Source organism: Paraburkholderia ginsengiterrae (assembly GCF_001645125.1).
Classification (GTDB): domain Bacteria; phylum Pseudomonadota; class Gammaproteobacteria; order Burkholderiales; family Burkholderiaceae; genus Paraburkholderia; species Paraburkholderia ginsengiterrae.
The window spans coordinates 227,146-279,938 of record NZ_LXKA01000338.1 but is presented as its reverse complement, the minus strand read 5'-3'; the positions used below and the strand labels follow the sequence as shown (position 1 = coordinate 279,938).

The window sequence follows — 52,793 nt, the reverse complement described above, 5'->3', positions numbered from 1 at the left end:
GGCCCGGGGGGCGGCCACGTGGGAGTGGCGGGGAACGTGATCGACGGTGCACCGAAGCAGTGCCGAGCGGGGGCGCGCAGGGGCGGACGAGCGCGGCGCGCCATGAGGGCGGTGCCGGTGCGGGGCAGCAGAATGGCGCGGATTTGGTCGTGGTGCGGGGGGCGCGCGGGCTTGGCGTTCAGCGGGACGGCAATTGGTTCGTGCGGGGCGTGGAATGCTGCGGGGGGGTCGAATGTGGGTGTCGCGATGGGCTCTTGGGCCGCGAGGGGGATCGATGCAGTCATGTCAGGTCGGTTTAACGGAGTACGAAAGATTCGACATGCAGCGCCTGATGCAAGGCACGCGCTGCGGTCGTGAGTACGTGGTCGGCGGCGTCGACTACACCGAGCAGGCTGGCGAAACCATGGATCTGGCCCGGCCAGCGCACATGGGTCGTCAGTACGCCGGCTTGCGAGAGCCGTGCGGCGTAGTGCTCGGCCTCGTCGCGCAGCGGGTCGTATTCGGCGCTGATGATGGTGGCGCTCGCCACGCCGCTCAGATCGCCGGCGGCGAGCGGGCTGGCCAGCGGATCGGCGCGATCGGCGGCTTTGGCAGCGGGGCCGAAGTACTGATCCTTGAACCAGCGCATCTGCTCAGCAGTCAGGAAATAGCCTTCGCCCAGCAATTCGTATGACGGATGCTCGGTTGCGCAGTCCAGCACCGGATAGAACAGCACCTGGTGCGCGATATTTACGCCGCTATCACGCAACTGTTGGGCGGCCACGGCCGCGAGATTGCCGCCCGCGCTGTCGCCGGCCACGGCGAGCGCGCCCGGCCGCACCCGCAGGTCGGCGGAATTGGCTGCGGCCCAGCGCACCGCGTCGAGCGCGTCGTTTGCGGCAGCCGGAAAGTGCGCCTCGGGCGCGAGCCGGTAATCCACCGAGAGCACCACGGTTTGCGCACGCTGCGCCAGCGAGCGGCACAGATTTGCGTGCGTATCGAGTCCGCAGGCCACGAACCCGCCGCCGTGAAAGAACACCGTGAGCGGCAGCAGCGTCTGGCTGTCGCCACCCTGGATCACAGGCCGATAGACACGCGCTCCAATCGAGCCGTTCGCGGTCGGAATCAGCAGATCATTTTCCGCGGCGATCGTGTCGCCGGGAGCGAAAGCACTTCCAGCGCCAATTGTCGCGCGGTAAGCGGGCACGGTGAGTTGCGTGAAGTCGAGGGCGGGCATGCCGGCGAACGAGGCGAGCATGGTTTGCACCTGGGGATCGAGCGCCATCGGGTCTCCTGAGAATTCTTTAATAAGAGCGCGGCTATACACGGAATAAGCACACGAAATAAGCACGCCTGTGCGCTATTTCGCGAGCAAATGGCTGTGCGTGCCAGCAGTCAGTGCATTGAAGCGCGGCACCTTGCCTGAAGCATCGTCCGATTGGACGAGAGTTCATTCGCACGCACAGCGAAACTTTTGCCAGCTAAGTACTTCCACTGATGCCAGCGGAAAGGCCACCCCTTAAGCTTGGCGTCGCGATGCCAAGTCGCATGGAGGACGGAGCGTGTTGATGGAGACAAAATGGGCCCCCGAAGAGGGCCAGGCCGCGAGCGATCTCGCGGACATGAGCGTTGCGCAGTTCAGCGAACTCGCGACGCGGATTTATCAGGGCCCGCTTGAAACCACGCCGTGGGCCAGTGCGCTCGAGCTGATCCGCACTTCGCTCGGCGCGAACTACGCTACGCTGATTCTGCGTTCACCGTCGAGCGACCGGCGCGGCTTGATGGTGCATGCGTCGGAAATGGGCTCAGGCTTGCCGCCGGGCGAAGCGTCGTACAACAACTACTACTATTCGCTCGATCCGTTCGTCGGCCTGCCAGCCGACCGGGTGGTGACGGTGGACGAAGTGTTCGGCGACACCGGCTGGCTGACCAGCGAGCTGTACAAGCAGTTCCTGAAGCCCGCGGATGTGCGCTACATCATGGGCGCGGATCTGCGCACGGAATCCGGCGTGGAATGCCGCTTTCGTGTGTGCCGCAGCCACAACGCGACGCATTTTTCGGCGCGCGACAAGGCGTTTTGCGCGGTGCTGCTGCCGCATTTGCGGCGCGCGGTCGAACTGCACTCGCGGCTCGATATCGTCGAATCGGAGCGCACGCTGTATGCGAGCGCGATCGACCGGATGCTGGTGGGCACGGTCACGCTCGACGAAAGCGGAGCGATCATGCGCACCAACAACGTGGCCGACGAAATCCTCGCTGAGGGCAACGGGCTGCGTATCGCGCACGGCCACGTCGAAGCCACCGACGCGCAGGAGAACCGCAATCTGCAACGCCTCGTGCGCCACGCGCTGATGGGGCACTTCGGCACCGCTGCGCCGATCGTCGAAGCCATGCCGATCACGCGCGGCGGCGACGAGCCGAAACTCGGCGTGCTGGTGCGCACCATTCCGCTCTCGGACTGGTCGGAGGACAACAAGCGCCGCCCGGCCACGGTGCTGTTCCTGCGCGATCCGGACCGCAAGTCGCAGGGCTCGCAGGAGATCGTGCGCAAGCTGTTCGATCTCACGCCGGCGGAGACCTCGCTCGCTTTGCTGCTGACCAATGGCTTGACGCTGGAGGAGGCGGCGGACGAACTGGGGATCAGCAAGAACACCGCGCGTGCCCATCTGCGGGCAATCTTCTCGAAGACCGGCGTGACGCGCCAGGCCACGCTCGTGCGGATTCTGCTGGGCAGCGTGGTGCCGCTCGGCTAGAACGGAAGCATCATGCCCACTGCGCTTTTCGAATGCACAGTGGGCACTTCAACACAACCTATCCGTAATAAACCCACATCAGGCCGCGCGCTTCTGCGACAGCACCAGCAGCGCGCCGTGCTTGTCCTCCAGCACCGCGCGCAGTTCGTGCGGACCTTGCTGAACCGGCACCCTCACTGACGCTCCAGCAGCTACCACGCGCGCCATCGCGGCATACAGGTCGTCGTTTTCGTCTACGCGAAACACCAGCGCCGCGCGCTCGACGATCCGCTCCTCACCCGCCACCAGCGCCACGGTCAATCCGCTGCCGTCGAGCGCGCAATAGCGCTCGCCGTCGCGGAATTTCACGGTCAGCCCCAACCCGTCGACAAAGAGCGGCAGTGCCGCGTCGATCGTGTCGACCGGGTAAAGCATCATCGAAGCCTTCATTGCATTGCACTCCCATCGGTTGAGCATCGTTGTGTCTTCTGACAACGGCTCGATCGTAGCGTCGCGTAATGGGGCGCACGAGGTCCGATCGGACTAGCCGCCACGGACTATCCGCCGCGCGAAAACATCGCAAAACGCCGCGCAACGCCCGTTGGATCAAAGCTTCCACTTCAAACCGCGCCCCGTTAATCCAAATAGACGATGCCGGCAAGTACGCGCGATCTGAAACTCCAATCCGTGGACCGTCACGATCTTCGCGAAGGTTCTCGCCGGGTCGCGGGCGGACCGCCCGTATCAGCACAGTCCAAAATTCATGGAGACGCACGCAATGAAGTTTTCTCTGATCTACGAAGCCCAGACCACGGACGCTTCGCGGGAAGGCGATCACCGGGTATTCAAGGAGACCGTCGAGCAAGCCCTGCTGGCCGAGCAGGTGGGTTTCGATACCGTATGGTGCGTCGAGCACACGTCCCTGACCAACTACGCGCACATGAGCGCGCCGGAAACCTTCCTCGCCTATCTGGCGGGGCGCACCACCCGTATCGGGCTTGGCCACGGCGTGATCTGCCTGCCGCCCGCGATGAACCATCCGATCAAGGTCGCGGAACGCGTCGCGATGCTCGACATTCTGTCGGGCGGCCGGGTGCACTTCGGCGTCGGCAAGGGCGGCAGCCAGCAGGAAGCCGGCGCGTTCGGCTACGAACTCGCCGAGCTGCAGCCGATGATCGACGAGTCCATGTACCTCGTGCCGAAAATGTTCGTGCAGGACGAGATCGAGCACGACGGCAAATACATCAAGATTCCTAAACGCCCGATTCACCCGAAGCCGTTCCAGGACCCGCATCCGCCGATGTACATGGCGTGCACCAACAACGATGGCCTGCTGCGCGCCGGTCAGCGTGGCTTGGGCGCGCTCGTGCTCGGCTTTGGCGGCCCTGACGAAGTGGCGAAGAAAAACGCCATCTATCGCGAAGCGTGGGCCACGCGCAAGCCGGAAGACCAGGTGGGCTTCCGTCCGACGCAGCACCTCGCGGCGCTGTGCCCGACGGTGGTGATGAGCGACGGCCAGCAGGCGCGCAAGATCGGCATTCGCGGCCAGCGCTATTTCATGGAGTCGCTCGCGTACTGGTACACGGGCGGCGAGCGGCCGAATCCGGATAGCTGGGGCGACGACCTCGTGAAGGGCAACACCGGCGAAATGGTGATCCGTTCGCGCTTTGCGTCGGAAGAAGTGGTGGTGGACTTCAGCGACCCGGCGCTTTCGATGATGAACCCGAACCACGCCTACGGCACGGTGGACGACTGCATCGGCTACGTGGGCCGCCTGATGGAAGCGGGCGTGGACGAAGTGCTGTTCCTCTGCCAGATGGGCACGGTGCCGCACGAAGCGCAGCTCGAAACGATCCGCAACATCGGCGAGCACGTGATTCCTTACTTCAATCGCCTCAAGGCCAGCCGCCCGAAGGCGCAGGCGGTCGCTTAAGGCCCATCCGGCGGGCCGATGATCCGGCGCGGCGCGCGTCGCTAGTCCCTTCAGACGATGCGACGCCGCGGCCGGGACTTGAAGATGAACCTAACAGAACAAGCGCGACACCCCTCGCGCGTCATGGAGACAGCCGTGCATCGCGATAACGATTCGAACGCCCTTGCAGCCGAACTGATCGCCCGCGCCGAGGCGCTCGCGCCGGCACTAGCCGGGCGCGCCGCGCAGGCCGAGGCAAACGGGCGCATTCCCGCCGAGACCGTCGCCGATTTTCAGGCAGCAGGCCTGTTCAGGGTGCTGCAGCCGAAACGCTACGGCGGCTACGAACTCGATCCACAAACCTTCTTCGACATCCAGATGGCGGTGGCGCGCGGCTGCATGTCGAGCGCATGGGTGTACGGCGTGGTCGGCGTGCACAACTGGCAGCTCGCGCTGTTCGACGAACGCGCGCAGCAGGAAGTGTGGGGCGAGGATTCCAGCACGCTGATCGCTTCGACGTATATGCCGGTGGGCAAGGTGACGCCGGTTGAAGGCGGCTTCCGCCTGTCGGGTCACTGGAAATTTTCGAGCGGCAGCGAGTTGTGCGACTGGGTATTGCTCGGCGCGCTGGTGCCGCCCGCCAAAGACGGCGAACCGCCGGAATACCGCACCTTCCTGCTGCCCAAAAGCGACTACACGATCCAGCAGGACTGGGACGTGCTGGGCCTGCGCGCGACCGGCAGCCACGACATCGTGGTGAGCGACGTGTTCGTGCCGGACTACCGCACGCACAAAGCCATCGACGGCATGATGGGCACGAGCCCCGGCCTCGCCGTCAACGACGCGCCGCTGTTCCGCCTGCCGTTCGCGCAGATTTTCGTGCGGGCGGTCTGCACGGCGTGCATTGGCGCGCTGCAAGGCGCGCTCGACGATTTCACCTCGTATGCCGCGACGCGCGTGAGCGCCAATAGCGGCGCGAAGACCACCGACGACACCGGCGCGCAAACCGCCTGTGCCAACGCGGCGGTCGCCATCGACGAAATGAAAGTGCTGCTCAAGCGCAACTTCGCCGAGCTGATGGCGGCGGCCAACGGGGCGCCGGAAGTTTCGATCGAACGGCGCGTGCTGTTCCGCTATCAATCCGCGCAGGTGGCCGAACGTTGCGCGCAGGCCGCCAACGCGCTGTTGCGCTATGCGGGCGGCAACGGCATCTACAACCGCAATCCGCTGGTGCGGCGCTTTCTCGATCTGCATGCGGCGCGCGCGCACTACGCGAACAACGTGGACCGCTTCGGCCAGAATCTCGGCGCCGTGATGATGGGCCGCCAGAACACCGACTTCTTCATCTGAAGGACGCGGCCATGAGCGCACAGCAAACCCAGACTCACGTATTCGACGTGGTGGTGGTCGGCTCCGGCGCGGGCGGCATGCTGGCCGCCTGCCGCGCGGCCGACCGCGGCCTCTCGGCGGTCGTGATCGAAAAGAGCGAAGTGTATGGCGGCACCTCGGCGGTGTCGGGCGGCGGCATCTGGATTCCGTGCAATCACCATATCGCCGAACTCGGCGTGACCGATACGCGTGAAGCGGCGCGCACCTATATCGACGCCTGCACGAAAGGCGTCACCGCCAGCGGGCGGATCGACGCCTACCTCGACGTGGCGCCCGAGATGCTGCGCTATGTCGAAGCGAATACGCCGGTGCGCTACGAAGCGTTGCCGAAGTATGCGGACTACTTCCAGCATCTGCCGGGATCGATGCCGGGCTACCGGGCACTCGATCCGTTGCCGGTTGACGGCGCGCTGCTCGGCGACGAACTCGCACGGCTGCGCCTGCCTTCGCCGGGCACGCTGGTCGGCGGGCGCGTGGCGGTGACGTCGAAGGAAGCGCACGTGATGCTTTCGAAGGCTCCCGGCTATATCGCGCTCGCGTTGAAGCAGTTCGGCCGCTACTGGTTCGACTGGCGTGGCCGCATGCAGTCGCGGCGCGACCGCCGGCTGACGCTCGGCAACGCGCTCGCCGGCGGCTTGCGGCGCGCCTTGCTCGATCGCGATGTGCCGCTGTGGCTCAATGCGCCGATGCGCGAGCTGCTCGAAGCCGATGGCCGCGTGACGGGCGTGGAGGTCGAACGCAATGGCCAGCGCGTGCGGGTGCTCGCCAAGCGCGGCGTGATTCTCGCTGCGGGCGGCTTCGAGCGGAATCAGGCGATGCGTGAACGCTATCTGCCCAGTCCCACGCAGGCGCAATGGAGCGCGACGCCTCTGAACAACACCGGCGATGCGATCGCCGCCGGCATGCGACTCGGCGCGCGTACCGCATTGATGGAACACGTGTGGGGCGCGCCGACCGTGCATGTCGATCGCGAGGAAAAGCAGCGCGCGCTGTTCGTGGAGCGCAATCTGCCTGGCTGCGTGATCGTCAATGGACTCGGCAAGCGCTTCGTCAACGAGGCGGCGCCGTATTCGGAGTTCGTCCCCGCGATGTACCGCGACCATGCGCAAACGGGCGCGTGCGTGCCGGCGTGGATGGTGTTCGACGCGCGCTTCCGCCACAGGTACCCGTGCGGTCCGATCATGCCTGCCGTGATGATGCCGGACTCGCGCATCCCCGTGCAGTTCCGGTCCTTGCTCTACAAAGCGGACACGCTCGACGCGCTCGCCGCGCAGATCGGCGTGGACGCGCAAGGGCTGCGCGACACGGTGGCGAAGATGAACCGCTACGCCGCGAGCGGCGTGGACGAGGAATTCGCCAAGGGCGGCAACGTGTTCGACACGTACTACGGCGACCCGAGCGTCAAGCCGAACCCGTGTCTCGCGCCGCTCGACACCGGCCCGTTCTACGCGGTGCGGATCGACGCGGGCGACATCGGCACGAAGGGCGGTCTCCTGACGGACGCCTTTGCCCGCGTGTTGCGTGCAGATGATTCGCCGATCGCCGGCCTCTACGCGATCGGCAACACCAGCGCCTCGATGATGGGCGACAGCTATCCCGGCGCGGGTTCGACGCTCGGCCCGGCGATGACCTTCGGCTACATCGCCGCCAATCACCTTGCCGACGAGGCGAGCGATGCCGCCGACACGGCCTCGGCCTCAACCAGCGAACTTCGCGGAGTCACATCATGACCGACCAAACTTCTCATCCGTTGCGCGCCGACATGTTGCTCGCGATGCGCCGGCTCGCGCGCTCGGTCGCCGTCATCAGCTGCAGCGACGGCGAACGGCGCTATTCGATGTCGGCCACCGCGGTCGATTCGCTCTCGACCGAGCCGCCGTCGCTGCTGATCTGCATTAACCGCAACTCGTCGATCTTTCCGCCGCTCGACCAGGGCGCGGCGTTTTGCGTGAACGTGCTGTCGGCGCAGCATCAGCACATCGCGATCGATTGCAGCGGCCGCCTGAAGGGCGAGGAACGCTTTACCACCGGCAACTGGCAGAGCTCGGCGCAGGGCGTGCCGTTCCTGCTCGATGCGCAGGCGAGTCTGATCTGCACGCAGGACGGCCGCTTCGACTACGGCACGCATGCGGTCATTATCGGCCGCGTCGATCAGGTGCTGATCAGCGGCGAGGTCGATCCGCTGGTGTATGTGGACGGCGCTTACACGACCGCCACGGCGCCCGTGCGCTGCGTGACGGCTTGAGCGAGGCAGGCCGCGCCATGCACGATTCTTCGTCCTCCGAACAAGGCTTCGCGACGCCGGTGGAAGCACCGCTCGTCGTCGATGACCCGGCGCGGATGCGCTGGGACGATGTGTGCGACGTGCTGGTCGCGGGCTTCGGCGCAGCCGGCGCATGCGCCGCGCTGGAAGCGGCGGCGGCAGGCGCGAAGGTGCGCATCGTCGAGCGCTTCGAGGGCGGCGGCGCGAGCGCGAAAAGCGGCGGCGTGGTGTACGCGGGCGGCGGCACGCAATATCAGAGCGAGGCGGGTTACGTCGACACGCCCCAGGCGATGTTCGCCTACTTGCAGCGGGAAGTGGGCGAAGCCGTCTCGGCCGCGACGCTAGAACGCTTCTGCGCGGGCAGCGTGGAGATGCTGCGCTGGCTCGAACGGCTCGGCGTGCGCTTTGCGGCGTCGATGCCGCCACGCAAGACATCCTATCCGCAGAACCGCTACTACCTGTACTACTCCGGCAACGAAGCCGTGGGGGATGTGCCGCATGGCCCGCTACCGGCGCCGCGCGGGCATCGGGTGGTCGGCGACGGCATGTCGGGGCGCGTGCTGTACGACACGCTGCGGCGCGCCGTCGAGGCGCAGCCTTCCATCGACGCGATGTGCCACGCGAGCGTGCGCCGGCTGGTCACCGATCGCAGCGGGCGTGTAATTGGCGCGCAACTCTGGCAAGTCACGCCGGGCCGCGCCCAGCGTGCGCACCGGCGGCTCGCGCGCCGCGCCGAGCGGCTGCACAACGCCATGCCGGCGTGGGCGGACCGCTTGCGCGCCGCGCTGCATCGCATCGAGATGCGCGAGAGCCGGCTCATCACGATCAAGGCCGATGCGGTGGTGCTGAGCACCGGCGGCTTCATCTTCAACCGGTCGATGGTGGCGCGCCATGCGCCGCGCTATCTCCCGAACTGGCGCCTTGGCACCACGGGTTGTGACGGTTCGGGCATCCGGCTCGGCTTGTCTGCCGGCGGTGTGGCGAGCCGGCTCGAACGCGTGTCCGCGTGGCGCTTCATCAACCCGCCGTACGCATGGGCTCAGGGCTGCGTGGTGGACCGGCACGGCGAGCGCTTCTGCAACGAAGAGGTGTATGGCGCCGCCCTCGGCCACGCGATGTGCGAGAAGCGCGAAGGCCGCGCGTGGCTGATTCTCGATGCGCGGCTCGTGAAGCTCGCGCTCAAGGAGTGCCTGCGCGGCAAGCTGTGGGCATTTCAAAGTGTGCCCGCGTTGCTGTTGATGCTGGCGGGCCGCAAGCGCGGCGCGTCACTGGCCGATCTGGCCGCGCGCATTGGCTGCGATCCGGCGGTGCTCGCGAAAACCGTCGTCAGATACAACACCGCGTCGCTGATCGGCGTCGACCGCGAGTTCGGCAAGTCGGCCGCGATGCTCCAGCCGCTCTCGCATGGCCCTTACTACGCAATCGACATCTCGGCGGACAGCCGCGTGTTCCCGTGTCCGTCGATCACGCTCGGCGGCCTGCGGGTCGACGAGACCAGCAACGCGGTGCTCTCCGCGCAAGGCGAGCCGGTCGAAGGACTGTTCGCCGCCGGACGCGCTGCCTGCGGGCTCGCCTCGAATCACTACGTGAGCGGCCTTTCGCTCGCGGACTGTATCTGGTCTGGCCGGCAAGCGGGCCGGGCCGCAGCGGGCGTGGTTCTCGTGAACCGCGCCCATTCCCTGACTGAAACTGATTGACACTGCAAAGAGAGAACGAAGATGGGAGACAGACTCAAGGGCAAGATCGCCATCGTGACGGGCGCTGCGAGCGGCGTGGGCAAGCAGGACGCGCTCCTGTTCGCACGTGAAGGCGCGCGTGTCGTGCTGACCGACGTCAACGAGGAAGCGGGCCGCGCGGTGGCCGCGGAGATCGGCGACGCGGCGCGCTTCGTGCGTCACGACATTACCTCTGAAGCGGGCTGGAACGACGTGTTCGGCGCCGCGCAGAACGCCTTCGGCACGCCGGACGTGCTGGTCAACAACGCGGCCGTGCTGCTGCTCGGCAACATCGAGGACACCACGCTCGAACAATGGCAGCGCGTGCTGCGCATCAACGCGGAAGGCTACTTTCTCGGCTGCCGCGCGGCCGTGAAGGCGATGAAGGAGAAGGGCGGCTCGATCGTGAACATGTCTTCGGTGGCCGCGCTGGGCGGTCTCGGCATGTTCTGCGCGTACTCTGCCAGCAAGGGGGCCGTGACGGCGATGACCCGCGCAATCGCGGGCTATTGCAAGCAGCAGGGCTACAAGATCCGCTGCAACACGATCCACCCGGACGGCATTCTCACGCCGATGACCGAGCCGTACTTCGGCGCCGCCGAGGGCACCCGCGCGGCGCTCACGCAGTCGGTCGATCCGCAGGCGCGCATGTGCTTGCCGGAAGACATCGCGAATCTGGTGCTGTTCCTCGCGTCGGACGAATCTCGCTTCATCAACGGCAGCGAGTACCGGATCGATAACGCGCAGCTCATCATGGGCGTGGCCTGAGTTCGCCCGCCATGGCCGATTCGCGTTTTCACCGGCTCAGAGTGGCGGACGTGATCGCGGAGAGCGCCGACGCGCGCTCTTTCGTGTTCGATCTGCCGCAGGCGCTGCGCGATGCCTTCAGCTATCGCCCGGGGCAGTTTCTCACGCTCAAGGTGCCGTGCGCCGAGGCAACCGTGCAGCGGTGTTATTCGCTCTCGAGCGCGCCGGGCATCGACCAGGCGCCGAAGATCACCATCAAGCGGGTGCGTGACGGGCGCGCGTCGAACTGGATGTGCGACAGCATCCGGCCCGGCGACGAGCTCGACGTGATGGCGCCGGCCGGCGTCTTCACCCCGCGCTCGCTCGACGGCGATCTGCTGCTGTTCGCCGGCGGCAGCGGCATCACGCCGGTGCTGTCGATTCTGAAGTCGGCGCTGGTGAACGGGCGCGGCATGCTGACGCTGATCTACGCCAATCGCGATGCCGAGTCGGTGATTTTTGCCGACGAATTGCGGCAACTCGGTCAGCGGCATGCGGGGCGCCTGCGCGTGATTCACTGGCTCGACAGCGTGCAGGGCATTCCGCAGCAGCGTCATCTGGAAGAGCTGGCGCGGCCGTGGAGCATGCAGGAGTGCTTCATCTGCGGACCGGCGCTGTTCATGGAGAACGCGCTGGCGGCGATGCTGGCGCTGGGGCTGCCGCGCGCGAAGGTGCATGTGGAGCGCTTCGTTTCGCTGCCGGATTTGCCGGCGACGGGGGCGAAGCCTTCGGCTGGCGAGCCTGCTGCGGCGGCGGCTGGGGAAGCTGCGGCTTCTGCTTCTGCTTCTGCTTCTGCTTCGGTCGAGTCCAACGCCAGCACCAACGCAGCCGCCGAAATCGAAACCATGCTCGACGGCACCAGTTTCCACTTCGTCAGCGAGCCAGGCGAGACCTTGCTCGACGCGATGCTGCGCGCCGACGTACCGGCGCCCAACTCGTGCCGCAGCGGCCTGTGCGGCGCCTGCATGTGCCGGGTCGTCGCGGGCGAGGTCAATCTGGCCGCTAACCACGTGCTCGACGATGCCGATCTCGCCGAGGGCTGGACGCTAGCCTGCAGTGCCACACCGGCCAGCGCGACGCTGCGCGTGGCTTTCCCCGACTAGGTTCACGGCGCGCACGCACAGCGTTCGCATGTGGCGCGCGCCGCGAACCCTCTCCATTGAATTCATCATGACGCTGAACCACATTCTGACGACGCCCGCGCTGATCGCACGGGGCGCCGAGCGCTACGGCACGCGCATCGCCATCGAAACGGCGCAGGGCAGTCTCAGCTATGCGCAGCTCGACGCCGCGCGCATCGAGGCCGCGCGCGCGCTGCTCAGTTGCGGCATCCGGCCGGGCGAGCGCGTCGCGATCTGGGCGCCGAACGTCGCGCACTGGATCGTCGCGGCGCTGGCGATTCATAGCGCGGGCGCGGCGCTGGTGCCGATCAACACCCGCATGAAGGGCCTCGAAGCCGGCGCGATTCTCGAGGACAGCGGCGCGCGGCTGCTGTTCTGCTGCGGCACCTTCCTCGGCGATTCGTATCCGGCGATGCTGGCCGCGCACCGCCCGGCGTCGCTGGAGCGGATCGTCGTGTTCGACGGCGAGCCGGAGCACACGGCAAGCGAACGCCCCGGCTGCGACGAAACGTGGGAGGCGTTTTTGCTGCGCGCGGCGGGCACGTCGATGGAAACGTTCCGCGGCCGTGAAGCGGCAGTGCGCCCCGATACGCTGATGGACATCATGTTCACGTCCGGCACGACGGGGCGTCCCAAGGGCGTGATGACCACGCACGGCCAGAATCTCCAGGCGATCCATGACTGGACGCAGATCGTGATGCTACGCGAGGGTGACCGCTACCTGATCGTCAATCCGTTTTTTCACGCGTTCGGTTACAAGGCCGGTTGGCTCGCGGCCCTCGCGAGCGGCGCGGCCGTGCTGCCGCATCTGGTGTTCAACCCGGCGCGGGTGCTGGAGCGGATCGTGCGCGATCGCGTTTCCGTGCTGCCGGGGCCGCCGACGCTCTATCACGCGTTGCTCGACATACCCGATCTGGCCGCGCGCGATCTGTCCTCGCTGCGCGTCGCGGTAACGGGGGCCGCGGCGATTGCGCCGAGCCTCGTCGAAAGAATGCGCACGCAACTGGGTTTCGAGACGGTGGTGACAGGCTATGGTCTGACGGAATCGTGCGGTTTTGCCACGCTGTGCCGCCAGGGCGACGATGCCGAAACCGTAGCGCACACCTCGGGCCGCGCCATGCCGGGCGTCGAGATCCGTATCGCGGACGGTGGCGGAGCCACGCTTCCAGCCGGCGCGACCGGCGAAGTGCAGATTCGCGGCTACAACGTGATGCAGGGGTATTTCGGCCAGCAGGGTACGACGCAGGAAGCGGCGCTGGACACCATCGACGCCGAAGGCTGGCTGCACACGGGCGATCTCGGCACGCTCGACGAGCGCGGCTATCTGCGCATAACGGACCGCATCAAGGACATGTTCATTGTCGGTGGGTTCAACTGCTATCCGGCGGAGATCGAGCGCCTCTTCAACGGACACCCGGCGGTCGCGCAGGTGGCGGTGGTCGGCGTGCCCGACGAGCGGCTCGGCGAAGTGGGGCACGCCTATGTCGTGCTGCGCTCGGGCGAGCATGCGAGCGAGACGGAGCTGATCGAGTGGGCCCGCAAGAACATGGCGAATTACAAGGTGCCGCGCTACCTCACGCTGGTCGATCAGCTGCCCGTCAGCGCGGCCGGCAAGGTGCTCAAGTATCGCCTGCGCGAAGGGTCGGAATCCCGCACGGAAACCCTTGGAAAAACCGCTGAAAACACCGCTGCTGGCTAGTCCCAACAGACGATGTTGCCCACGCCGCGCACCGCCAGAATAAGCCTGACAACAACAGCTTCTGGAGGAGTCGGAGATGATCGATGTGCGGGCTTTAGGCTACGTCGTCGTACAGTCGGCCAAGGTCGACAACTGGCGCGATTACGCTGAAAACGTGCTGGGCATGCAGGCGCAGGACGCCGCGGGCGGCGCGCTGTATCTGAAGATGGATGAGCGCGATTTCCGCTACCTGATCGTGCCCGGCGACACCGACCGCTATCTCGCGTCCGGCTGGGAATTGCCGGACGCCGCCGCGTTCGACGACGCCGTCCGCGCGCTGGAACTGAGCGGAGCAGAAGTGGTCCGCGCCGGCGCCGCGGAAACCGCGTTGCGCCGCGCGCAGGCGATGGCGTGGTGCGTCGATCCGTCCGGCAACCGGCACGAGTTTTTCTGGGGCGTGCGCGCCGATTTCCGCCGCTTCGTATCGCCGCTCGGCGTGCCGGGTTTCGTCACCGGTTCGATGGGCCTGGGTCACGCTGTGCTGCCCGCGCCGCACTTCGACGCCACCGATGCGTTCCTGCGCAACGTGATGGGGTTCGAACTCTCCGACATCTTCCGCGTGCGCTTTACCGACGATCCGGCCGAGCCCGAAAAGCGCATCCACTTCCTGCATTGCAAGAACGCGCGCCACCACAGCCTCGCGATCATGGACCTGGCGGTGCCATCCGGCTGCATTCACGTGATGGCCGAAGTCGATTCCATGGATGAAGTGGGCCGCGCGCTCGACCGCGTGGCGGCGCAAGACGTGAAGCTCTCCGCGACGCTCGGGCGCCATTGCAACGACCACATGATCTCGTTCTACATGAAGACGCCCGGCGGCTTCGATCTGGAATACGGCTACGGCGGCCTGACGGTCGACTGGGCGCAGCACAGCGTCTACGAGGCGACGCGCGTGAGCCTGTGGGGACATGACTTCAGCGTGGGATTCCGCTAGACCGATATGAACACACTCGACAAACAACTCAGTGCGCGCGACGTGGTCGCGCAACTCGCCGACGGCATGACCATCGGCATTGGCGGCTGGGGTCCGCGCCGCAAGCCGATGGCGCTGGTGCGCGAAATCGTCCGCTCGAATCTGAAGGACCTGACGGTGGTCGCGTATGGCGGCCCCGATGTCGGCCTGCTGTGCGCGGCGGGCAAGGTGCGCAAGGTCGTGTTCGGCTTTGTCTCGCTCGACGTGATTCCGCTGGAACCGCATTTCCGCCGGGCGCGTGAACAGGGCGCGGTCGACGTCTGGGAACTCGACGAAGGCATGCTGCAACTCGGCCTGAGGGCCGCTGCCGCGCGCTTGCCGTTCCTGCCCACGCGTGTTGGGCTCGGCACCGATCTGCTCAAGCACGCGCCGCATTTGCGCACCGTGACGTCGCCTTATGGCGGCGAGACGCTGCTCGCCATGCCCGCGCTCGAACTCGACGCCGCGCTGCTGCACGTGAATGCGGCGGACCAGCTGGGCAATACGCGTATCGACGGTCCGGATCCGTTCTTCGACGCCTGGTTCGCGCGCGCGGCGAAGAAGTGTTTCGTCAGCAGCGAGACGGTGGTGGAGTCGCTCGCCAGCAGTGAGCTCGATCTCGCGCGCCGCAACACCTTCGAACGCTCGCTCGTGAGCGGCGTGGTGCACGCGCCGTGCGGCGCGCATCCGACTTCGTGCGCGCCGGCCTATGGCTGGGATTTGCCGCAACTGAAGGCGTACTGCGCGAGCGCGGAGGGCGACGCACAAACCGCCGCTTATCTGAAGGACGTGGTAGGCACCGACGAAGCGGGCTATCTGCAACGCGCAGGCGGCCGGTCCCATGTGGCGGCGTTGCCGTTGCCGATTCTGTAATGGAGCGCAGATGAGCGACTCTCTCGATTATTCCCTGGCTGAACTCATGATCACCGCCGCGGCGCGCGTCTGGCGCGACGACGGCGAAGTGCTGGCAACCGGCATCGGCACGGGCCCGCGCCTCGCCGCGGGGCTCGCGTGTCTCGCGTACAACGCCGGGCTGATGCTCACCGACGGCGAGGCCTATCTGGTCGAAAACCCGGTCCCGCTCGGGCCGCGCGAAGCGGGCTATCGCGTCGAGGCCTCGGGCCTGATGACCTACGAGCGGGTGTTCGATTGCGTGTGGCACGGCAGGCGCCACGCGCTGGTGATGCCGACACAGATCGACCGCTTCGGGCAGGCCAACATCTCTTGGCTCGGCGATGACTATTCAAAGCCGAAAACGCAATTGCTTGGCGCACGCGGTTTTCCGGGCAACAGCATCAATCACGCGAATTCGTTCTTCGTGAGCGGGCATGGCAAGCGCACCTTCGTGGCCGGTGAAGTGGACATGGTGTGCAGCGTGGGCTACAACCCGGCCCGCGAGATTCCGGGCATGCGTGCCTTCACCGATCTGCGCAGCATCATCACCGATCTGTGCGTGATGGACTTCGGCGGGCCGGACCACGCGGTCCAGGTGCGTTCGCTGCATCCGGGCGTGAGCTTCGACGAAGTGCAGGACGTGACCGGTTTCCCGTTGCTCGCGCATCCCGAGATGCAGGTGACGCCGCCCCCGACAGCGGACGATCTGCGCATCGTGCGCTCGCTCGACCCCCACAACCTGCGTGCGACTGTTGTGCGCAACAACCCTGCGCCGCGCCGCGTGTGAGGGACGTCATGTCGAATCAACCATCCACGGCAGCAACGGAAGCGGGCGACAACGTGGTCGAGTACCGCGTGAGCGACGGCATCGCGACCATCACGATGAACCGCCCCGAGTATCACAACGCGCAGAACTCGAAAATGACGTATGCGCTCGATGCGGCCTTCAAGCGTGCCTCGAACGACGACGCGGTGAAAGTCATCGTGCTGGCGGGCGCGGGCAAGCACTTCTCGGCGGGCCACGATATTGGCACGCCGGGCCGCGACATCAACCAGTCGTTCGAGCGGACCTCGCTCTGGTACGACCATGTGGGCAAGGAAGGCGGCGAGTTTCTCTACGCCCGCGAGCAGGAGGTGTATCTCGGCATGTGCCGCCGCTGGCGCGATCTGCCCAAGCCGACCATTGCGATGGTGCAGGGCGCGTGCGTGGCAGGCGGTTTGATGCTGGCGTGGGTGTGCGATCTGATCGTTGCCTCGGACGACGCGTTCTTCTCCGACCCGGTCGTACGCATGGGGATTCCCGGTGTCGAATATTTCGCGCATGCGTATGAGTTGAATCCGCGCATCGCCAAGGAATTTCTGTTTCTCGGCGAACGCATGGACGCGGCGCGCGCGTATCAGATGGGCATGGTCAATCGCGTCGTGCCGCGCGAACGTTTGCAGGACACCGTCACGGAGGTCGCCGCAAAGATCGCGCGCATGCCGAGGCTCGGCCTCACGCTGACCAAGCAGGCCGTGAATCACGTCGAAGAATTGCAGGGCAAGCGCGCGGCGATGGACGCGGCCTTCGCATGGCATCACTTCGCGCATGCTCACAACGAACTGGTGAGCGGCGACAAGCTCGGCGGCTACGACGCCCGCAAGATGGCCGACTCGCAACGCGCCACGCCCGCAAGCGCCGATCATGCCGCCACAGCGAACGCCACGGCGGCCGCAAACGGAGAACGCGCATGAGCGCGGCCCTGCATACGCCGCTGTGCGATCTGCTCGGCTGCCGCTATCCGATCGTGCAGACGGCGATGGGTTGGGTCGCCGATGCTCGCCTCGTGGCCGCTACCTGCAACGCGGGCGGCTTCGGCTTTCTCGCCGGCGCGACGCTCGAAGCAGACCGTGTGGAGGCCGAAATTCTGCGCGTGAAGGAACTCACGGACCGGCCCTTCGGCATCAACTTCCATATGTTCCAGCCGAACGCGGCACAGGTCGTCGATCTGGCGATCAAGCACAAGCTGCGCGCCGTGAGTTACGGACGCGGACCGGACGCGAAAACGATCCGACGTTTCAAGGACGCGGGCGTGATGTGCATTCCGACCGTCGGCGCGCCGAAGCATGCGCAGAAAGCCGTCGAACTCGGCGCCGATGCGGTGACGGTGCAGGGCGCGGAAGGCGGCGGCCACACGGGCTCGGTGCCGACCACGCTGCTGCTGCCGCGCGTGCTGGATGCCGTGAACGTGCCGGTGATCGCCGCGGGCGGCTTCTTCGATGGACGCCGCCTCGCCGCCGCGCTCGGCTACGGCGCGGCCGGCATCGCGATGGGCACGCGCTTCCTGATGACCGAAGAGTCGCCCGTGCCGCGCGCGACGCTCGAACGTTACGTGGCGGTCAACGACCCGTCGCAGATTCGCGTGTCGGCTGCGCTCGACGGCTTGCCGCAACGCATGATCGACAACCCCTACCTGCTGCGTCTGGAAGGCTTCGGCCCGCTGCGCCGCACGCTGTTCGCGCTGCGCACGGCGGAAGCGTGGCGCCGCCAGAGCGGCATGAGCTTCGCGCAGATGGCGTCGCTCGGACTCAAGGCACTGCGCGAGCACAGCTACACCGCGAGCCAGACGCTGATGGCGGCGAACGCGCCGTTTCTGATCCAGCGCGCGATCGTCGACGGCGCACCGGACGAAGGCGTGCTGCCGAGCGGCCAGGTCGCGGCGGTGATCGGCGCGATCGAGCCGTGCGAAAGCGTGATTGCCCGCATTGTCGACGAAGCGGTGGCGCGGCTCGACGCGCTGGCCGCCATGCGCGGCATACCGGTTCACGCGTGAATCAACCTATGACGCCGCGCACGCGCCAACGTATGCGTCACCGCACCGGGCCGCGCGCGACCCAGCACGTGAGCTCGTAAAACAAACCCACATCAAACACCAGGGACGGAGACATGACAGAACCCATCAATAGCGTCCGCTCGCTGCCGTTCAGGATCGAACGCGAAGGCGGAATCGGCGAGCTGGTGATCGATCAGCCGCCCGTCAATGCACTCGACTCGCGTGGCTGGCGGGCGCTCGCCGACGCGATCGACGCACTCGGCCGCGACGACAGCGTACACGTGATCGTCCTGCGCGGCGCGGGGCGCGGCGACTGCGCGGGCGTCGACATCAAGGAACTGGCCGCGCATCCGGAGCGGATCGTGTCGGTCAACGCCGGCAACTACGCAACCTTTCGCGCCGTGCACCGCAATCCGAAACCGGTGATCGTCGCCGTGCACGGCTTTGTGCTGGGCGGCGGGATCGGCATCTGCGGCGCGGCGGACGTGATCGTCGCGTCGGAATGTGCGCGCTTTGGCGTGCCCGAGATCGACCGCGGCGCGATGGGCGGCGGCGCGCATCTGCAGCGCATGTTCGGCGTGCAGAAAGTGCGCGCGATGTACTTCACCGGCGAGATGGTCGACGCCGCCGAGGCCTATCGCCTCGGCGCGGTCGAACGCGTCGTGCCGCGCGAGCAGTTGCGTGACGCGGCCTTCGAGCTGGCGCGCAAGATCGCCGCCAAGAGCCCGGCGATGCTGCAACTCGCCAAGGAGGCGCTCAACGGCGTGGAAGACGGCGACCTCGAAGACAAATACCGCTGGGAGCAGGGCTTCACGCTGCAGGCGTATATGACGAACGATTCCGCCGAAGCACGCTCGGCCTTCGTCGAAAAACGTGACGCGCAGTTCAGCGACACCGAACGCCAGGCCGGAGCGCGCGCATGAAACTCGAATACACACCGGCACAACGCGCGTTTCGCGCCGAGATTCGCGACTGGCTCGCCGATCATGTGCCGCGCGAGCCGCTGCCGAGCTTCGACACCGAAGAAGGCTTCGCCGCGCATCGCGCGTGGGAGCGCACGCTGCATTCGGGCCGCTGGAGCATGGTGACGTGGCCGCGTGAGCTGGGCGGGCGCGGCTGCGATCTGATCGAGTGGCTGATCTTCGAAGAAGAATACTGGCGCGCCGATGCGCCAATGCGGGTGAATCAGAACGGCATTTTTCTGCTCGGCCCGACGCTGATGGACTTCGGCACCGACGAGCAGAAGGCCCGCTTCCTGCCCGCCATGGCGGCGGGCGAGCACGTGTGGGCGCAGGGCTGGTCCGAACCGAACGCGGGCTCGGACATGGCGGCGATCCGCGCGAGTGCGATCCGCAGCGACGGCGGAACGGGCGACGAGTACATCCTCAACGGCCAGAAGATCTGGTCGACACGCGCGGTCTGGGCCGACTGGCTGTTTGGCCTCTTTCGCAGCGATCCGCAATCCACGCGCCATCACGGCCTGACTTTCCTGATGGTGCCGCTCTCCACGCCCGGCATCACCGTGCGGCCGATCCGCCAGTTGAACGGCCAGACCGGTTTCGCGGAGATTTTCTTCGACGACGTGCGAGTGCCGGTCGGCAACCGCCTCGCCGGCGAAGGCATGGGCTGGCAAGTCGCGATGGCGACGGCCGGTTTCGAGCGCGGCCTGATGCTGCGCTCGCCCGCGCGCTTCCAACGCACCGCCGAGGCGCTGCGCGATCTCTATCTGGCGCATCAGGCCCACGCCGATCGCGATCCGACCTTGCGCGAACGCGTGATTAGCGCGTGGATGGACGCGCAGGCCTACGCGCTCTCGACCTACGCGACCGCCAGCCGCCTGCAGAAGGGCGGCCATATCGGCGCGGAGTCGAGCACCAACAAGGTGTTCTGGTCCGAGCTCGATCTGCGCATGCATCAGACCGCGCTCGACATTCTCGGTGCGCGCGGCGAAGTGGTGCCGAACTCGCGCGAACAACATGACGCGCTCGGCAACTGGCTCGATGGTTTTCTGTTCGCGCAGGCCGGGCCGATCTATGCGGGCACCAACGAGATCCAGCGCAACATCGTCGCGGAACGGATGCTGGGGATGCCGCGCTCGTGATGCCGGCTGAGAACGCCGCATCGGGCATGCATTCAGACGCTTAAAGGATTGAGCGAGGAACTATGGATTTCGTATTCAACGAGGATCAGGAAGCGCTGGTGACGAGCGTCCGGCGCTTTCTCATGACGGAGATGACGCCGGAGCTGATCCGCGAGTTGTGGAACACGCCGACGGGCCGCTCGGACAGCATCTGGAAGCTGTTTGCCGAGCAGGGGCTGACGGCGCTCTCCGTGCCGGAAAGTCACGACGGCATGGGGCTGGGTGAGGTGGAGTGGGCGCAGCTCGCGCAGACCTACGGGTATTTCGCGAGTCCCGAACCGCTGCTCGATACGGCGCTGGTGGGCGTGGGCCTGCTGCAGGGTTTGCCGTCCGGCGAGCGGCGCGACGCGCTGTTGCGCGACATCGCGGCGGGCGCGGCACGCGCGGCGATTGCGCATCCGGTGAATCCGTATGTCAGCGACGCGCACGTTGCCCAAGTGTTGCTGGCCGAGCGCGGCGGGGAGCTGCACTGGATCACGCCGCACGCTTGCCGGTTGAACGCGGTGGAGAGCGTCGATCCTTCGCGGCGTCTGTTCGAAGTCGAATGGGAGCCTACCGCGAGCACGCGCGTGGCATCGCGCGACGAAGCCGCGCCGCTTCTCGACGCCGCGCTGGATCGTGGCGCGTTCGCGGTCGCCGCGCAAATGCTCGGCCTGACGCAGCGCGTGCTGGACGTGGCGATCGACTACAGCGCGCAGCGCAAGCAGTTCGGCAAACCGATCGGCTCGTATCAGGCGCTCAAGCACCTGCTTGCCGACGTCGCGATCCGTTATGAATTCGCGCGACCGGTGGTGTATCGCGCCGCCTGCGCGATCGCCGATAACGATCCGCAACGCGCGCTGCATGTGTCGCACGCCAAGCTCGCCGCCACCGCGGCCGCACAGCTCGCCGCGCGCCACGCCATGCAGGTGCACGGCGCGATCGGCTACACGTGGGAGCTGGATCTGCAGATTTTCATGAAACGCATCTGGGCGCTGGCGAGCAGCTGGGGCGATACGACGTTCCACAAGACCCGCGTCGCCGCCGCGCTGATCGATGCGCGCGCGCCGATCGGCCCGGCCCATACATTCGAACTGGAGTCCTGATGAAACAGGCTTATATCGTCGACGCGCTGCGCACGCCGACCGGACGCCGCAAAGGCGGACTCGCGCAGGTGCATGCCGCGGACCTGGGCGGCTTCGTGCTGAAGGAACTCGTCGCACGCAACGCGATTCCCGCCGAAGACTACGACGACGTGGTGTTTGGCTGCGTCGATACGATCGGCCCGCTGGCGGGCAATATCGCCCGCACCTGCTGGCTCGCGGCGGGCTTGCCGTTGACCGTGCCCGGCGTGACGGTGGACCGCCAGTGCGGTTCATCGCAGCAGGCCGTGCATTTCGCCGCCCAGGCGGTGATGAGCGGCACGCAGGACGTGGTGATCGCGGGCGGCGTGCAGACCATGACGCAGATTCCGATTTCGTCTGCCATGACGGCGGCCGTGCCGCTCGGGTTCAGCGATCCGTTCTCGGGTAGCACCGGCTGGCGGGCGCGCTTTGGCGACGCGCCGGTCTCGCAGTTTCATGCGGCGCAGCGTATCGCGGACCACTGGAATCTGTCGCGTCAGGACATGGAGCAGTACGCGCTGGAGAGTCACCGGCGCGCGCTGGCCGCGATCGAAGCCGGCTACTTCGCGCGCGAGATCGTGCCGTTCGCGGGTGTCGAACACGACGAGACGCCGCGCAAGGACACCACGCTCGCGAAGATGGCCTCCCTCGAACCGCTGATGCCGGGCGGTGCGCTGACGGCGGCCGTGTCCAGCCAGACTTGCGATGCCGCCGCCGCGTTGCTGATCGTCTCCGAAGACGCGCTCAAGCGCTACGGCCTCACGCCGCGCGCCCGCATTCATCACCTGAGCGTGCTCGGCGACGACCCGCTGTGGATGCTCACCGCGCCGATTCCGGCGACGCGTCACGCGCTGCGTAAAGCCGGCCTCGCGCTGGATGACATCGACGTGGTGGAACTCAACGAGGCGTTTGCGTCGGTTGCACTCGCGTGGCTCGCCGAAACGCGCTATCCGCACGAACGCACCAATCCGAACGGCGGCGCGATCGCGCTCGGCCATCCGCTTGGCGCCACCGGCGCCCGGCTGATGACGAGCCTGCTGCACGAACTCGAACGCACGCAAGGCCGCTACGGCCTGCAAACGATGTGCGAAGGCGGCGGGCTCGCCAACGTCACGATCATCGAGCGCCTGTAAGCGCATCAACGTCTACGAGGTCAAACATGGGAATCTGCAACGGGCGCACCGTGATCATCACCGGTGCGGGAGGCGGGCTGGGCCGCGCATATGCACTGGCGTTCGCCGCTGAAGGCGCGGCGGTGGTGGTCAACGACATTCGCGGGGATGCCGCGCAAGCCGTGTGCGACGAGATCGCGCAAGCGGGCGGACGCGCGCTCGCCAATTCGGACGACATCACGCGCAGCGACACCGCGCAACGCATTCTCGACGCCGCCCATGAGGCGTTCGGCGAGATTCATGTGCTGGTGAACAACGCGGGCATCTGCCGCGACCGGATGTTCGCCAGCATGACCGAAGCCGATTGGGACGACGTCATGCGCGTGCATCTGCGCGGGCATTTCTGTCTTTCGCAACTGCTGGCGCGCGAGTGGCGCGAGGCGTCCAAGGCGGGGCGCGCGATGGATGCGCGGATCATCAACACGAGCTCCGGCGCCGGGCTGCAAGGCTCGATCGGCCAGTCGAACTATGGCGCGGCCAAGGCGGCGATTGCGGCGCTCACGCTGATGCAGTCCGCGGAACTGCAGCGCTATGGCATCCGCGTGAATGCGCTGGCGCCCGCGGCGCCGACCTCGATGACCGAGGACGTGTTCGCCGACATGATGAAAAAGCCTACCGACGGTTTCGATTACTTCGATCCAGCCAACGTTGCTCCGCTGGTCGTGTGGCTCGGCAGCGCGCAATCGCGCGAGGTGACCGGCCAGGTGTTCGAAGCCGCGGGCGGCATGATCGCGATCGCCGAAGGCTGGCGCACGGGGCCGCGCGTCGACATCGGCTCGCGCTGGCAAGTCACGGCAGTGGGCGGCGCGGTGGCGACGCTGGTGGCCGAGCGCGAACCGGCGCAGCGGGTCTACGGAAGCTGACGTCATGAATCTCGCCCTCTCCGAAGAACAGATCATGATCCGCGACGCGGCGGCCGAGGTGCTGGCCGAGCGCAGCGCGTCGGCGGCCGTGCGGCACGCGATCGAACAGCAGGCGGGCCGCGACGAGGCGTTGTGGCGCACGCTCGCGGATGAGCTCGGCTGGTGCGGGCTCACCGTGCCGGAAGCGTCGGGCGGTGCGGGTCTCGGCGCCACGGAACTGGTGCTGATGATGGAGCAGATGGGCCGGCGGCTCGCCTGCGTGCCTTACTTCGGCACGGTCTGTCTGGCGGCGACGGCATTGGCGCTGTGCGATGCCGAAGCGGCGCGCGAACAGCTCGCACGGATTGCAAGCGGAGAGTCGAGCGCGACGCTCGCGCTGTCCCTGTCCAGCGGATTCGACGGCGGCGCGCCCACGGTGTCGCTTCACGCCGAAGAGACCGCGCAGGGCTACCGGCTGTCGGGCACGCTGGAGCAGGTGGTCGACGGCTCGAGCGCCGATCTGCTGCTGGTTCCCGCGCGCATCGCGAATGAAGCGCAGGCGCTCGGGCTGTTCGCGCTTCAGGGCGCGGACATCGCGGGGCTGACGCGCACGCCGCTCGTCACGCTGGACGCGACGCGTCCGCTTGCCCGGCTCGAACTACGCGCGGTCGATGTGCCGCGTTCCGCATTGCTCGCAGTTGGCCGCAACGCGCAACGCGCGCTCTCGCATACCGCGTGGTTCGCGGCGTTGGCGCTGGCCGCCGAACAGGTGGGCGGCGCGCAGCAATGCCTCGACCTCACGCTGGCGTACACCGCGGAGCGCGTGCAGTTTGGCCGCGCAATCGCGTCGTTTCAGGCGGTCAAGCACCGTTGCGCGCAGATGATGGTCGAGATCGAGGCGAGCCGTTCCGCGGTGCTCGGCGCGGCCCAGGCGTGGGCTCAGACCTGGACTCAGGGCGCGGCCTCCATCGAGCACGACGTGCTCGCCGATATCGCCGCCGCGAAAGCCACCGCCAACGACGCGTTTCGCTTCTGCTCGCAGGAAGCGATTCAATTGCATGGCGGGGTCGGCTTCACATGGGAATACGACCCGCAACTGTATTTCAAGCGGGCGCAGGCCGCGAGCGCGATGTTCGGCACGACCTCGCAGATGTTGTCGTTCATCGCGCAACTGGCGATGGATCGCGGCGGGTCCGGTGTCGAGGCGGTGGCGCTGGATCACGGCGATCACGCCGCTCAAGCGCAAAACGTGCTCGCAGGAGTCCTTTGATGAACAGCGAAACGCAATATCAGCGTCTGCGGGTCGAAGTCGCCAACTGGATGCACACGCATCTGAGCGGTGAGTTCGCTTGCCTGAAGTACCGCGGCGGTCCCGGCGACGAAGAAGCCTATCCGGCGCTGCGCAAGCAATGGGAGCGCGAACTGGCGGCCGGCGGCTGGACCGGGCTGGGCTGGCCGGCGGATCAAGGCGGCCGCGCCCTCACGGTGGCGGAGCAGGTGATCTTCCATGAGGAATACGCGCGTGCCGGCGGCCCCGGCCGCATGGGGCACATCGGCGAGGGCCTGCTCGGCCCGACGCTGATTGCCTGCGGCACGGACGATCAGCGCCGGCGCTTCCTGCCCGGCATCCTCAACGGCACGCAGTTCTGGTGCCAGGGCTATTCGGAACCGGGCGCGGGCTCGGACCTCGCGAACATCCGCACGCGCGCCGTGCGCGACGACGCGGGCAACTGGCGCGTGTACGGCCAGAAGGTCTGGACCTCGCTCGCGCACGACTCCGACTGGATCTTCGTGGTCGCGCGCACTGATCCGGAATCGCGTGGCAATCGCGGGCTGTCGTTCCTGCTGATGCCGCTCGATCAACCCGGTATCGAGATTCGTCCGATCAAACAACTGAACGGCGGCGCCGAGTTCAACGAGGTGTTCTTCGACGGCGCACTTGCAGCGGCTGAAGATCTGGTCGGTGCGCCCGGCGACGGCTGGCGCATCGCGATGACCTTGCTCGGCTTCGAGCGGGGCATGTCCACGCTGGGCCAGCAGATGCAGTTCATCCGTGAACTGGAGTGGGTGATCGACGCGGCTCGCGAAGCGGGCGTCGCGCACGACGCCGTGATCCGGCAACGCATTGCCCGGGCGTGGGCCGGCTTGCGCGTGATGCGCTACAACGCGCTGCGCATGCTGGCCGGCGCCGACGATGCGGCGGGTGGCGCTGCGGGTGGCGCATTAGGCCGCGAAGCGCTGATCTACAAGTACTACTGGTCGAACTGGCACCGCGAACTGGGCCAACTGGCAATGGACGTGCTCGGCCCAGACGCCAACCTGCTCGCCGCCGACGACGCCAAACGCAGCCGTCTGCAAGGCGTTTTCCTGTTCTCGCGGGCCGACACGATTTACGCGGGCACCAACGAAATCCAGCTCAACATCATGGCCGAGCGCGGGCTCGGCATGCCGAAGGAACCCAGAGGAACGCTATGAACGAGTCTCAAACGGTGCGGACCGCGCCCGCTTATGTGCCGGGCCATCAACTGCTGGCCGGCAAATCCGTGCTGATTACGGCGGCCGCCGGCGTGGGGATCGGTTTTGCCGCCGCCAAACGTTGCGCGGAAGAGGGCTGCCGCGCGCTCTTTATCTCCGACATCCACGAAAGGCGCCTCGCGCAGGCGATCGAGACCTTGCGCGCGGAAACCGGCTTGCAGGCCATTTACGGGCGTCTGTGCAACGTCGCGGTGGAAGACGAGGTGCGCGCGCTGGTGGCCGATGCCGAGGACAAGCTGCAAGGCGTCGACGTGCTGATCAACAACGCCGGGCTAGGCGGCTCGCGCCGCATAGTCGAAATGGACGATGCCGAATGGTCGCGGGTGATCGACATTAGCCTCACGGGCACCTTCCGGATGACGCGGGCGATGCTGCCGCACATGCAGCAGCGCGGCCATGGCGTGATCGTCAACAACGCGTCGGTGCTCGGCTGGCGCGCGCAGGCGGAACAGGCGCACTACGCGGCGGCCAAGGCCGGAGTCATGGCGCTCACGCGCTGCTCCGCGCTGGAAGCCGCGCCGTACGGTGTGCGCATCAACGCCGTGGCGCCCAGCATTGCGTTGCACGATTTTCTGAAGAAGTCGGCTTCGGCCGATCTGCTCGATCAACTGGCGTCGCGCGAAGCATTCGGACGCGCCGCCGAAGTGTGGGAGGTGGCGAACGTGATGGTCTTTCTGGCAAGCGACTACGCGTCGTACATGACCGGCGAAGTGCTGTCGGTCAGCAGTCAGCATGCGTGAGGGAGCGTGCCATGGCTGATATGTCCGACACCCTGCTGCCTGCGCGCGTGTTCGCTCATCCAGATGAACTGATCGCGGCGGTCGGGCAGACGCTCGGCGAAAGTGCGTGGATGCAGGTCGATCAGGCGCGCATCAACCAGTTCGCCGACGCGACCCTGGATCATCAATGGGTCCACGTGGATGCCGAACGCGCACAGCAGGGCCCGTTCGGCGCGTGCATCGCGCACGGTTTCCTCACGCTCTCGCTCGTCAATTTCTTTCTGCCGCAGATCGTGCGCATCGACGGCGCGCGGCTCGGCGTCAACTATGGCTGCGACAAGATCCGCTTCCCCGCGCCGGTGAGGGTGGGCGCGCGCATTCGCGGCGTGGGCGAACTGTTGCGCGCCGAAGCGTTCGAGGGCGGCGTGCAGGCGTGGATACGCGTGAGCGTCGAGATCGAAGGCGAGCCCAAACCCGGTTGCGTGGCCGACACCATCAGCCGTTACTACCTGTAGAAATCTGTAGAACCCGTAGAGGAAATAGCTCATGAACGAAGCGGTCATCGTCTCGGTTGCACGCACACCGATCGGTAAAGCGTATCGCGGTGTGTTCAACGATACCGAAGCGCCCGCGTTAGGCGGCCATGTCGTGCGCGCGGCGATGGAGCGCGCGCAGCTCGAAGGCGCCGACATCGACGACGTGCTGATGGGCTGCGCCGCGCAGCAGGGCACGCAGGGCTACAACATCGGCCGCCTTTCGGCCGCGGCGGCGGGATTGCCCACCTCGGTGCCGGGCATGGCGATGGACCGCATGTGCTCGTCGGGCCTGATGACGATCGCCACCGCCGCACAGAGCATCGGCAGCGGTGACTCACGCATCGTGATAGCGGGCGGCGTCGAATCGATCACGCTCACGCAGAACAAGCACAAGAATGCCTACCGGGCCCGCTCGAACGCCGTGCTCGCGCATCACAGCGCCGCGTATATGGCGATGATCGAGACGGCGGAAGTCGTGTCGCGCCGCTACGGTATTCCGCGCGAGGCCCAGGACGAGGACGCGCTGACGAGCCAGCAGCGCACGGCGGCGGCGCAGGCAGCGGGCCGCTTCGATGAGGAAATCGTACCGCTCGACGTGCAGCGGGCGCTGTTCGACAAGGAAGGCAAGCAGACGGGCAGCGAAAACGTGCGCGCCACGCGCGACGAATGCAATCGCGCCGATACTACGGCCGAGAGTCTGGCCGCGCTCAAACCGGTGTGGAGCGGCGGTGAGGCGGTGGCGCAGGGTGAGTTCATCACGGCGGGCAACGCGTCGCAGTTGTCCGATGGTGCAGCCGCGGTGGTGGTGATGAGCGCTGCTGAAGCGAAGCGGCGCGGCCTCGCGCCGCTCGGCATCTACCGCGGACTGGCGGTGGCCGGCTGCGACCCGGACGAGATGGGAATCGGCCCGGCGCTCGCGGTGCCGAAGCTGCTGGAACGGCACAAGCTCACGGTGAACGACATTGGCCTCTGGGAAATGAACGAGGCGTTCGCGTGCCAGGTGATCTACTGCCGCGATCAGCTGAGGATTCCTTCGGATCGCCTGAACGTGAACGGCGGGGCGATCGCGGTGGGGCATCCGTTCGGCATGTCGGGCACGCGCATGACGATGCACGGGCTAATCGAAGCGCGGCGGCGTGGCGTGCGCTATGTCGTCGTGACGATGTGCATCGGCGGCGGCATGGGCGCCGCGGCGCTCTTCGAAACAGCGGCGTAGATCGCGATCGGAGCGTTGCATGGGACTGGAGTAACGCGCTAAAGCGCGAACTCCAGTCGACAGCTAAAGCGCCGACTCTGGTCGACAGCTTTGCATGGGACGAGAGTAGAGAGCTTTGCATGGGACTGGAGTAACGCGCTGAAGCGCGAACTCCAGTCGACAGCTAAAGCGCCAACTCTCGTCGACAGGAGACAAAAAATGAAATCGACAATACCCGGCTTGCTGCTCTCGGCGGCCGTGCTGGGCGCGGCGTTGTTCGCCTTCTCGCCTCGCCCGGTGCCGGCTTTTGCGGCGACCACCATTCAGGCCGATCGCCTGCAGATCAATGGCGTGGCCAAAGCCGGCACGCGGCTCGTCGCGGTAGGCGAGCGCGGCGTGATCCTGCTGAGCGACGACGCGGGCGCGTCGTGGCGCCAGGCCGCCGTGACCACCGACGAAGCCTCGGCGCTTACGCAAGTGTTCTTCATCTCGCCGCTGATTGGCATCGCGGTCGGTCATGACGGCTGGATCTTGCGGACGGTCGACGGCGGCGCGCACTGGAACGAGGTGCGCTTCGACCACAAGCATTCGGATCCGCTGCTGTCCGTGTGGGGCAACGCGGACGGTCTCGTCTTCGTGACAGGCAGCTTCGGCCAGCTGTTCGTCTCGCACGATGCGGGCGCCACGTGGACCCAGCAAAAAACCCCCACCGACGACCGTCACCTGAACGCGATTGCCGGCGACGCCACCGGCCGCCTGATGATCGCCGGCGAAACCGGCACCTTGTTGCGCTCCACCGATAACGGCGCGACGTGGGAGAAGCGCCCCGTCCCGTATCAAGGGTCGCTCTTCGGCGTGCTGAAGCTCGCCGACGGCGACTGGATCGCGTACGGCATGCGCGGCAACGTGCTGCGCAGCACCGACCAGGGCGACACGTGGACCCATGTGGACAGCCACGTCGGCACCTCGTACTTCGGCGCCGTGCAACTGGCCGACGGCGAGCTGGTGCTGGTCGGCCAGGGCGGCGCGATCGTCACCTCGCGCGACGGCGGCCTGACCTACGCGGTTCGCAAGGTCGGCGGCGTGCAGAGCCTCGCGGCGGTGGTCGATGCCGGACATGGCGAACTGGCGCTCGGCGGCGAAGCAGGCGTGGCCCTGTTGCCCGTGGTGCCGCGGTCTCAGGCGGCCCCTGCCGCGACCGGCGCGCCGTCGTCCTGAGGACACGGGCTGGTTCGCTGCGCTATTGGCGCGCTGTTATCGCGCAGTTTCCACGCAGTTACCACGCAGTTACCGATTCACCGCTCTATCGCCACACGCTCGCCGGCCGTTCATCGGCCGCGTTCGCGGGGCTTCCCGGGGTTTCCCGTCGCTTTGCCGTTGTCTTGCCGTGAGACGCATCATGAACGCTTCGTCACATTCTTCTTCCCGCTCTTCGTCGCGCCTCGCGCGTTTCGTCGAATGCTGCGCCGACGCCATCATGCGGCACCGGCGCATTCTGCTTACGCTCTGTCTCGCGCTGACGGTGGCGCTCGGCTGGTCCGCGACGCGGCTGCGCCTCGATCCCGGGTTCAACAAGATGATCCCGATGCAGCACCCGTACATGCAGGTGTTCAATCGCTACGCGAGCGCCTTTCCCGGTGCGAATACGATACTCGTGAGCCTGCGCTGGAAGGGCCACGGCGACATCTACAACCAGGCGTTCATGGACGACCTGCGCCACGCCACCGACGACGTGTTCTTCATCCCCGGCGTGAATCGCTCGCGCGTGTTCTCGCTGTTCACGCCGAACGTGCGCTACACGGAAGTGACCGAGGCCGGTTTTCGCGGCGACGTGGTCGTGCCTGGCCAGTTCAGCAGCGCGAATCCCAACGATCTCGCCACCGTGCGCCGCAACGTCGCGCGCTCCGGGCAGATTGGCCGGCTGGTCGGCAACGACCTGCATTCCGCGCTGATCCGTGCGGAGTTGCGCGAGACCGACCCCACGACCGGCAAGCACCTGGACTACGGCGCGGTGGCTCGGCAGCTCGAACAGATTCGCGCGCGTTATTCGAATCAGGATGTCGAGGTTGACATCATCGGCTTTGCGAAACTGGTCGGCGACGTGGAGTCGGGCATTAGTGGCGTGATCAGCTTCTTCGCGCTGGCGTTTCTGATTACCGCCGCGCTGCTGCTGCTCTACACGCGTTCGGCGAAGACCACCGCGCTTGCGTTGTTCGTTGCGTTGCTGCCGGTGGTGTGGCTGCTCGGCGCGCTGCCGATCCTCGGGCTTGGCATCGATCCGATGTCGATTCTCGTGCCGTTCCTGATCTTCTCGATCGGTGTCTCGCACGCCGTGCAGATGACGAATGCATGGAAACAGGCGCTGGTGACCGGTCAGTCGTCCGTCGATGCCGCGCGCGACGCGTTTCGCAAGCTGTTCGTGCCGGGCACCGTGGCGTTGCTGACGAATGCGCTGGGCTTCATGGTGATCATGCGCATCCAGATCGAGATCGTGCGTGAGCTGGGCGTGACGGCGTGCCTCGGCGTGCTGCTGATGATCATTACCAACAAAGTGTTTTTGCCGATCCTGCTGTCCTACACGCGGCTCGAGCGCGGCACGCTCGCGCGCGCGCAGCGCCGCGCGGCGGCGGGCGGCAGCCGGCTGTGGGCGCGCTTCGCCGTGTTTGCCCGGCCCGCGCCGGCGCTCGGCGTGTTCGCCGCCGCGCTGGTGTTGCTCGCGGTCGGCGCTCAGGCGTCGCGCAATCTGCAGATTGGCGATATCGGCTCCGGCGCGCCCGAGTTGCGCGCCAACTCGCGCTACAACGTCGACAACGCGCGCATCACGAGCCAGTACGACATTGGCGTCGATGCGCTGTCGGTGTTCGTCGAGACGAGCGGTTTCGACGATGCCTGTCTGCACTATCCGGTGATGAGCGCGATCGAGCGCTTTGAAATGCAGATGCGCGGCGTGGCGGGGGTGCAGTCGGTGGTGAGCGTGCCGTCGCTGGCGAAGATTTCGATTGCCGCCTTCAATGAGGGCAATCCGCGTTGGGGCGCGCTGCCGCGTTCGACCGAGGGTCTCACGCAAGGCGCCAATGCCTTCGATCCAGACAACGGCATGAACACCGAGAACTGCCAGGTGATTCAGGTGCTGATCTACACCACGAATCACGAGGGCAAGACCATTGCGCACATTGTCGACGAGATCAAGCGCCTCGCCGCGCAGGATCACACACCGAACGTGGCGTTCAGGCTGGCGGGCGGCAATGTGGGCGTGATGGCGGCGACCAACGAAGCGGTGGCCGAGGCCGAAGTGGCGATGCTGCTGTCGATTTTCGGCGCGATTGCGCTGCTGTGCATCGTGACGTTCCGCTCGTGGCGCGCGGTGCTGTGCATCGTCGTTCCGCTGACGGTGGTGTCGATTCTGTGCAATGCGGTGATGGCGTGGCTCGGGATCGGCCTGAAGGTGGCCACCTTGCCGGTGATCACGTTGGGCGTCGGCGTGGGCGTCGACTACGGCATCTATCTGTATGAACGCCTGCAGCACGAGGTGCGCGGCGGCGCGAGCCTGCCCGCCGCGTTCGCGGCCGCGATGCGCCAACGCGGCACGGCGGCTTTGTTTACCGCGGTGACGATGTTCATCGGCGTGGGCACCTGGGCGTTTTCCGCGCTGAAGTTCCAGGTGGACATGGGCGTGCTGCTTGCCTTCATGTTCCTCGTGAACCTGTTCGGCGCAGTGTTTCTGCTGCCCGCGCTTGCGGCCTGGCTCGGCGTGGAGCGCGCGGAACGGCGCGCCGGCGTGGCCACTGCGGCGGGGGGCGCGCCCGCCGCGGTGACGGTCAAGACGGTGCAGCCGGCGGCGCTCGAACATGGAAATTCGGCGCGATAGGACGTGTTGCGTGGCGTTGCGGAATCTAGTCCGACAGGACGATGAGCGAACCGTAAGCGGCGTCTATCGTCAGGCGTGAGCGCGCGAATTCGCGCGTTTGCCGAGCATACCTATGACGGCGGCGCGCAGGACGCGCCGCCCTATCCATTGGAGGAGATAACAGATGTCCGCACGTCCCTACAAAATCGAAGCGCAGCCGCTCGTGCAGCGCTATGCGCGCGGCTGGCATTGCCTCGGTCTCGCGAGCGACTACAAGGATGGCAAGCCGCATACGCTGAACATTTTCGGCCAGCGTCTTGCAGCGTTTATGGATTCGCACGGCCGTGTGAACGTGGTCGACGGATACTGCCCGCACATGGGCGCCGATCTGAGCACGGGCCGCGTGGACGGCGACACGCTGGTGTGTCCTTTTCACGGCTGGCAGTGGGGCGGCGACGGCAATTGCCAGTCCATTCCGTACTGCAAGCGGATTCCGCCCAAGGCGAAGATCGGCACCTGGCAGACTTGCGAGCAGAACAATTTGCTGTTCATCTGGCACGACCCTGAAGGCAACCCGCCGGGTGACGAGGTGGCGATTCCGCGAATCGACGCGTGCTTCTCCGACGAGTGGTCGGATTGGGTGGTGGACCTAATGGTGATCGGCACTAACTGCCGGGAGCTGGTGGACAATATTTCGGACATGGCGCACTTTGCGACCGTGCATGGCGCGCCGGTCGACTACTTCGCTAACCTGTTCGAAGGACATAAGGCGACGCAGTTGCTGGTTGGGCGCAGTGAGCGTCTTGGCGATGATGAGCTGGTTGCTTTGTCCACGTATTTTGGTCCGGCTTATCACATCACCGAGATGACGGGGCGCAGCGGCGGGCATCCGATTCATTCGATCTTGCTGAACTGTCACGTGCCGATTGATATGAACAGCTTCGAGCTGCGTTACGGGGTGATGGTGAAGAAGGTACCCGGCTTGTCGGATGCAGAAAACATGGAAATTGCGCGCGCGTATTCGAAGCAGGCGCAGGCCGCGTTCTATGAGGATGTGGCGATTTGGGATTCCAAGACGCGGATTGATAATCCTTTGTTGTGCGAAGGTGATGGGCCGTTGTATCAGATGCGGGATTGGTATTCGCAGTTTTATCTTGATGTTGCTGATGTGCGGCCTTCTAGTACTGCCAGGAAGGTCGTTGAGATTAAGGTTCGCGATGGAGGGGTGCCGCCGGCTTTGCGGCATGTGTTTGAAGGCTCCTGAGGGTGTTGGGTTTTTCTTCAGGTCAAACGCCCGACCGTCCATCGCGCGGTCGGGAGTCCGGCTGGCTTGTAGATACCGCCGTGTGATAGCGGTACGTGGGGCCTTCGGGATACGGGTCAACCGTCGCGTCAAATCCGCCATGCCCTGACGGTAGGCGAGCGTGCCTGCGCTTCGTCGATGGACAACCCCACCCCATGCGCGCTCCATTCCCCTTATGGCCCCTATTAGGAGACCGCACCAAAGTGGTCTTCTAATAGGGGCTGCTCTGTTTATCCAAAAAATGACGCTTTTTTATTGAAGAAAAAGCTTGCATTTTTTTCAGAAAAAACTACTTTCTGTAAACAAAACCATCCAACGCTCGGCACCGGAGGAGACCCATGCCGGCTACTCGTACGATGATTGCGCGTCGAGCCGGCGTAAGCGTCGCCACGGTCGATCGTGTCTTGCGCGACGATCATGCTGTGCGTCCGGAGACCGCCGAGCGTGTTCACCTGGCGCTCGCCAGTCTGCGCGACGAGCGGGCAAGCCGCGGCCGTCCAGCAAAAGTCAGTTCATTCCGCGTCGCGTTCGTACTTCCACAAGTCAACTCGCGCTTTCTGGATCACGTCGAACGCGACATTGCGCTGTCTGCCAGTTTTTTTCGCGAGCACCGCATCACCCCCTCGTTTTACCGGTGTGACTTCTCCACCCAGCGCGACACCGCTGCATTCGCCGCTCAGGTGGTCGACTACGACGCACTGGTTCTCGCACCGCTCGACTATCCCTGGGTGGAGCGTTTCATCGAAGAGATGAGCGACGCTGACGTGCCGGTCGTTACGGTGTTCTCCGATTTGCCTGCAAGCCGCCGCAACGCATATGTCGGCGTCGACAACCGGATTGCCGGACGCACCGCGGGATTGCTGATGGGCCGCTTTCTGGGCATGCGGCTCGGCACGGTCGCCGTACTATCGGGATCGTCCCGTCTGCATGATCAGGTGGAGCGGCGCACCGGATTTTCGCAGGTGCTGGAAGAGGATTTCCGCAACCTGCGCTGGGTCGCCGAGTCGGACTTCGCGGAAGACGACGACGGCGCCGGTCTTGCCGTGCAGGGCTTGCGCGCGCGCCATGCAGATCTCGTCGGGGTCTATGTGACAGGCGGTGGCATCTCCGGCATCGCGGCGGCATTGCAGGAGTCAGGCGACAAGGACCACCTGGTCCTGATCGGCCACGAATGCACCGCGGAAACCCGCACCCAACTATCCGAACGCGCGATCGACGTGATCCTCGATCAGGACGTCCGCGGCATCGTTCATTGGGCGGGGCTCGCCGCCATTAACTTTCTTAACGACGTCCGGGGGGCGCTTGCCATCCCCACGCCGGAAACCCGGATTTATCTTCGTGAGAATGCGCATGCCTGACGCTCGCGACACGCGGACCGACTTCTGATCTGCCAGAGCCGAAATACGGTGCCCGGCGCATGGGCGCTGAATGTCATCAGGTTGGAGATTCGAGAAAGACAAGGAGAAGAGACATGTTACGTCTAACGTCAGCGAGGTTAGTGGCGGCAACCCTCATATCGCTGGGGCTCGGCATTGCAACGGGCGCGCACGCACAGGACAAGCAGTTGACACTCTGCTGGGCGGCATGGGATCCCGCCAATGCACTGGTCGAACTGTCGAAGGATTTCACGGCCAAGACCGGCATCAAGATGAAGTTCGAGTTCGTGCCATGGACCAGTTATGCGGACCGCTTCATCAACGAACTCAATTCGCACGGCAAACTGTGTGATCTGATCATTGGCGACAGTCAGTGGATCGGCGGCGCGGCGGTCAATGGGCATTACGTAAAGCTCAACGACTTCTTCACCAAGAACAAGATCTCCATGGACGACTTCGTGCCGGCAACGGTGGTGGGATATTCGGAGTGGCCAAAGGATACGCCGAACTATTGGGCCTTACCTGCGATGGCTGACGCGGTCGGATGGACCTACCGTAAGGACTGGTTTGCACGCCCGGAGCTACGCGCGGAATTCAAGCAGAAATACAACCGTGAACTCGCGCCGCCCAATACGCTCGATGAACTCAAGCAGACTGCAGAATTCTTCCAGGGTCGCAAGATTGACGGCAAGACGGTCTATGGCGTGTATATCTTCACGGAGCGTGGATCCGAGGGGATCACTATGGGAGTGACCAACGCCATGTACAACTTCGGCTTTGAGTATCAGGATCCCAAGAAGCCCTATCACCTCGATGGATTCGTGAACTCGCCAGGCGCGGTGAAGGGGCTCGAATACTACAAGGCGCTCTACAAGTGCTGCACGGCGCCGGGCATGACCAACGCCTACATGCAGGAAGGACTCGACGCGTTCAAGTCAGGTCAGGTGGCGATGCAGATGAACTGGTTTGCGTTCTTTCCAGGGCTTTATAAAGACCCGAACGTTGGCGGCGACAAGATCGGCTTCTTCGTCAATCCGCGTGAGCTGAAGCAATACACGCAACTGGGCGGGCAGGGCATTTCGGTCGTGTCGTACTCGGATCATAAAGAAGACGCGCTCGAGTATATCAAGTGGTTTGCGCAACCTGACGTGCAGAAGAAATGGTGGCAACTGGGTGGCTATTCGGCGGCAAAATCAGTGGTCGACGCACCGGATTTTCCGAAGAGCGCGCCATTTGCACCGGCCTTCCTGAAGTCGATGGCAATCGTCAAAGATTTCTGGGCAGAGCCAGCTTATGCCGAACTGTTGCTCGACATGCAGAAGCGCGTGCACGACTACGTCGTAGCCGACAAGGGTACGGCCAAAGATGCGTTGGATCTGCTGGTGAAAGACTGGACCAAGGTCTTTAAGCAAGAAGGGAAGTATTAGCTCAGCTGGACTTGAATGGACCGGCGACGGCTGAAGGCCTGTCTCTGGTCCGCTTAAAGGAGCCAGGCATGTTGGCAGATAAACCTTTTTCTCCCACGAGTCTCGAAGCGGGTGCGTCGACGCGCATCGCGAAGCGGCTAAGCGGACTGTCGGATCGGGCCATCGCGTGGCTCTTCATTCTTCCGACCATTCTGCTGCTGCTCGCGATCAACATATTCCCGTTGATCTGGGCGCTTCGACTGTCGTTCACCAACTTCAAGTCGAACATGCCGAGCGTACCGGCGCGTTTTGTCGGCATCGACAATTATGTCGACATCCTGACCGACGAAGATATCTGGTACGCGATGCAGGTGACCGCGCGTTTCGTGTTCTGGTCGGTCGGGCTGGAGGTGTTGCTGGGTTTCAGTCTTGCATTGCTGATCAACCGGCAGTTCCGCGGACATAGCTTCTGGACCACGCTAATCCTGCTGCCGATGATGCTGTCGCCTGCTGTGGTCGGCAACTTCTGGACCTTCCTGCTGCAACCGCAGACGGGGCTTTTCAACGATATCGTCAGCTTCTTCACCGGTATCGCGCCGGCGTCGTTCCAGATGATCGGCGACGTACCGCTCGCGCCGTGGACCATTGTGATGGTCGATACGTGGATGTGGACACCGTACGTCATGCTCATCTGCCTGGCGGGCCTGCGTTCAATCCCCGACTATATCTACGAAGCAGCGGAAGTGGACCGCGCGACGCCGTGGCGTCAGTTCTGGTCGATCACGTTGCCTATGACCATGCCGTTCCTGATGCTGGCAGTCCTGTTTCGCGGCATCGAAAACTTCAAGATGTTCGACATGGTGAACCTGCTCACATCGGGCGGCCCTGGGTCGGTGACAGAGACCGTGTCGATCACGCTCAAGCGTGCCGCATTCGAGAAATGGCAAACCGGCTATTCGTCGGCGCTCGCGATCATCCTGTTCGTGACGGTCTTTGGCGCGGCGAGTATCTACGTGAAGGCGCTCAACCGGATGAAACAGCGATGAGACCGACTACGACCCAATATTCGGTGGTAGCGTCGTCGCCGCGCGGCAAGCGGTTTGCGGCCGCGGTCGTTATCACTTATGCGCTCATCGCCACGCTGCCGATGGTCTGGATCTTCCTGACGAGCTTCAAGACGCAGGAAGATGCGATTGCCTATCCTCCCGTTGTGTTGTTTCAGCCTTCGCTGGAGGGCTATGTGAATCTGTTCACGATCCGCTCGCGGCAAACGCCGGAATTCATCGCGAGCTTACCCCCTGCCCAGACCTGGTATGAGCGCGAGGTACGCAAGCGCAATATGGTGATCGCCGGGCCGTCCAAGGTCTTGCCGCGCTTCGTGAATTCGCTCGTCATTGGTTTCGGCTCGACGTTTCTGGCGGTTTTTCTCGGCACGCTCGCGGCCTACGCGTTCTCGCGCTTCAAGGTGCCTCTGTCCGACGATCTGCTGTTCTTCATTCTGTCGACACGAATGATGCCACCTATCGCGGTCGCCATTCCGATCTACCTGATGTACCGCGCGCTAGGGTTGAGCGACAGCTATGTCGGCATGATCGTGCTGTACACGGCGGTCAATGTGTCATTGGCGGTATGGCTTCTCAAGGGCTTCATGGATGAGATCCCGCGCGAGTACGAGGAGGCTGCGTTGGTGGACGGCTACACGCGCTTACAGGCCTTTGTGAAGGTGGTGTTGCCGCAGGCAATGACCGGCATCGCCGCCACGGCGATCTTCTGCCTGATCTTCGCGTGGAACGAGTACGCGTTCGCCTCGCTGCTGACGAGCGGCGAGGCGCAGACGATGCCGCCATTCATCCCGTTCATCATCGGCGAAGGTGGCCAGGACTGGCCCGCTGTGGCAGCAGCGACGACCCTGTTTGTGCTGCCGATCCTCTTCTTCACCGTCCTGCTTCGCAAGCATCTGTTGCGTGGCATCACCTTTGGAGCGGTGCGCAAATGAAACGTGAAGCCGTTTTGCCGCGCGGCCGGCTGCTGCGCCGTAGCTACAGCGAGGGCGCTTCGACGGTCTTGATCGGTCTGGGGGTAGCGATGCTGGTGCAGCCGTTTTCGCTTGCGCTCTTCACCTGGTCGTTTCCGGTCATACTGGTGGGCGCGCTTGCATTCGTCGTCACCAGCCACTTCCCTGAGTGAATCATGTCCGCGATCGCTCTCTCCCACCTTCATAAGCGCTTCGGCGATTTCGTCGCGGTGCGTGACACCAGCCTGACGATCGGCGCGGGCCGCTTCGTTGTGCTGCTGGGCCCGTCGGGTTGCGGCAAGACCACGACGCTGCGAATGATCGCCGGACTGGAGTTGCCGACCTCGGGTCAGATCCTGATCGACGGCGGGGACGTTACGGCACTGCGCGCGAGGCAACGCGACATTGCCTTCGTGTTTCAGATGTTCGCGCTGTATCCGCACATGACGGTGCGCAATAACATCGCGTTCCCGTTGAAAAACGAGCATGTATCGCGCCGCGAGATCGCCGCCCGTGTTGACGCGGCGGCGCATATGCTGCGCATCGAGAACATTCTCGATCGCAAGACGGGAGGTTTGTCCGGCGGCGACCGGCAGCGCGTGGCGCTCGGCCGCGCGATCGTGCGGCAACCGAAAGCATTTTTGATGGACGAACCGCTCGGCACGCTCGATGCGGACTTTCGTGAACTGATGTGCCTCGAATTGCGCAAACTGCACAATGCGCTCGCCGCCACCACGGTGTACGTCACACACGATCAGAGCGAGGCCATGGCCATGGCAGACGATATCGTGGTGATGAACCAGGGCGAAGTGTTGCAGGCGGGCTCGCCCCATGAGATCTATCACTTCCCCGCGACTGTCTTCGTCGGCAACTTCATCGGCAGTCCGCCCATGAATTTCCTGCCCGTTGACGGAGCTGTTATGGCAGGCCAGGAGCAGGTGAGTCTGCATGGCGCGGCGGTGTCCGTGCCACGTTGCGATGCCGCCGCCGCGCGCGTGTTACTGGGAATCAGACCGGAGCACATCGTGATCGACGAGCACGGCCCGCTGCGCGGTCAAGTGATCGCCGACGCATATCTCGGCTCGCACCAGGTATTGGCGGTTGAAACCGCGCTCGGCGTCGTGCGCGTGCGGGCAAGCAAAGACGACAGTGTTGCCGCGGGCACGACCGTCGGGCTGTCGTTTCGGAAAGAACGAACGCTGCTTTATGACGCCGCTACTGAACGGCTGCTGCCGGGCGCTGCTGCCACGCATTGTGCCAACGGAGGCGGTTATGGCTGAAATCCAGCTACGCAATGTATCGAAGCGCTTCGGCAACATCGTTGCGGTGGACGACCTGTCGATCGACGTGAAAGACGGCGAGTTCGTCGTGCTGCTCGGACCGAGCGGCGCGGGAAAAACCACTACGCTGCGTTTGATCGCGGGACTCGAACGCCCCGATGCCGGCGACGTGCTAATCGACGGCGTGGTCGCCACCGGCGTGCATCCTTCCGATCGCGATGTCGCGTTTATCTTTCAGCAATACTCGTTGTATCCGCATCTGACTGTGTTTGGCAATCTTGCGTTTCCGCTGCGTTCGCCACGTCGTCGCAGCAGCGAGGAACAGGTCCGCGCGCGCGTGCACGCGGTCGCGCAGATGCTGCATATGGAAGCGAAGCTCGACAACATGGCAACGCATTTGTCGGGCGGCGAGATGCAGCGCGTCGCGATAGGGCGTGCGCTCGTGCGCGAGCCGAAAGTGTTTCTGATGGACGAACCGCTGTCATCGCTCGATGCAAAACTACGCGAGGAATTGCGTATCGAGCTGAAGCGGCTGCATCGTACGATTGGCGCGACCATTCTCTACGTCACGCATGATCAGGTGGAAGCCACCACACTGGCCGACCGCATCGGCATTCTTGAACACGGCCGTCTGGTGCAGCTCGGCACACCGCGCGAGGTCTACAGCAATCCGGTTTCATTGAGCGCGGCGCAGCGGCTCGGCTCGCCGCCGATCAACCTGCTGCCTCCAACGCTGTTCGATTCAGTCGCGGTGCCGACCGGCACCGCGACCGTGGCGATTCGTCCTGAAGACGTGGTGCTGCACGACGGCGACGCGCGTGATGCACCCGGCACCCATCATGCACGCGACGCACTCGACCTGAAGGTGCTCGAGTACTCGCCATTGCGTCATCTTCTGATTCTGGAACGCGCTGGAACCGCGGTTGTGGCGACCACAATGGCCGAGCGCAATTTCAGCCCGGGGCAGTCGGTGGGCGTGTCGCTGCCCGCTCGCTGTCTTCTATATTTCCGTGCAGACGGCAGGAGGATTCCGACATGAGCGGCAAAGCGGTCATGGAGTGTATCAACGCCGCATACGCAGCGCTGAAGGAGCACACGGATGAAATCGCCTTACTCGACCAGCAGATCGGCGACGGCGATCACATCTTCAATCTGCTGCGCGGCATGGAGGCCTTGCTCGCAGTGCGCGCGGACATCGAAGCGGAAACCTTGGCGGCCGCGTTGCAACTGGCGGCGAGCAAAGTGCTGTCGACGGTCGGCGGATCATCCGGGCCGCTGTTCTTTTCGTTGCTGAGCGGGATGTCGAAAGCCTCCGTGAACAATCCCATGGACATCGCGGGTTTTGCGCGTATCTATTCGGCCGGCGTCGAGGCGGTCCGACAGCGGGGCAAAACTGGAGTCGGCAGTAAGACGATGATGGACGTGCTGATTCCGGTAGCCGCGCGCTTTACCGAACTGGCTGCAACCGGATCGCCCACGATCCGGCAGACGGTGCTCGATACGCTGCCACGGGTGGCCGAAGAGAACATGCTCGCCACCCGCGACATGCTCGCGACCAAAGGGCGGGCATCGTTTCTGGGCGAACGCTCGCGTGGTCATATCGATCCCGGTGCGCGTTCCAGTCAGATCATGATTGCGGCGGTGTGCGCGCATCTCGCGCGAAACCAACAGTGAATGGAGGCCAGACCATGAAAAAATTCATCAACCGTGTCGACGATTTCCTCGCCGAAAGCCTGGCGGGATTTGCCGCCGCGCATAGCGACCTGGTCGTGGTCAACAACGAACCCGTGTTCGTGAGGCGCAAGACGCTCAACCCTGGCAAGGTGGCTCTGATATCGGGAGGCGGCTCGGGACATGAGCCACTGCATTCGGGTTTTGTCGGCTACGGGATGCTCGACGCGGCCTGCCCAGGTCAGATCTTCACGTCGCCCACACCGGACCAGATGATGGCCGCTGCCGCCGCCGTCGATACCGGGGCCGGCGTGCTGTTCATCGTGAAAAATTACTCTGGTGATCTGATGAACTTCGAAATGGCGGCGGAAATGACGGAGATCCCGAACGCGATGGTGCTGATCAACGACGATGTGGCCGTAGAAAACTCGAGTTATACCACCGGACGTCGCGGGGTCGCGGGTGCGGTGATCGTGGAGAAGCTGGTCGGCAGCATGGCGGAAAGCGGAGCAGACCTTGAACAATGCAAGGCATTTGGCGACCGGATCAACAAGCGCACTGCGTCGATGGGCGTGGCCTTCACCAGTTGCACTGTGCCGGCGGCCGGCACCCTGACGTTCAAGATTGGCGACGACGAGATCGAAGTCGGCGTCGGCATTCATGGCGAGCCGGGCCGGCGCCGGGCGAAGTTTGCGGGGGCCGATGCGATTGCGGGAGAGCTGCTCAAAGCGATCGTCGATGACCTCAAGCCCCAAACCGGAGCTGAATTGCTGGTGCTCATCAACGGCCTTGGTGGAACACCGCTTGGCGAGCTTTACCTGCTCTTCAACTCAACGCGCGCGTGGCTCCAGCAACGGGACCTGAAGGTCGGCCGGGCACAGGTGGGTGCACTGACGACTTCGCTCGAGATGGCGGGCGCGTCGATTACATTATGCGTGCTGGACGACGAAATGGCGCGCCACTGGGACAGCCCGGTCCATACGCCGTCGTTGCGTTGGGGGATGTAGGGCGCGCTGGTAGAGCAAGGGATTCTCTAAAGGTTGCCCCGCACAGGGGCAACGCTAATCGATCACTAAGAAAGCGAGGAAATGCAAACACCTTAGGATCACAGACAAAATCGCCGAGCAGGCAAAAAAATCCAGTTAAGCCGCCCGCCTTTTAACAATAGTCAAAGCCGTATCCTCAATCATATCCTCCTGCCCCCCCACGAGCCGCTGCCTCCCAAGCTCAACAAGAATATCCCGCGCAGGTACTTTGTATTTAGCCTCAGCCCGCTTGGCAAACAGCAAGAACGACGAATAAACCCCCGCATAACCAAGAGTCAAAGCATCCCGATCAATCCGAATCGGCGCATCCATAATAGGCAGCACGAGATCCTCAGCGACATCGGAGATCTTGAACACATCAACCCCAGTCTGAATCCCCATCCGCTCGCAGACGGCGACAAACACTTCCATCGGCGTATTCCCAGCCCCAGCCCCAAGCCCGGCGGCCGCAGCATCAATCCGATTAGCTCCCGCGGCCACCGCGGCAATCGAATTCGCCACCCCCATCGCCAGATTGTGATGCCCATGAAACCCAAGCTCGGTCTCCGGCTTCAACGCGGCGCGTACCTGACCAATCCGTGCAGTCACATCATCAGGCAACATATACCCAGCCGAGTCAGTGATATAGATGCAATTGGCCCCATACGATTCCATCAGCTTCGCCTGCTCGACGAGCTGCTCAGGCGGCGCCATATGCGCCATCATCAGAAACCCAACGGTATCCATTTCGAGCTTGCGGGCAAGACCAATATGCTGCTCGGACACGTCCGCCTCAGTGCAGTGCGTCGCCACGCGAATCGTATGCACGCCGAGACCGTGCGCCATGCGCAAATGCTCGACCGTGCCAATGCCAGGCAGCAGCAGAGCAGAGACCTTCGCCTGCTTCAGCTCGCCAATCACGGCACTCAGATACGCCTCATCGGTATGCGCCGGAAAACCATAGTTAACCGAAGCACCACCCAAACCATCGCCATGCGTGACTTCAATCAGCGGCACGCCGGCCGCGTCGAGGCCGCGCGCAATCGTGCGCATCTGGTCCAGCGATATCTGATGGCGCTTGGGGTGCATGCCGTCGCGCAACGTCATGTCGTGTACGGTAATGCGGGTTCCTGCTAGTGACATGGTCGGCTCCTTATGCAGTGGCGGGCGATGCGGCAAGCATCTGTTGGGCAAAGACTTCGGCGGTGCGCGCGGCGGCCGCGGTCATGATGTCGAGATTGCCTGCGTACTTCGGCAAATAGTCGCCCAGACCTTCGACTTCCATGAAAACGGAAACGCGCTTGCCGTCGAACACAGGGCCGTTCTTGAGCGTATAGCCGGGCACGTATTGCCGTACTTCTTCGACCATCGCATGCACGGAGGCCGTGATCGCGTCGATGTCCGGCTCGCTCTCGGTCAGGCAATGAATGGTGTCGCGCATGATGAGCGGCGGCTCGGCAGGGTTGATCACAATGATCGCCTTGCCCACGGCCGCGCCGCCAATCTGCTCGATCGCGCGCGACGTTGTGCGTGTGAACTCGTCGATGTTCTTGCGCGTGCCGGGGCCGACCGAACGCGACGACACGGTCGCGACAATCTCGCCGTACACCACCTTTTGCACGCGCGACACGGCATGGACCATCGGAATAGTCGCCTGGCCGCCGCATGTGACCATGTTCACGTTCATCACCTGCTGGTCGTTCTGAGCGGCGAGATTGACGGGCGGCACGCAGAACGGGCCGATCGCGGCAGGCGTCAGGTCGATCACGCGCACGCCGCGCGCGGTCAGCTTGTCGGAATGCTCGCGGTGCACGTACGCCGAGGTGGCGTCGAAGGCAATGCGGATATCGTCAGCGGCCAGATGCGGCAGCAGGCCGTCGACCCCTTCGGCGGTGGTCTTCAGGCCAAACTCGCGGGCGCGCGCGAGACCTTCGGAAGCGGCATCGACGCCGACCATCCAGACCGGTTCGAGCACCGCGCTGCGACGCAGTTTGTACAGCAGATCGGTGCCGATGTTGCCAGGCCCGATCAACGCGCATTTGATCTTGCTCATTCAATGCATCCTTAAGTAAGAGACGGTCAAGCAATCAGACAAAGCGCACCGAGCAACCGCCGATGCCTTCGATATGCATCTCCAGCGCGTCGCCGCGCGCAACGGGAATCAATGCCGCCAGCGATCCGGACAGCACGACTTCGCCGGCGAGCAGGGGCACGCCTAGTTCACCTAACGTGTTCGCGAGCCACGCGACGGCGTCGGCAGGGTGGCCCAAGGCGGCGGCGCCGACACCCTCGGCGACCCGCCGGCCGTTCTTGTCGAGCGTCATGCGGCAGGCGGCGAGATCGAGCGCGGCGGGCGCCACGCGCTCATCGCCGAGCACGTAGACGCCGCAGGAAGCGTTGTCGGCGACGGTGTCGCCAATGCGGATCGCCCAGTCGCGAATGCGCGAGTCGACGATCTCGAAGCACGCACCGACGGATTCGGTGGCGGCGAGCACGGCTTCGCGCGTCACGCCAGGACCGCGCAGATCCTGTTTCAGATAGAACGCGATTTCGCCTTCGGCGCGCGGCTGGATCAGCGTGTCGATTGCGATTTCCTCGCCGGCCACGTAGTGCATGCCGGAGAGCAGCACGCCGAAGTCCGGCTGACGCACGTCGAGCATGTCCTGCACGACCTTGCTCGTCACGCCGATCTTCTTGCCGACAATGGTTTCGCCTGCTTCAATGCGGCGCGCGACGAAGTGCTGTTGCACTTGGTAGGCGTCGGCAATCGGCAAGCCGTCCGCGCGCGCGGAGAAGGGCGCGATGGGCGTGCGCTCACGCCATGCGCGATAAAGCGTGTCGCCGAGTTCGGCGTGAAGTGTCGAGGTCATGGCATGCACGAATAAAAAGGGTGGCAGCCGGGCCGCGTGATCGCGGCCCGGCTCTTGCGCGCAGAGATGCGCTTTCAGGCTCAGTTGCCCGCGCCGCGAATCGCGTCAGGCGAGAAGTACGCTTCGGTCAGTTGCGAGCTGGCGGTGAGTGCCGGCATCGGTTCCTGATTCGACAGACGGTCGGCGTAGTAGGCGCCCGAAATCAGGTCGTGATAGAACACGGAGGTCGAATAGAACGCCTTGGCGTCATACGCATACAGCGTCGGCGCAAGGTTGGTGCGCCACAGCGTGCCGCGTGCGTCGTAGTTGTCGGCGGTCACGGCATTCCACGTGTCCTCGTCGAGATACAGCACACGTTTCGCGTATTGATGGCGGTAGCCGGATTTCAGCGTCGCCTGCAACACCCACACGCGATGCAGTTCGAAGCGCATGTACTGCGTGTTCTCGTGACCCTTGGTGAGCACATCGGTGTACTTGATCGACGGGTCCATCAGCTTGTAGTTGTCGTACGGCACGTACACCTCGCGCTTGCCGAGGATCTTCCAGTCGTAACGCTCGCCCGAGCCGTTGAAGAGGCGGTCGTCATCGACGGTACGAAAGCCGCCCGGGCCCTGGGGCTGGTCGAAACCGAATTCCGGCGCCTGACGCACGCGCCGGGTGCCGGGGTTATACGACCAGGTGCGGCGCGTGTCGGAGCCTTCCTGGTTCCACATCTCGAAGCCGGTGATAATCGTTCCGCGATCAGAGAGCGGCAGCATGGTGGTCATGCGGAAGAAGCTCTTCGAGTTCAGCGCGTTCTTCGGATCGAAATGATCCGCGCTGCGCGGGCCGTAAATCGCGTATTGCACCTTGCCCCACGCGATATTGCCGTCCGGATAGACCACGGCCTGGTCGTAGGTTGCGGTTTCGCCCTCGACGGCCGAAGCGAAGCGCAAATTCCACATGGCCTCCACGCCGTTCTTCGGCACCGGGAACGGCGAGACGGGCGGGAATTCCGTCAGGCCGTTCTGGTCTTTCGTCATGGTGGTGGACGGCGCGTACAGGCGGATGTTCTTGTACACCGCGTCACCGTAGCTGAAGTCGCGATGGCTCGGATAGACCGGAATCTTGAAGGTGTCCGGATATTTCTTCAGCAACGCCTTTTCGCCGTCGGTCAGGCGTGCTTCGTACTGCTGCATGTTTTGCGCGGTGATCACGAAGAGCGGCTTTTCGCTCGCGTACGGATCGGGGAAGCGCTGCCCCGGCTTGTAGTCGACGCCAGGGGGCGTGCCGAACCACTTGCCGCTCCACGCGGGGATCGTGCCGTCGGCGTTGCCTGCGCGCTCGGCGCCCATCGGCGTGAGCGGACCTTCGAGCTTGGCGATATCTTCCGGGCTGGTTTTGGCGAACGATGGGGCGACTGCGGCAGCAGCGAACGCCGCGCCCGCGGCGAACACGCACAGGCGCAATGCGGGATTGAAAATTCGACTCATGACCAAATCCTCCTGCAGTAAAAAGACGGCTGATTCAAAGGGTGATGCGCGTGGCGCGGCGCCGGTGACTCATCGCACGATTTCATCCCGGCGCGCCACATCAGAACGAATACGTCGCGGTAGCGAGCACGTAGTCGCGATCGGCGAGCGGCCGGTTGTTCGGGTCCGGACGGCCGAGGAATTTCGCGTACACGAGCCCGAGTTTCAGGTTGGAGAGGCGCGTGAAGTTCACGCCGACCGTCACACGGTGGTCGCCCACGCCGGTCAATGAACCCAGTCCACCGGACAGTGCGGACTTGCCGGTGAAGTCGTCGGCATAGGTGAGCGGTACGTCGAGGTCCCAGCCGTTGAACACGTTCTTGTAGCTGAGCGTCCATGCCACCTCGAACGCGGCGGAGTTGCGTGTGTTGGCGAGCGTCGTCGAACCCATGATCGGCGTGAGGTTGCCGGCGTGCACATACGAGACTTCACCCACCAGCGTTTGCGATGCGGCAAGGAAAGTCGGTCCGATCGAGTAGATCGCCGAGAGATTCGATTGCCATACGTCGCCGCGCGTCGACTGAGCGCCCGCGGGTGTATTCACGAGCACCGCGGCGCCTTGCCGGTATGACGTTTCACCCGCGACGTTCACACCGTTCAGATCGGTCGAGAAGGAGAGGCCGGTGAGCTTGATGTGATCGAAGTACTTTTCCTGATACTGCAGCGTCGGGAAGAACGTCGTCACGACGCTCGGGTTCATGTCGTTGTAGTGCAGGTAGTACGCACCGATTTCGGTGTCGCCGAACACGCGCCAGCGTGCGCCCACGCCCCACTGGTCGTCGCCTTTCGGTCTGATGTCGTTGCCGCGCGGAATCTGGATGCCGCCCGGCCCGATGATGTATTGCGCGCCGGGGCCAACGACGTCCGAATAGCTCCAGTAAGCGCCCGGCGGCACGAGCCGGTTCGGCTGGAATGCAAACTGGTAATAGCCGAGCAGGCTGAAGTTAGGCGAGAGCTGCCACTGCGTCGAAATCTGCGGCACGGGCAGCAGGATGTCCTTGACCTCCGCGCCGGCCACATAACTGGCGGTTGCATTGGCCGGCCCCTGAGCGCCGGCGATGTTCGGGAAGAACACGCTTTCGCCCCACGCGACCACCTGCTCGCCGACCTTGACGTTCAGGTTCGTGCCGCCCAGGTGGATCGTGTCGTACGCGTAGGCTGCGAGCAACTGCGGGTAGCCGCCGGCAAAGTAGCTCGCGTCGCTGGTGAACTGGTTGTACGAGCCACTATGGTTGACGGTGAAGGGCGAGTCGTTGTTGTTCGGGCGATGGTAGGCCTGATCATAGAACACGTTGGCGCGCACGAACACGCCCCAGTCGTCGTGCTTCAGGTTCACTTCGCCAAGCAGGCTCACCTGATTCTCGATCAGCTTGTTTTTGGCGAAGTTGCGGTCGCCGTCGTCACCGTTGATGTTCGCGGGCTGCAGCAGATTGCCGCTCGGCGCACGCGTGCGCATGCCCAGGCCGTAGCCGAGCGTGAAGGTGTAATCGAGCGTGGTGTCCGCGCCGAGGTTGACCGTGTCGCCCGCATAGGCGGGGGCCACGGTAAGCGTCGCCGCCGCCAGCATCGCGAGCTTGCATGCCGTGCACACCGCGCGCATTGCCGGTGCGCGCTCCAGTGTTCCGTTGATCTGCATCGTGTCTCCTCTGTGGTCACATTTGAAAATTTGTTGTGCTCAGAGGTTAGGGGGCGCGTGCGGCGCGAGAATCGTCAAAACGGACTAGTCGATTGTCCTGGGGGCGTGCGGGTCACTTTCGGGCAGGGGCATCGGACTGCTAACCAGGCTGTGAAGCAAAGGCCTGATGCATGCCGGTGGCGGCGAGAAATGCCGGCACTTCGCCGCCGCCTTCGAGAATCAGGTTGCTGCCCGACGCGTACGCCGCGTACGGTGAGGCTAGATAGAGGCACGCGGCCGCGATGTCGGCAGGCTGGGCGAGACGACCTGCGGGAACGGTCGCCGCGATGGCGGCGAGCGGGTTTTGCGGGCCGGCGTCCGTTCCGGTTGCGGACGCGCCAGTGTGACCGCTCGTGGCGGCCTCGGTTTCCACAAGACTCGGGCTCACGGCACACACACGCACCTTGGGCGCCCATTCGACCGCGAGCGAACGCACCGCATTGAGCAGGCCCGCTTTGGCCGCGCCGTATGCGGCCGTGCCGGGCGAGGGCCGCAAGCCGCTCACACTGCCAATGAACAGCAGCACGCCGCCTTCAGGCTGGCGCTGCATCCGCGCATTGGCGCGTTGCGCGAGCTGAAGCGGAGCGAGCAGGTTCAGGCGGATCACCGCTTCGGTGAAGCGCGGCGAGGCCTCGGCGGCGAGCGCGAACGGCGCGCCGCCCGCGTTGTTGATGACGACGTCGAGGCGCCCGGCTTCGGTCTCGATCTGCGCAAGCATGGCGTCGATCGCGTCGATGTCGCGCACGTCGGCGGCGATGAAGCGTGGTGCCGGCCGGCGCGTGCTGGCGTGCAAATTGGGGCTCGTGCCCTCGTGGGCGCTGGCTGACTCGGCGCCCCGCGCATTGCGGGTCACGTCCGCGTGCTCCTTGGCGGTGGCGGCCCCAGGCGGTGTGCGTCCGCACACATACACCGTTGCGCCCGCGTCGGCGAACGCCTGTGCGATGCCCGCGCCGATCCCTTTGGTGCCGCCGGTCACGAGCACCACCTTGCCGGTGAAATCGATTTCCATCATTGCCGCTGTCTCCCTCGGTTCGTGTGGGCCCGATGGTAGGAGAAATGCGGCGGCGCCTCGTAGTCTGAAAAGACGATGCCAGGGTTGGCGTTCGCGCTGATGATGGCCGTGCTGGCGACTCGCACACCATTTGCCGCGCCGAAGAGCGCGGCGCGAGACCGCAACCATTTTGTATGGGACTGGAGACAAGCGAGCATGACCGCAACGCCCACCGAGATTCAGGAAGCCGCGCCCCAAACACAGCCATCCGCGCAGCCGCCCACCGGGATTTTCACCGAAGTGCCCGGCGGCCTCATGCTGCATCACTTCGAAGCCGGCAGCGGCGCGCCCGTCGTGTTCATTCACGGCAGCGGGCCAGGCGCGAGCGGCTTCAGCAATTTCAAGCACAACTATCCGCAGTTTGCCGCGGCGGGTCATCGCGCGATCGTGGTCGATCTGCCGGGCTACGGCGCGTCTTCGAAGCCCGCGGACGCGAAGTACACGCTCGACTTCTTCGTCAGCGCATTGCGTGCGCAACTCACCGCGAACGGCATCGGGCGGGCGACTCTGCTCGGCAATTCGCTCGGCGGCGCGATCGCGCTGAAATATGCGCTCGATTATCCGGAGGACGTCGATAGCCTGATCATGATGGCGCCCGGCGGTGTCGAAGAACGCGAGACGTACTTCAAAATGGACGGCATCCAGAAGATGGTTGCGCTCTTCACGAACCGGCAAATGAACCGGCTGACGATGCGCCAACTGCTCGAAATGCTCGTGTACGACCGCAGCCTCGTCACCGATGCGCTGGTCGACGAGCGCCTGCGCGTATGCGAGCAGCAGCCGCCCGAAGTGCTGTCGACCATGCAGGTGCCGAACCTTACCGCGCGGCTCTCCGAGCTGAAATGCCCGGTGCTCGGTTTCTGGGGCACCGACGACCGCTTCAATCCGGCGAGCGGCGCCATGCGTTTCCTCGAGCACTGCGCCGACGCTCGCTTTGTGCTGATGAATCGCTGCGGCCACTGGGTGATGGTGGAGCACCGGCGGTATTTCAATCGCGAATGTCTGGCATTTCTCGCTGACCTGCGCGCGGTTTGAGGCATCCTTCAGGCAGCGGCGCGTAACGTTCTCAACGGGTTAAGAAGGGCTTGAAACCGCGCGCCTCGCATCATCCAACTACACCATGACGGAGACGGTATGACATTTCCCCACCAGCTATTCGACATGAGCGGCAAAGTGACCGCGATCACCGGCGGCGCGCGCGGCATCGACGCGCAGACCGCGCGCACGCTGGCGGCAGCGGGCTCGGCGATCGCCGTGCTCGACGTGCTCTCGGAAGCCGGCGAGCAACTGGTCGCCGAGATCAACGCGTCGGGCGGCAAGGCGGCGTTCTGGAAAATGGACGTCACGCAGGAAGACAACGTGCAGCGCGTGTTCGGGGAAATCGCCGCGCGCTTCGGCCGGCTCGACGCGCTGGTGAACAACGCGGGCATTGAAGGCGCAAATCTGCCGACGCACGAAATGACGCTGCAGCAATGGCAGAAAGTCATCGACGTGAACGTGACGGGCGTGTTCCTCTGCACCAAGTACGCGATTCCGCACATGCTGGCGGCGGGCGGCGGCTCGATCGTGAATCTGTCGTCGATGTACGGGCTGGTCGGCGGGCCGGATGTGCCGGCGTATCATGCGTCGAAGGGCGCGGTGCGATTGATGGCGAAAACCGAGGCGATGCTGTACGCCACGCAGAATATCCGCGCGAATTCCGTGCATCCGGGCTTTATCCGCACGCCGCTGCTCGAGGAAGCGTTCGCCAAGCTCGGCGATCCGGAGCAGATTTTCGCGCACATGAAAACGCTCGTGCCGCTCGCGAAGATCGGCGATCCGCAGGATATCGCCTCCGGCATCCTCTATCTGGTTTCACCCGCGGGACGCTACGTGACGGGCACGGAACTGGTGATCGACGGCGGCTATACCGCGCGCTGAGGAACCCAGATGAACTCCAGCGAAAACATGAAGGCGCGCCTGCTCGACTATATCGAGGCGTTCAACGCCGCCGACACGGCGCGCGTCACCGCGCTGTTCGCCGGCAACGCGAGCGTCGAAGATCCGGTCGGCACGCCGCTGAAAGAGGGCCGCAGCGAGATCGACGCGTTTTATGCGTACGCGACCTCGGTGGGCGCGCGGCTCGAACTGATGGCGCCGCCGCGCGGCTCGCACGGCAATAGCGCGTCGATCAGTTTCCGCGTGCATATCGCGGCGCAGGACGGGCAGCCCGCCTATATCGACGTGACCGACGTGATGGATTTCGACGCGGCCGGCAAGATCGTGCGCATGCGCGCTTACTGGGGCGCCGACGACTATCACCTGTCCGCTGCCGCGGGCTGACACGGCGGCCACCGCGCGATGGCGCTCTACGAGTTCAACGGCAAACGGCCGCGCGTCGACCCCTCGGCGTATGTGCATCCGAGTGCGGTGCTGATCGGCGACGTCACGGTGGGTGCGTGCTGCTATATCGGGCCGCACGCGAGCCTGCGGGGCGACTTCGGCGCGGTCGTGGTCGAACGCGGTAGTAATGTCCAGGACGCCTGCGTGCTGCATACCGGCGTCGGCAATACTTGCCGGCTCGGGGTCGACAGCCATGTCGGCCACAGCGCGATCATTCACGGCGCGACGCTCGAACCCAACACCATGGTCGGCATGCACGCCGTGGTGATGGACGGCGTCGTGCTCGGCGAGGCCTGCATCGTGGCGGCCTGCGCGTTCGTCAAGAAGGATTGGCGGGTGCCGCCGCGCGTGCTGGTGGCGGGCGTGCCGGGGCGGGTGGTGCGCCGGCTGGGCGACGAGGAGATTCGAGCGAAATCGTCGGGGACGCGGCTTTATCAGCAACTGGCCGAAGACTGCTTGCGCACGATGCGCAGCGTGTGAACGGCGTGTGACTTTATTCGCCGCGGCCGGCATCGGCGATGCATGCCGGCCGCGGCTTCCTTCTTTCTACTCCTTCAATCCCTACGACACGTACGCCTGGGCGACATTGATCAACTGCACGCGGTTGCGCACGTTGAACAGCTGCCGCAGACGGCGCAGGTGGTAGTCGACGTTATGCGGCGACAGCCCGAGGAAGTAGGCGATCTCCTTGTCCCGCTGACCCTGCACGACCGCCCTCAGCACCGCATGCTGCAACTCGCTCAGCGCGACGCGCTGCTGCTGAGCGGGCGCGATGCCGATCACGCTCTTCGCGTGCGTCCAGATGAACTCATGGATCGTGTGCGCGAACATCAGCGTCTCGGCCAC

Annotated in this window: 49 protein-coding genes (1 of these 49 running past the window's edge); 40 read left to right on the top strand and 9 right to left on the bottom strand. The window is 64.8% G+C overall.

What is annotated here, in order from left to right:
- Positions 1–295: 295 nt before the first annotated feature.
- The gene (locus tag A6V37_RS28040; protein WP_064271674.1) at positions 296–1,264 is read right to left on the bottom strand and encodes an alpha/beta hydrolase; all 969 of its coding nucleotides are present in this window, start codon (positions 1,262–1,264) and stop codon (positions 296–298) included.
- Between the two features lie 283 nt (positions 1,265–1,547).
- Between A6V37_RS28040 and A6V37_RS28035 the strand changes: the two genes are divergently transcribed.
- Positions 1,548–2,732, top strand: coding sequence for a helix-turn-helix transcriptional regulator (locus tag A6V37_RS28035; protein WP_064271673.1), 1,185 nt, complete (start codon positions 1,548–1,550; stop codon positions 2,730–2,732).
- A gap of 78 nt (positions 2,733–2,810) precedes the next feature.
- Here the strand turns inward: A6V37_RS28035 and A6V37_RS28030 are convergent, their stop codons facing one another.
- On the bottom strand, positions 2,811–3,161 hold the full coding sequence (locus A6V37_RS28030; protein ID WP_064271672.1) for a VOC family protein: 351 nt from the start codon (positions 3,159–3,161) through the stop codon (positions 2,811–2,813).
- 328 nt (positions 3,162–3,489) lie between these two features.
- Between A6V37_RS28030 and A6V37_RS28025 the strand changes: the two genes are divergently transcribed.
- From A6V37_RS28025 to dhaK, 35 genes are all read left to right on the top strand, one after another.
- Complete coding sequence (locus A6V37_RS28025; protein ID WP_064271671.1) at positions 3,490–4,644, top strand: LLM class flavin-dependent oxidoreductase; 1,155 nt, start codon at positions 3,490–3,492, stop codon at positions 4,642–4,644.
- A gap of 135 nt (positions 4,645–4,779) precedes the next feature.
- Complete coding sequence (locus tag A6V37_RS28020) at positions 4,780–5,973, top strand: flavin-dependent monooxygenase (RefSeq protein ID WP_064286511.1); 1,194 nt, start codon at positions 4,780–4,782, stop codon at positions 5,971–5,973.
- An 11-nt stretch (positions 5,974–5,984) separates the two neighbouring features.
- Positions 5,985–7,742, top strand: coding sequence for an FAD-dependent oxidoreductase (locus tag A6V37_RS28015; RefSeq protein ID WP_064286510.1), 1,758 nt, complete (start codon positions 5,985–5,987; stop codon positions 7,740–7,742).
- Entirely contained in the window at positions 7,739–8,257 is a 519-nt protein-coding gene (locus tag A6V37_RS28010) for a flavin reductase family protein (protein ID WP_064271668.1), read from the top strand. Before A6V37_RS28015 ends, A6V37_RS28010 begins: the two co-directional genes overlap by 4 nt.
- 17 nt (positions 8,258–8,274) lie before the next feature.
- Positions 8,275–9,972, top strand: a complete 1,698-nt coding sequence (locus A6V37_RS28005) for an FAD-binding protein (protein ID WP_064271667.1) — start codon at positions 8,275–8,277, stop codon at positions 9,970–9,972.
- Positions 9,973–9,993: 21 nt separating this feature from the next.
- Positions 9,994–10,758: an SDR family oxidoreductase gene (locus tag A6V37_RS28000; RefSeq protein ID WP_064286509.1), complete on the top strand. Its 765-nt coding sequence runs from the start codon at positions 9,994–9,996 to the stop codon at positions 10,756–10,758.
- Positions 10,759–10,769: 11 nt separating this feature from the next.
- Positions 10,770–11,879: a ferredoxin--NADP reductase gene (locus A6V37_RS27995; protein ID WP_064271665.1), complete on the top strand. Its 1,110-nt coding sequence runs from the start codon at positions 10,770–10,772 to the stop codon at positions 11,877–11,879.
- A 67-nt stretch (positions 11,880–11,946) separates the two neighbouring features.
- A complete protein-coding gene (locus A6V37_RS27990; protein WP_064286519.1) occupies positions 11,947–13,596 on the top strand; it encodes a FadD3 family acyl-CoA ligase in 1,650 nt (549 codons plus the stop codon).
- A 76-nt stretch (positions 13,597–13,672) separates the two neighbouring features.
- A complete protein-coding gene (locus A6V37_RS27985) occupies positions 13,673–14,569 on the top strand; it encodes a VOC family protein (protein WP_064271663.1) in 897 nt (298 codons plus the stop codon).
- Between the two features lie 6 nt (positions 14,570–14,575).
- A complete protein-coding gene (locus A6V37_RS27980) occupies positions 14,576–15,460 on the top strand; it encodes a CoA transferase subunit A (protein ID WP_064271662.1) in 885 nt (294 codons plus the stop codon).
- A gap of 10 nt (positions 15,461–15,470) precedes the next feature.
- Positions 15,471–16,268: a CoA-transferase subunit beta gene (locus A6V37_RS27975; protein WP_064286508.1), complete on the top strand. Its 798-nt coding sequence runs from the start codon at positions 15,471–15,473 to the stop codon at positions 16,266–16,268.
- An 8-nt stretch (positions 16,269–16,276) separates the two neighbouring features.
- A complete protein-coding gene (locus A6V37_RS27970) occupies positions 16,277–17,215 on the top strand; it encodes an enoyl-CoA hydratase (RefSeq protein WP_064271660.1) in 939 nt (312 codons plus the stop codon).
- Positions 17,212–18,294 (top strand): NAD(P)H-dependent flavin oxidoreductase, encoded by a 1,083-nt coding sequence (locus A6V37_RS27965; protein WP_064286507.1) that lies wholly within the window; start codon positions 17,212–17,214, stop codon positions 18,292–18,294. The genes A6V37_RS27970 and A6V37_RS27965 overlap by 4 nt, the downstream gene beginning before the upstream one ends.
- 113 nt (positions 18,295–18,407) lie before the next feature.
- Positions 18,408–19,217: an enoyl-CoA hydratase family protein gene (locus tag A6V37_RS27960; RefSeq protein WP_064286506.1), complete on the top strand. Its 810-nt coding sequence runs from the start codon at positions 18,408–18,410 to the stop codon at positions 19,215–19,217.
- Entirely contained in the window at positions 19,214–20,395 is a 1,182-nt protein-coding gene (locus tag A6V37_RS27955) for an acyl-CoA dehydrogenase family protein (RefSeq protein WP_064271657.1), read from the top strand. The genes A6V37_RS27960 and A6V37_RS27955 overlap by 4 nt, the downstream gene beginning before the upstream one ends.
- Before the next feature lie 62 nt (positions 20,396–20,457).
- Positions 20,458–21,519: an acyl-CoA dehydrogenase family protein gene (locus A6V37_RS27950; RefSeq protein WP_064286505.1), complete on the top strand. Its 1,062-nt coding sequence runs from the start codon at positions 20,458–20,460 to the stop codon at positions 21,517–21,519.
- Positions 21,519–22,670: an acetyl-CoA C-acetyltransferase gene (locus A6V37_RS27945; RefSeq protein WP_064271655.1), complete on the top strand. Its 1,152-nt coding sequence runs from the start codon at positions 21,519–21,521 to the stop codon at positions 22,668–22,670. The genes A6V37_RS27950 and A6V37_RS27945 overlap by 1 nt, the downstream gene beginning before the upstream one ends.
- A 26-nt stretch (positions 22,671–22,696) precedes the next feature.
- Entirely contained in the window at positions 22,697–23,572 is an 876-nt protein-coding gene (locus A6V37_RS27940) for an SDR family oxidoreductase (RefSeq protein WP_064286504.1), read from the top strand.
- Positions 23,573–23,576: 4 nt separating this feature from the next.
- On the top strand, positions 23,577–24,821 hold the full coding sequence (locus A6V37_RS27935) for an acyl-CoA dehydrogenase family protein (protein ID WP_064271653.1): 1,245 nt from the start codon (positions 23,577–23,579) through the stop codon (positions 24,819–24,821).
- Positions 24,821–26,026, top strand: coding sequence for an acyl-CoA dehydrogenase family protein (locus tag A6V37_RS27930; protein WP_064271652.1), 1,206 nt, complete (start codon positions 24,821–24,823; stop codon positions 26,024–26,026). The genes A6V37_RS27935 and A6V37_RS27930 overlap by 1 nt, the downstream gene beginning before the upstream one ends.
- Positions 26,023–26,826, top strand: coding sequence for an SDR family oxidoreductase (locus tag A6V37_RS27925; RefSeq protein ID WP_064271651.1), 804 nt, complete (start codon positions 26,023–26,025; stop codon positions 26,824–26,826). The genes A6V37_RS27930 and A6V37_RS27925 overlap by 4 nt, the downstream gene beginning before the upstream one ends.
- A 20-nt stretch (positions 26,827–26,846) precedes the next feature.
- Positions 26,847–27,320 (top strand): MaoC family dehydratase, encoded by a 474-nt coding sequence (locus A6V37_RS27920; RefSeq protein WP_082902906.1) that lies wholly within the window; start codon positions 26,847–26,849, stop codon positions 27,318–27,320.
- A 31-nt stretch (positions 27,321–27,351) separates the two neighbouring features.
- On the top strand, positions 27,352–28,557 hold the full coding sequence (locus A6V37_RS27915; protein WP_064286503.1) for an acetyl-CoA C-acyltransferase: 1,206 nt from the start codon (positions 27,352–27,354) through the stop codon (positions 28,555–28,557).
- Positions 28,558–28,755: 198 nt separating this feature from the next.
- The gene (locus A6V37_RS27910; RefSeq protein ID WP_064271649.1) at positions 28,756–29,754 is read left to right on the top strand and encodes a WD40/YVTN/BNR-like repeat-containing protein; all 999 of its coding nucleotides are present in this window, start codon (positions 28,756–28,758) and stop codon (positions 29,752–29,754) included.
- A gap of 181 nt (positions 29,755–29,935) precedes the next feature.
- The gene (locus tag A6V37_RS27905) at positions 29,936–32,404 is read left to right on the top strand and encodes an efflux RND transporter permease subunit (protein ID WP_064271648.1); all 2,469 of its coding nucleotides are present in this window, start codon (positions 29,936–29,938) and stop codon (positions 32,402–32,404) included.
- Between the two features lie 163 nt (positions 32,405–32,567).
- Complete coding sequence (locus A6V37_RS27900; RefSeq protein ID WP_064271647.1) at positions 32,568–33,647, top strand: 3-ketosteroid-9-alpha-monooxygenase, oxygenase component; 1,080 nt, start codon at positions 32,568–32,570, stop codon at positions 33,645–33,647.
- Between the two features lie 377 nt (positions 33,648–34,024).
- Entirely contained in the window at positions 34,025–35,044 is a 1,020-nt protein-coding gene (locus A6V37_RS27895; RefSeq protein ID WP_064271646.1) for a LacI family DNA-binding transcriptional regulator, read from the top strand.
- 113 nt (positions 35,045–35,157) lie between these two features.
- Entirely contained in the window at positions 35,158–36,489 is a 1,332-nt protein-coding gene (locus A6V37_RS27890) for an ABC transporter substrate-binding protein (RefSeq protein WP_064271645.1), read from the top strand.
- A 68-nt stretch (positions 36,490–36,557) separates the two neighbouring features.
- Positions 36,558–37,514 (top strand): carbohydrate ABC transporter permease, encoded by a 957-nt coding sequence (locus A6V37_RS27885; RefSeq protein ID WP_064271644.1) that lies wholly within the window; start codon positions 36,558–36,560, stop codon positions 37,512–37,514.
- The gene (locus A6V37_RS27880) at positions 37,511–38,464 is read left to right on the top strand and encodes a carbohydrate ABC transporter permease (protein WP_064271643.1); all 954 of its coding nucleotides are present in this window, start codon (positions 37,511–37,513) and stop codon (positions 38,462–38,464) included. The genes A6V37_RS27885 and A6V37_RS27880 overlap by 4 nt, the downstream gene beginning before the upstream one ends.
- A complete protein-coding gene (locus A6V37_RS27875; protein WP_064271642.1) occupies positions 38,461–38,655 on the top strand; it encodes a hypothetical protein in 195 nt (64 codons plus the stop codon). Before A6V37_RS27880 ends, A6V37_RS27875 begins: the two co-directional genes overlap by 4 nt.
- 3 nt (positions 38,656–38,658) lie before the next feature.
- Positions 38,659–39,762, top strand: a complete 1,104-nt coding sequence (locus A6V37_RS27870; protein ID WP_064271641.1) for an ABC transporter ATP-binding protein — start codon at positions 38,659–38,661, stop codon at positions 39,760–39,762.
- Positions 39,755–40,801 (top strand): ABC transporter ATP-binding protein, encoded by a 1,047-nt coding sequence (locus A6V37_RS27865; protein WP_064271640.1) that lies wholly within the window; start codon positions 39,755–39,757, stop codon positions 40,799–40,801. Before A6V37_RS27870 ends, A6V37_RS27865 begins: the two co-directional genes overlap by 8 nt.
- A complete protein-coding gene (gene dhaL / locus A6V37_RS27860) occupies positions 40,798–41,436 on the top strand; it encodes a dihydroxyacetone kinase subunit DhaL (protein ID WP_064271639.1) in 639 nt (212 codons plus the stop codon). The genes A6V37_RS27865 and dhaL overlap by 4 nt, the downstream gene beginning before the upstream one ends.
- A gap of 14 nt (positions 41,437–41,450) precedes the next feature.
- The gene (dhaK, locus tag A6V37_RS27855; protein ID WP_064271638.1) at positions 41,451–42,440 is read left to right on the top strand and encodes a dihydroxyacetone kinase subunit DhaK; all 990 of its coding nucleotides are present in this window, start codon (positions 41,451–41,453) and stop codon (positions 42,438–42,440) included.
- A 135-nt stretch (positions 42,441–42,575) separates the two neighbouring features.
- Here dhaK and dmpG read toward each other — a convergent pair whose 3' ends face one another.
- From dmpG to A6V37_RS27825, 6 genes are all read right to left on the bottom strand, one after another.
- Positions 42,576–43,601, bottom strand: a complete 1,026-nt coding sequence (dmpG, locus tag A6V37_RS27850; RefSeq protein WP_064271637.1) for a 4-hydroxy-2-oxovalerate aldolase — start codon at positions 43,599–43,601, stop codon at positions 42,576–42,578.
- A 10-nt stretch (positions 43,602–43,611) separates the two neighbouring features.
- A complete protein-coding gene (locus tag A6V37_RS27845; protein ID WP_064271636.1) occupies positions 43,612–44,511 on the bottom strand; it encodes an acetaldehyde dehydrogenase (acetylating) in 900 nt (299 codons plus the stop codon).
- Between the two features lie 34 nt (positions 44,512–44,545).
- On the bottom strand, positions 44,546–45,328 hold the full coding sequence (gene dmpE / locus A6V37_RS27840; protein ID WP_064271635.1) for a 2-oxopent-4-enoate hydratase: 783 nt from the start codon (positions 45,326–45,328) through the stop codon (positions 44,546–44,548).
- Positions 45,329–45,408: 80 nt separating this feature from the next.
- Complete coding sequence (locus A6V37_RS27835; protein ID WP_064271634.1) at positions 45,409–46,800, bottom strand: DUF1329 domain-containing protein; 1,392 nt, start codon at positions 46,798–46,800, stop codon at positions 45,409–45,411.
- A gap of 100 nt (positions 46,801–46,900) precedes the next feature.
- Entirely contained in the window at positions 46,901–48,475 is a 1,575-nt protein-coding gene (locus A6V37_RS27830) for a DUF1302 domain-containing protein (RefSeq protein WP_082902898.1), read from the bottom strand.
- A gap of 139 nt (positions 48,476–48,614) precedes the next feature.
- A complete protein-coding gene (locus A6V37_RS27825) occupies positions 48,615–49,526 on the bottom strand; it encodes an SDR family oxidoreductase (protein ID WP_064286502.1) in 912 nt (303 codons plus the stop codon).
- A gap of 195 nt (positions 49,527–49,721) precedes the next feature.
- Between A6V37_RS27825 and A6V37_RS27820 the strand changes: the two genes are divergently transcribed.
- The 4 genes from A6V37_RS27820 to A6V37_RS27805 all read left to right on the top strand — a co-directional run bounded on the left by A6V37_RS27820 (position 49,722) and on the right by A6V37_RS27805 (position 52,427).
- Positions 49,722–50,600, top strand: coding sequence for an alpha/beta fold hydrolase (locus A6V37_RS27820; protein WP_064271757.1), 879 nt, complete (start codon positions 49,722–49,724; stop codon positions 50,598–50,600).
- 99 nt (positions 50,601–50,699) lie between these two features.
- Entirely contained in the window at positions 50,700–51,485 is a 786-nt protein-coding gene (locus A6V37_RS27815; protein ID WP_064286501.1) for an SDR family NAD(P)-dependent oxidoreductase, read from the top strand.
- A gap of 9 nt (positions 51,486–51,494) precedes the next feature.
- Positions 51,495–51,887: a nuclear transport factor 2 family protein gene (locus tag A6V37_RS27810; RefSeq protein WP_064271631.1), complete on the top strand. Its 393-nt coding sequence runs from the start codon at positions 51,495–51,497 to the stop codon at positions 51,885–51,887.
- Positions 51,888–51,905: 18 nt separating this feature from the next.
- Entirely contained in the window at positions 51,906–52,427 is a 522-nt protein-coding gene (locus tag A6V37_RS27805) for an acyltransferase (protein ID WP_064271630.1), read from the top strand.
- A gap of 81 nt (positions 52,428–52,508) precedes the next feature.
- Here the strand turns inward: A6V37_RS27805 and A6V37_RS27800 are convergent, their stop codons facing one another.
- A protein-coding gene (locus A6V37_RS27800) for a helix-turn-helix transcriptional regulator (protein ID WP_064271629.1) crosses the window boundary here: on the bottom strand, positions 52,509–52,793 show its 3' end. It continues 717 nt past the right edge of the window; only the last 285 of its 1,002 coding nucleotides appear in the window; the start codon falls outside the window, past its right edge — the gene reads right to left on this strand; it ends in the stop codon at positions 52,509–52,511.

Excerpts from the sequence above, each read along its gene's own strand:
- A6V37_RS28040 (WP_064271674.1), bottom strand. The coding sequence starts at position 1,264 with ATGGCGCTCGATCCCCAGGTGCAAACCATGCTCGCCTCGTTCGCCGGC.
- A6V37_RS28035 (WP_064271673.1), top strand. The coding sequence starts at position 1,548 with ATGGAGACAAAATGGGCCCCCGAAGAGGGCCAGGCCGCGAGCGATCTC.
- A6V37_RS28030 (WP_064271672.1), bottom strand. The coding sequence starts at position 3,161 with ATGAAGGCTTCGATGATGCTTTACCCGGTCGACACGATCGACGCGGCA.
- A6V37_RS28025 (WP_064271671.1), top strand. The coding sequence starts at position 3,490 with ATGAAGTTTTCTCTGATCTACGAAGCCCAGACCACGGACGCTTCGCGG.
- A6V37_RS28015 (WP_064286510.1), top strand. The coding sequence starts at position 5,985 with ATGAGCGCACAGCAAACCCAGACTCACGTATTCGACGTGGTGGTGGTC.
- A6V37_RS28010 (WP_064271668.1), top strand. The coding sequence starts at position 7,739 with ATGACCGACCAAACTTCTCATCCGTTGCGCGCCGACATGTTGCTCGCG.
- A6V37_RS28005 (WP_064271667.1), top strand. The coding sequence starts at position 8,275 with ATGCACGATTCTTCGTCCTCCGAACAAGGCTTCGCGACGCCGGTGGAA.
- A6V37_RS28000 (WP_064286509.1), top strand. The coding sequence starts at position 9,994 with ATGGGAGACAGACTCAAGGGCAAGATCGCCATCGTGACGGGCGCTGCG.
- A6V37_RS27995 (WP_064271665.1), top strand. The coding sequence starts at position 10,770 with ATGGCCGATTCGCGTTTTCACCGGCTCAGAGTGGCGGACGTGATCGCG.
- A6V37_RS27990 (WP_064286519.1), top strand. The coding sequence starts at position 11,947 with ATGACGCTGAACCACATTCTGACGACGCCCGCGCTGATCGCACGGGGC.
- A6V37_RS27985 (WP_064271663.1), top strand. The coding sequence starts at position 13,673 with ATGATCGATGTGCGGGCTTTAGGCTACGTCGTCGTACAGTCGGCCAAG.
- A6V37_RS27980 (WP_064271662.1), top strand. The coding sequence starts at position 14,576 with ATGAACACACTCGACAAACAACTCAGTGCGCGCGACGTGGTCGCGCAA.
- A6V37_RS27975 (WP_064286508.1), top strand. The coding sequence starts at position 15,471 with ATGAGCGACTCTCTCGATTATTCCCTGGCTGAACTCATGATCACCGCC.
- A6V37_RS27970 (WP_064271660.1), top strand. The coding sequence starts at position 16,277 with ATGTCGAATCAACCATCCACGGCAGCAACGGAAGCGGGCGACAACGTG.
- A6V37_RS27965 (WP_064286507.1), top strand. The coding sequence starts at position 17,212 with ATGAGCGCGGCCCTGCATACGCCGCTGTGCGATCTGCTCGGCTGCCGC.
- A6V37_RS27960 (WP_064286506.1), top strand. The coding sequence starts at position 18,408 with ATGACAGAACCCATCAATAGCGTCCGCTCGCTGCCGTTCAGGATCGAA.
- A6V37_RS27955 (WP_064271657.1), top strand. The coding sequence starts at position 19,214 with ATGAAACTCGAATACACACCGGCACAACGCGCGTTTCGCGCCGAGATT.
- A6V37_RS27950 (WP_064286505.1), top strand. The coding sequence starts at position 20,458 with ATGGATTTCGTATTCAACGAGGATCAGGAAGCGCTGGTGACGAGCGTC.
- A6V37_RS27945 (WP_064271655.1), top strand. The coding sequence starts at position 21,519 with ATGAAACAGGCTTATATCGTCGACGCGCTGCGCACGCCGACCGGACGC.
- A6V37_RS27940 (WP_064286504.1), top strand. The coding sequence starts at position 22,697 with ATGGGAATCTGCAACGGGCGCACCGTGATCATCACCGGTGCGGGAGGC.
- A6V37_RS27935 (WP_064271653.1), top strand. The coding sequence starts at position 23,577 with ATGAATCTCGCCCTCTCCGAAGAACAGATCATGATCCGCGACGCGGCG.
- A6V37_RS27930 (WP_064271652.1), top strand. The coding sequence starts at position 24,821 with ATGAACAGCGAAACGCAATATCAGCGTCTGCGGGTCGAAGTCGCCAAC.
- A6V37_RS27925 (WP_064271651.1), top strand. The coding sequence starts at position 26,023 with ATGAACGAGTCTCAAACGGTGCGGACCGCGCCCGCTTATGTGCCGGGC.
- A6V37_RS27920 (WP_082902906.1), top strand. The coding sequence starts at position 26,847 with ATGTCCGACACCCTGCTGCCTGCGCGCGTGTTCGCTCATCCAGATGAA.
- A6V37_RS27915 (WP_064286503.1), top strand. The coding sequence starts at position 27,352 with ATGAACGAAGCGGTCATCGTCTCGGTTGCACGCACACCGATCGGTAAA.
- A6V37_RS27910 (WP_064271649.1), top strand. The coding sequence starts at position 28,756 with ATGAAATCGACAATACCCGGCTTGCTGCTCTCGGCGGCCGTGCTGGGC.
- A6V37_RS27905 (WP_064271648.1), top strand. The coding sequence starts at position 29,936 with ATGAACGCTTCGTCACATTCTTCTTCCCGCTCTTCGTCGCGCCTCGCG.
- A6V37_RS27900 (WP_064271647.1), top strand. The coding sequence starts at position 32,568 with ATGTCCGCACGTCCCTACAAAATCGAAGCGCAGCCGCTCGTGCAGCGC.
- A6V37_RS27895 (WP_064271646.1), top strand. The coding sequence starts at position 34,025 with ATGCCGGCTACTCGTACGATGATTGCGCGTCGAGCCGGCGTAAGCGTC.
- A6V37_RS27890 (WP_064271645.1), top strand. The coding sequence starts at position 35,158 with ATGTTACGTCTAACGTCAGCGAGGTTAGTGGCGGCAACCCTCATATCG.
- A6V37_RS27885 (WP_064271644.1), top strand. The coding sequence starts at position 36,558 with ATGTTGGCAGATAAACCTTTTTCTCCCACGAGTCTCGAAGCGGGTGCG.
- A6V37_RS27880 (WP_064271643.1), top strand. The coding sequence starts at position 37,511 with ATGAGACCGACTACGACCCAATATTCGGTGGTAGCGTCGTCGCCGCGC.
- A6V37_RS27875 (WP_064271642.1), top strand. The coding sequence starts at position 38,461 with ATGAAACGTGAAGCCGTTTTGCCGCGCGGCCGGCTGCTGCGCCGTAGC.
- A6V37_RS27870 (WP_064271641.1), top strand. The coding sequence starts at position 38,659 with ATGTCCGCGATCGCTCTCTCCCACCTTCATAAGCGCTTCGGCGATTTC.
- A6V37_RS27865 (WP_064271640.1), top strand. The coding sequence starts at position 39,755 with ATGGCTGAAATCCAGCTACGCAATGTATCGAAGCGCTTCGGCAACATC.
- dhaL (WP_064271639.1), top strand. The coding sequence starts at position 40,798 with ATGAGCGGCAAAGCGGTCATGGAGTGTATCAACGCCGCATACGCAGCG.
- dhaK (WP_064271638.1), top strand. The coding sequence starts at position 41,451 with ATGAAAAAATTCATCAACCGTGTCGACGATTTCCTCGCCGAAAGCCTG.
- dmpG (WP_064271637.1), bottom strand. The coding sequence starts at position 43,601 with ATGTCACTAGCAGGAACCCGCATTACCGTACACGACATGACGTTGCGC.
- A6V37_RS27845 (WP_064271636.1), bottom strand. The coding sequence starts at position 44,511 with ATGAGCAAGATCAAATGCGCGTTGATCGGGCCTGGCAACATCGGCACC.
- dmpE (WP_064271635.1), bottom strand. The coding sequence starts at position 45,328 with ATGACCTCGACACTTCACGCCGAACTCGGCGACACGCTTTATCGCGCA.
- A6V37_RS27835 (WP_064271634.1), bottom strand. The coding sequence starts at position 46,800 with ATGAGTCGAATTTTCAATCCCGCATTGCGCCTGTGCGTGTTCGCCGCG.
- A6V37_RS27830 (WP_082902898.1), bottom strand. The coding sequence starts at position 48,475 with ATGCAGATCAACGGAACACTGGAGCGCGCACCGGCAATGCGCGCGGTG.
- A6V37_RS27825 (WP_064286502.1), bottom strand. The coding sequence starts at position 49,526 with ATGATGGAAATCGATTTCACCGGCAAGGTGGTGCTCGTGACCGGCGGC.
- A6V37_RS27820 (WP_064271757.1), top strand. The coding sequence starts at position 49,722 with ATGACCGCAACGCCCACCGAGATTCAGGAAGCCGCGCCCCAAACACAG.
- A6V37_RS27815 (WP_064286501.1), top strand. The coding sequence starts at position 50,700 with ATGACATTTCCCCACCAGCTATTCGACATGAGCGGCAAAGTGACCGCG.
- A6V37_RS27810 (WP_064271631.1), top strand. The coding sequence starts at position 51,495 with ATGAACTCCAGCGAAAACATGAAGGCGCGCCTGCTCGACTATATCGAG.
- A6V37_RS27805 (WP_064271630.1), top strand. The coding sequence starts at position 51,906 with ATGGCGCTCTACGAGTTCAACGGCAAACGGCCGCGCGTCGACCCCTCG.